This is a genomic window from Hymenobacter setariae (assembly GCF_007713685.1).
In the GTDB taxonomy this organism is placed as follows: Bacteria; Bacteroidota; Bacteroidia; order Cytophagales; family Hymenobacteraceae; genus Hymenobacter; species Hymenobacter setariae.
In genome coordinates, this window is the sequence record NZ_VMRJ01000004.1 from 800,607 (window position 1) to 858,277 (window position 57,671).

General features: G+C 56.3%; 46 protein-coding genes (2 of these 46 cut by a window edge). 8 read left to right on the top strand and 38 right to left on the bottom strand.

The window, feature by feature from the left end; genetic code table 11:
* Positions 1-37, top strand: partial view of an HAD family hydrolase gene (locus FNT36_RS18190; protein ID WP_144850572.1) — the final stretch only. It extends 713 nt beyond the left edge of the window; 37 of the gene's 750 nt are visible here — the last part of the coding sequence; its start codon lies off the left edge, out of view; its stop codon occupies positions 35-37.
* 94 nt (positions 38-131) lie between these two features.
* Here FNT36_RS18190 and FNT36_RS18195 read toward each other — a convergent pair whose 3' ends face one another.
* The 15 genes from FNT36_RS18195 to FNT36_RS18265 form a co-directional block, all read right to left on the bottom strand.
* Positions 132-1,391 (bottom strand): alkaline phosphatase family protein, encoded by a 1,260-nt coding sequence (locus FNT36_RS18195; protein WP_144850574.1) that lies wholly within the window; start codon positions 1,389-1,391, stop codon positions 132-134.
* Positions 1,392-1,532: 141 nt separating this feature from the next.
* Positions 1,533-2,636 carry an alkaline phosphatase family protein gene (locus tag FNT36_RS18200; RefSeq protein ID WP_144850576.1) on the bottom strand — a complete coding sequence of 368 codons (1,104 nt, stop codon included), beginning with the start codon at positions 2,634-2,636 and terminating at the stop codon, positions 1,533-1,535.
* 84 nt (positions 2,637-2,720) lie between these two features.
* A complete protein-coding gene (locus tag FNT36_RS18205) occupies positions 2,721-4,301 on the bottom strand; it encodes a SusD/RagB family nutrient-binding outer membrane lipoprotein (RefSeq protein WP_144850578.1) in 1,581 nt (526 codons plus the stop codon).
* A 19-nt stretch (positions 4,302-4,320) separates the two neighbouring features.
* Positions 4,321-7,611, bottom strand: a complete 3,291-nt coding sequence (locus FNT36_RS18210; RefSeq protein ID WP_144850580.1) for a SusC/RagA family TonB-linked outer membrane protein — start codon at positions 7,609-7,611, stop codon at positions 4,321-4,323.
* A gap of 53 nt (positions 7,612-7,664) precedes the next feature.
* On the bottom strand, positions 7,665-8,246 hold the full coding sequence (locus FNT36_RS18215; RefSeq protein WP_144850582.1) for an HD domain-containing protein: 582 nt from the start codon (positions 8,244-8,246) through the stop codon (positions 7,665-7,667).
* A gap of 273 nt (positions 8,247-8,519) precedes the next feature.
* Positions 8,520-9,842, bottom strand: a complete 1,323-nt coding sequence (locus FNT36_RS18220; RefSeq protein ID WP_144850584.1) for an MFS transporter — start codon at positions 9,840-9,842, stop codon at positions 8,520-8,522.
* A 290-nt stretch (positions 9,843-10,132) separates the two neighbouring features.
* The gene (locus FNT36_RS18225; RefSeq protein WP_144850586.1) at positions 10,133-11,263 is read right to left on the bottom strand and encodes a phytase; all 1,131 of its coding nucleotides are present in this window, start codon (positions 11,261-11,263) and stop codon (positions 10,133-10,135) included.
* Between the two features lie 141 nt (positions 11,264-11,404).
* On the bottom strand, positions 11,405-12,799 hold the full coding sequence (locus FNT36_RS18230) for a hypothetical protein (protein WP_144850588.1): 1,395 nt from the start codon (positions 12,797-12,799) through the stop codon (positions 11,405-11,407).
* A gap of 106 nt (positions 12,800-12,905) precedes the next feature.
* On the bottom strand, positions 12,906-15,683 hold the full coding sequence (locus FNT36_RS18235; RefSeq protein ID WP_233636033.1) for a TonB-dependent receptor: 2,778 nt from the start codon (positions 15,681-15,683) through the stop codon (positions 12,906-12,908).
* A gap of 285 nt (positions 15,684-15,968) precedes the next feature.
* Positions 15,969-16,697, bottom strand: coding sequence for an esterase family protein (locus FNT36_RS18240; RefSeq protein ID WP_144850592.1), 729 nt, complete (start codon positions 16,695-16,697; stop codon positions 15,969-15,971).
* Positions 16,698-16,751: 54 nt separating this feature from the next.
* The gene (locus FNT36_RS18245; protein WP_144850594.1) at positions 16,752-17,360 is read right to left on the bottom strand and encodes a GDSL-type esterase/lipase family protein; all 609 of its coding nucleotides are present in this window, start codon (positions 17,358-17,360) and stop codon (positions 16,752-16,754) included.
* Positions 17,361-17,552: 192 nt separating this feature from the next.
* The gene (locus tag FNT36_RS18250; protein ID WP_144850596.1) at positions 17,553-18,851 is read right to left on the bottom strand and encodes an esterase-like activity of phytase family protein; all 1,299 of its coding nucleotides are present in this window, start codon (positions 18,849-18,851) and stop codon (positions 17,553-17,555) included.
* 259 nt (positions 18,852-19,110) lie between these two features.
* A complete protein-coding gene (locus tag FNT36_RS18255) occupies positions 19,111-20,016 on the bottom strand; it encodes a helix-turn-helix domain-containing protein (protein ID WP_144850598.1) in 906 nt (301 codons plus the stop codon).
* Complete coding sequence (locus tag FNT36_RS18260; protein ID WP_144850601.1) at positions 20,013-20,987, bottom strand: NADP-dependent oxidoreductase; 975 nt, start codon at positions 20,985-20,987, stop codon at positions 20,013-20,015. The genes FNT36_RS18255 and FNT36_RS18260 overlap by 4 nt, the downstream gene beginning before the upstream one ends.
* Before the next feature lie 656 nt (positions 20,988-21,643).
* Positions 21,644-21,898, bottom strand: coding sequence for a hypothetical protein (locus FNT36_RS18265; RefSeq protein WP_144850602.1), 255 nt, complete (start codon positions 21,896-21,898; stop codon positions 21,644-21,646).
* A 500-nt stretch (positions 21,899-22,398) separates the two neighbouring features.
* Between FNT36_RS18265 and FNT36_RS18270 the strand changes: the two genes are divergently transcribed.
* Positions 22,399-30,537: an FG-GAP-like repeat-containing protein gene (locus tag FNT36_RS18270; protein ID WP_233636034.1), complete on the top strand. Its 8,139-nt coding sequence runs from the start codon at positions 22,399-22,401 to the stop codon at positions 30,535-30,537.
* Positions 30,538-30,798: 261 nt separating this feature from the next.
* Complete coding sequence (locus FNT36_RS18275) at positions 30,799-30,963, top strand: DUF3606 domain-containing protein (RefSeq protein WP_233636035.1); 165 nt, start codon at positions 30,799-30,801, stop codon at positions 30,961-30,963.
* Between the two features lie 73 nt (positions 30,964-31,036).
* Here FNT36_RS18275 and FNT36_RS18280 read toward each other — a convergent pair whose 3' ends face one another.
* From FNT36_RS18280 to FNT36_RS18385, 23 genes are all read right to left on the bottom strand, one after another.
* On the bottom strand, positions 31,037-32,119 hold the full coding sequence (locus FNT36_RS18280) for a hypothetical protein (protein ID WP_144850606.1): 1,083 nt from the start codon (positions 32,117-32,119) through the stop codon (positions 31,037-31,039).
* 61 nt (positions 32,120-32,180) lie between these two features.
* Positions 32,181-33,245, bottom strand: coding sequence for a helix-turn-helix domain-containing protein (locus FNT36_RS18285; protein WP_233636036.1), 1,065 nt, complete (start codon positions 33,243-33,245; stop codon positions 32,181-32,183).
* 273 nt (positions 33,246-33,518) lie between these two features.
* Entirely contained in the window at positions 33,519-33,641 is a 123-nt protein-coding gene (locus FNT36_RS25840; RefSeq protein ID WP_262712176.1) for a hypothetical protein, read from the bottom strand.
* Positions 33,642-34,097: 456 nt separating this feature from the next.
* Positions 34,098-34,514, bottom strand: coding sequence for a hypothetical protein (locus FNT36_RS18290; RefSeq protein ID WP_144850610.1), 417 nt, complete (start codon positions 34,512-34,514; stop codon positions 34,098-34,100).
* 8 nt (positions 34,515-34,522) lie between these two features.
* Entirely contained in the window at positions 34,523-35,110 is a 588-nt protein-coding gene (locus FNT36_RS18295; protein WP_144850612.1) for a BLUF domain-containing protein, read from the bottom strand.
* Positions 35,111-35,273: 163 nt separating this feature from the next.
* The gene (locus FNT36_RS18300; RefSeq protein ID WP_144850614.1) at positions 35,274-35,906 is read right to left on the bottom strand and encodes a hypothetical protein; all 633 of its coding nucleotides are present in this window, start codon (positions 35,904-35,906) and stop codon (positions 35,274-35,276) included.
* A gap of 50 nt (positions 35,907-35,956) precedes the next feature.
* Complete coding sequence (locus FNT36_RS18305; protein WP_144850616.1) at positions 35,957-36,547, bottom strand: hypothetical protein; 591 nt, start codon at positions 36,545-36,547, stop codon at positions 35,957-35,959.
* A 551-nt stretch (positions 36,548-37,098) separates the two neighbouring features.
* Positions 37,099-37,473, bottom strand: coding sequence for an energy transducer TonB (locus FNT36_RS18310; protein WP_144850618.1), 375 nt, complete (start codon positions 37,471-37,473; stop codon positions 37,099-37,101).
* A 10-nt stretch (positions 37,474-37,483) separates the two neighbouring features.
* Positions 37,484-38,212, bottom strand: coding sequence for a hypothetical protein (locus FNT36_RS18315; RefSeq protein ID WP_144850620.1), 729 nt, complete (start codon positions 38,210-38,212; stop codon positions 37,484-37,486).
* Between the two features lie 705 nt (positions 38,213-38,917).
* Positions 38,918-39,130, bottom strand: a complete 213-nt coding sequence (locus FNT36_RS18320; RefSeq protein ID WP_144850622.1) for a hypothetical protein — start codon at positions 39,128-39,130, stop codon at positions 38,918-38,920.
* A gap of 1,410 nt (positions 39,131-40,540) precedes the next feature.
* Positions 40,541-40,753: a hypothetical protein gene (locus tag FNT36_RS18325; protein ID WP_144850624.1), complete on the bottom strand. Its 213-nt coding sequence runs from the start codon at positions 40,751-40,753 to the stop codon at positions 40,541-40,543.
* 61 nt (positions 40,754-40,814) lie between these two features.
* Complete coding sequence (locus tag FNT36_RS18330; RefSeq protein WP_144850626.1) at positions 40,815-41,156, bottom strand: hypothetical protein; 342 nt, start codon at positions 41,154-41,156, stop codon at positions 40,815-40,817.
* 468 nt (positions 41,157-41,624) lie between these two features.
* On the bottom strand, positions 41,625-41,816 hold the full coding sequence (locus FNT36_RS18335; protein WP_144850627.1) for a hypothetical protein: 192 nt from the start codon (positions 41,814-41,816) through the stop codon (positions 41,625-41,627).
* A gap of 305 nt (positions 41,817-42,121) precedes the next feature.
* Positions 42,122-43,408 carry a hypothetical protein gene (locus FNT36_RS18340; protein ID WP_144850629.1) on the bottom strand — a complete coding sequence of 429 codons (1,287 nt, stop codon included), beginning with the start codon at positions 43,406-43,408 and terminating at the stop codon, positions 42,122-42,124.
* A 112-nt stretch (positions 43,409-43,520) separates the two neighbouring features.
* On the bottom strand, positions 43,521-43,907 hold the full coding sequence (locus FNT36_RS18345) for a hypothetical protein (protein WP_144850631.1): 387 nt from the start codon (positions 43,905-43,907) through the stop codon (positions 43,521-43,523).
* 634 nt (positions 43,908-44,541) lie between these two features.
* A complete protein-coding gene (locus FNT36_RS18350) occupies positions 44,542-44,754 on the bottom strand; it encodes a hypothetical protein (protein WP_144850633.1) in 213 nt (70 codons plus the stop codon).
* A 216-nt stretch (positions 44,755-44,970) separates the two neighbouring features.
* A complete protein-coding gene (locus FNT36_RS18355) occupies positions 44,971-45,396 on the bottom strand; it encodes a hypothetical protein (RefSeq protein ID WP_144850635.1) in 426 nt (141 codons plus the stop codon).
* Between the two features lie 151 nt (positions 45,397-45,547).
* On the bottom strand, positions 45,548-45,970 hold the full coding sequence (locus FNT36_RS18360; RefSeq protein WP_233636037.1) for a BLUF domain-containing protein: 423 nt from the start codon (positions 45,968-45,970) through the stop codon (positions 45,548-45,550).
* Between the two features lie 59 nt (positions 45,971-46,029).
* Positions 46,030-47,586 (bottom strand): NHL repeat-containing protein, encoded by a 1,557-nt coding sequence (locus FNT36_RS25610; protein ID WP_233636038.1) that lies wholly within the window; start codon positions 47,584-47,586, stop codon positions 46,030-46,032.
* Positions 47,587-47,660: 74 nt separating this feature from the next.
* Positions 47,661-48,347 carry a phage tail protein gene (locus tag FNT36_RS18370; RefSeq protein WP_144850639.1) on the bottom strand — a complete coding sequence of 229 codons (687 nt, stop codon included), beginning with the start codon at positions 48,345-48,347 and terminating at the stop codon, positions 47,661-47,663.
* A gap of 406 nt (positions 48,348-48,753) precedes the next feature.
* Positions 48,754-53,190: a DEAD/DEAH box helicase gene (locus tag FNT36_RS18375; protein WP_144850641.1), complete on the bottom strand. Its 4,437-nt coding sequence runs from the start codon at positions 53,188-53,190 to the stop codon at positions 48,754-48,756.
* A 2-nt stretch (positions 53,191-53,192) separates the two neighbouring features.
* Entirely contained in the window at positions 53,193-54,272 is a 1,080-nt protein-coding gene (locus FNT36_RS18380; RefSeq protein ID WP_144850643.1) for a DNA-methyltransferase, read from the bottom strand.
* Positions 54,273-54,460: 188 nt separating this feature from the next.
* On the bottom strand, positions 54,461-55,318 hold the full coding sequence (locus FNT36_RS18385) for a S24 family peptidase (RefSeq protein WP_144850645.1): 858 nt from the start codon (positions 55,316-55,318) through the stop codon (positions 54,461-54,463).
* 96 nt (positions 55,319-55,414) lie between these two features.
* Here FNT36_RS18385 and FNT36_RS18390 point away from each other — a divergent pair, with 96 nt between their 5' ends.
* From FNT36_RS18390 to FNT36_RS18410, 5 genes are all read left to right on the top strand, one after another.
* A complete protein-coding gene (locus FNT36_RS18390; RefSeq protein ID WP_144850647.1) occupies positions 55,415-55,660 on the top strand; it encodes a hypothetical protein in 246 nt (81 codons plus the stop codon).
* A 52-nt stretch (positions 55,661-55,712) separates the two neighbouring features.
* Complete coding sequence (locus FNT36_RS18395) at positions 55,713-56,132, top strand: hypothetical protein (protein WP_144850649.1); 420 nt, start codon at positions 55,713-55,715, stop codon at positions 56,130-56,132.
* A gap of 29 nt (positions 56,133-56,161) precedes the next feature.
* Positions 56,162-56,533, top strand: coding sequence for a hypothetical protein (locus FNT36_RS18400; RefSeq protein ID WP_144850651.1), 372 nt, complete (start codon positions 56,162-56,164; stop codon positions 56,531-56,533).
* A gap of 133 nt (positions 56,534-56,666) precedes the next feature.
* Positions 56,667-57,506, top strand: a complete 840-nt coding sequence (locus FNT36_RS18405; protein ID WP_144850654.1) for a ParB N-terminal domain-containing protein — start codon at positions 56,667-56,669, stop codon at positions 57,504-57,506.
* A protein-coding gene (locus FNT36_RS18410) for an RNA polymerase sigma factor (RefSeq protein WP_144850656.1) crosses the window boundary here: on the top strand, positions 57,506-57,671 show its start. It continues 527 nt past the right edge of the window; only the first 166 of its 693 coding nucleotides appear in the window; its start codon is at positions 57,506-57,508; the stop codon falls past the right edge of the window. Before FNT36_RS18405 ends, FNT36_RS18410 begins: the two co-directional genes overlap by 1 nt.

Consider the following 57,671-nt stretch of genomic DNA (forward strand, 5'->3'; position numbering starts at 1 on the left):
GCAAAGGGCAGAAATGCCTGTTGCGCGGACTTTGTAGTCCGCGTTTGGCAGGACACGTAGCAGGGAGCTTTGTAGTCTACGTCTTATTGGCTGCTCGTCAACGGACGCGGACTACAAAGTCCGCGCAACTTCTATTCGGCGCCGCTGGCCCTAGGTGGCCCAGCGGGCATAAGCCACGTATTAACGGTATTGCGCTCACCTTCGAGCACAATTTTATAGAAGGCGGCCGGGTAGGCAGCCCGGCTGAAGGCCGCCCGCTGCCGGGCCAGCGGCACGGTGCCCAGCAGCACGTATTCATCCACGCCCCCGGTCTTAAACTTATTGGTGGGGGTGGCCCAGATTTTAACCTTCTCCCCTTTGCCGCCTAAGGCCGTCCAGCGCAGCCGCAAGCTGTCGGACGCTGCCGCTAGCTGCGGCGCGGCCAGCGACACCGGACCCAGGAGCGGCACGCCATCGAGCTCGCGCTGCGTGGCTTGGGGCAAGGGCAATTGCATAAATCGGGCGATGGTGGGCAGCACATCGGTGATGCTGACGGGCGGGTGCTGGGCATGGGCATTCGTCTTTTTGTCGCTTAGCACCAGCCAGGTAGCGCGTTCGCGGGCCGACTGACCGCCGTGGTTGCGGCCGGTGGCGGCGTCGCGGCCGTGGTCGGTGGTGAGGACGAGTAGCCAGTCTTCGCGGTGGTGCTGAATGCGCTCTTGGATGGCCGCCCACAGCTTGCCCACTTGCTCATCGACGTAGCCCACGGCGCGGCGCTGCTGCTCGCTGTCGCCGTAGCGGTGGCCCATGTCGTCGGTGTACTCAAGATACACCCACGAGAGGTCGGGGGCATTTTGGCGGAGGCACTGGGCGGCTTCGGCCACCACTTTCTCGTCGATGTTGTGGGTGTAGAGGCTGCCTTTGTCGTGCGGAAAAGCTACGGTATCAAGCTCGTACCCATCGGCGTGATAGTCAAATTTCAGGTTGCCGGCCGTGGGCAGGCCCTCGCCCACCAGCTTGGTGCGGTTGTCGAGCCAGGTCGAGAAGATGCCGATTTTGGCGGCCGGCCGGGCTTCTTTCAGCAGGCGAAAGATATTCTTGTACTGGTAGTTGGGCGCCTTCACGGCGTTGTCCCACACGTTGTGTTTGTAGCCCCAGGTACCCGTGATGAGGTCCATATAGCCGGGCGCCGAGATGGTGGGCGTCTGCGTATAAGTGTCTAGGTCGCCGCCTACGTGGGCCGGCAGGTAGGTACCGGTAGCAATGACTTTCTTGATGTTCGGCGCGGGCGCCTTTTCCAGCACATCGGCCGGAATACCGTCGGCGATAATGAACACCACCTTGCGGGCACGCGGCTGAGCGTGCGCGGCGAAGGATAGCAGACTGAGGATTAAAAAAAGAGTACTTTTCATAAGACTATCTATAAAAACGCTTGTCATTGCGAGCATAGCGAAGCAATCGCACCTAAACGGCTCGTCGTGATGTGATTGCTTCGCTACGCTCGCAATGACAAGCGTTGAAATTGATGCGCTATTTATTGTAGTTCATCAATCTCATTTCTTGCCCAGCACCGCCCCTACCGGCTTGCCGGTGGCGGGCGTGGGCGCGTAGGCTTGGCCCAGCAGGGCGGCTAGGGTGGCGGCGACTTGGTTTTGGTAGAGCTGGCCGGTGGTGGCCATACCTAGGGCGGGCGTATCGGGGCCTAGGGCGGCCATCCAGATTTGGTCGGCACCGACTACTTCTTTGCCGTGGGTTTCCCACTGGGTGCCGGCCTGGCCGCGGCCGTGGTCAGTGGTAAGGAGCAGGGTCGTTTTGCCGCGGTATTGCGGGTCGCTCTGCAAGTACTCCCAGAGCTGGCGGATGAAGCCATCGGTGTACTGTGCAGCGTGCAGGTAGGCGCCGTACTCGCCGCCGTGGGCCCAGTCGTCGGTGTCGCCAAAGCCGATGTAAAGCACCCTAGGCTTCTTCTTTTTGAGGTACTCGAAGGCGTAGCCGTAGGTAAACGCATCAAGCCGCTCCTCGCCAAACGGGCTGGGAGAGGCTACCTCCAACTGATTGAGCAGTAGTTCGCCGGGCGTGAGACCGGAGCCAGTAGCCTGACGCTGGCCAGCATTGACGGGCAGGCCACTGCGCTTTTCGTTGAGGATGTAGGGGAAGGCCTCCCACGAGCCAAAAACGGCGACCTTACCCTTGTAGGCAGGCTGCTGGTTTAGCACTTCGAGCACCGACCGGTTAGGGTTGTCGAGCGGGTCATTGCTGTGGATGCGGGCGTCATCGGCGGCGCCGGTCAGGATTTCGTTGTAGCCGGGGTACGAGAAGCGCATGGTGTTGGTCACGTTCACCGAGCTGCCGGCGGGGCGGTTGCCGTAGAGCTGGCCTTGCTTGGCCACGGTGCCCCACAAGAAGGGCATCAGCGCCTGCCGGCGCTGCTCGGGCGAGGCCTGGCCGAAGTCTTTGTGCAGCGCCTTGCGGTCAGTGAAGTAGTGCTTGCTCTGGCGAAACAGCGCCGTATCGGCCCCGCCAAATACCTCTTGCCAACGCATGCCGTCGAGGGTGATGAGCACTACGTTTTCGGTGCGCAGCTTAGGCGTTTGGGCCGGGGCAGTCAGGGCAAGTGTGGCGAGGCCGGCCGTTAACAAACTAGGAAGTAGCTTCATTTCTAAGATATTACTAGTACTTAGCTCTTACCCCACTCGCGTAGAGGAGGCAGGAGCTAGCTGTACCTAGGTTGTTACCATGCTTTACTTCAGCACGTACATCACGCCGTTAATATCGTCGTTGCCGCCGTATTGGCTTTGCAGTGCGGCTTGGTAATTAGTAGTATTGGCCGTGCGCTCTGAGGTCGGGTACTGGAAGCGCTGCGCAATGCGGCCGCCATTGCCGGTGCCGGGGCCGGTGGTGAAGGTAGGCACGCCGGTGCGGCGGTAATTATAGTACGCCTCCAGGCCCGAGTGGCGGAACAAGGCCAAGTACTTCTGCTGCAAAATCTGCGTCAAGCCAGTGCTACCAGTGGCATATTTCACGCTGGGCTGGGCGTAGTAGCTGGCAAAGCTGACGGGGATGCTGTACGTATCGTAGTTGGCTACCACCTTCACGTCGGTCGAGCCGGGGCGGTAGAAGTAGGCCGTGTAAGTGCTGCTGGCGGGCAGGCTATAGGAGGCCATCGAGGCTTGAATACCAGCGGTGTACCAGGTTTCAGCGTTGCCGGTGGCCCAGCCGCGGTTGATGCCCTCCGCGATGTTGAGGCACAGCTCGGGGTAGCCAATCTGGATGGTGGGCTCGCCGGTGAGGGTGCGGAAGTAGCGGTAGCGGTTCAGCAGCGAGTACTTCTGCTGGCCAGCGTTGTTGTACATCACGCCTAGGTCGAGGCCGGCATCGGCGCCCACGAAGGAGGCGAAGCTGGTCGGGCTCTGGCCTTGGGTATCAACCAGGTAGCGGGCGGGCTCGCAGGTGGCGTACACGCGGGGGTCTTGCAGCTGCGTGAGCAAGCCCACGTAGGTGGCCGACATGTTTTTGCGCGAGCCGTCCTGGCCGAAGTTGCGGTTGTTGTTGGGGTAGAAGTTGTTGGTGGCCTCCACATATACATACTGCATGTTGTCGGCGCTGCTCGTCATGAGCGGGTACTTGGTGGGATTGCCCACGATGCTGGCAAACTGCCCGGCAATGTTGAGGTCAGCATCGCCGTTTTTCTTGCTCAAATTCAGTAGCAGGCGCACGCGCAGCGTATTCACCACCTTTTGCCACTGCTTGAGGTCGCCGCCGAAATAGATGTCGCCGGTCACCGTAGTAGTACCTCCCGCAATGAGCGCCCCTAGGTCGGTGTTGGCGCTTTCCAGCCACTTAAACGCTTGCACGAACACCGCCTTTTGCGAATCATACGTGGGAGTCAGGCCTTCGAGGCCCAGCAGCGCCTGGCTCTGCGGAATGTCGCCCATTTCCAGGCTCATGCGGCTGAAGAGGTAGGCCCGGAAGAAGTTGCCGAGCGCCGCGTACGGGTTCACGGCCGGCGAGCCGGCGGCCAGCGCCTGCTGCTCCATCAGGCCCACATTTTTGAGGGTGGTGTAGTATTCTGTGCCGCCGCCAAAGTCGTAGCGGTTGTTGCCGTAGTAGTCGTAGTTGTTGAGGTAGTACTGGTTCCAGGTTTCGTAGCTGCCGTTGGGGGCCTCATAGGCATCGTTGAGCACACCAGTGAGCAGCACCGAGGCCGGCACCGCGTTGGGCTTGTTCTCGTTGATGGTCAACTCATCGAGCGTCTTATTGCAGCTCGTGGCCGTGAGCGACAGCAAGCCCAGCAGCGCGCCGGTTTTCAGAAAGGATTTCATCGTAGCGAAGCGGTTGCGATTAGAAAGTAGCGTTCAGGTTGAGGCCGTAGCTGCGCACGGTGGGCGACTGCAAGCCCGTCACCGACGTGTAGCCATTGTACTGGTCGAGGTCCACGTCCTTGAAGCGCTTGTCGCCATAGAAGTACAGCAGGTTGCGCCCAATCAGCGACACCGATACTTTGCTGATGAAGGTGTTAGCCAGCAGGCTCTTGGGTAGGTCGTAGGTGATAACCACCTGGCGGAGCTTGCCAAATGTCTTGCTCATCAGGTTGGATTCCTGCACGTTGTAGTAGCGGCTCACGTAGTCCTGCACGAAGGCTTTGGTCGTGTTGGGAGTGAACTGCAAGCCCTCGGGGTTAAGAATGGCGCCCGTCTGCGAGTCGTAGTTGATGGCCGCGCCGTTGGCTATCTGCACGCCTTCGCCCACGTAGGTGCCGGTGTAGCCGCTTTTGCCGTAGTTGAGCCAGTCTTGGTAGCGGGCGTCGCCCAGGGCGCCTTCGGCGGTGAGGGCGTTGCGCCCGCCGCGCATGGTTTTGTTGAAGATGTAGTCGGTGGTCACGCCGCCCACCGCGCCGTCAAACTGGAAGTTGAAGCCGAATGACTTGTACTTGAAGTTGTTGTAAATGCTCCAGGTGAAGTCGCTGTTGAGGTTGCCCAGACGCTGCAAGGCGCGGTTACCAGGCGTGAGGGGCTTGCCGCCCGCGTCGTTGATAATCTGCCCGTCGGGCGTCCGCACAAAATTGGTACCGTAGAAGCCATCCACGCGGTCGCCCTGGCGGTAGTAGGTCTGGTAGGTTTCCTGGCCGGCGGGCAGTTCTAGGTAGGTTTCCTTGAAGGTGGCGTAGTTCACGAGCACGTCCCAGCTAAAGCCGCTGGGGCTCTGCACCGGCGTGCCGGTGAGGCTCAGCTCGTAGCCGCGCTTCTTGGTTTTCAGAGCGTTGATGTACTCCGTGGTGTAGCCCGAACCCGACGAAATAGGATTGGGCAGGATGCGCGGACCGTCGATGTACTGGAAGGCCGTGGCGCTCAAGCCCAGGCGGTTTTGCAGAAACTTGATGTCGAGGCCTTCCTCGTAGTTGACGCGGGTTGAGGTGGTGATGCCCGGCGCAAACAGATTATTGGTGCCGTAGCCCGCCGTTTGGTTGTTGTAGGGCTTGCTGGTCGTGTAAAATGATTGCAGTGAGTAGTCCGGCCCGTTGTAGGGCGAGTTGTACGTATTGCCGTAGCCCAGCGGATTGGTGAAGAGTGAGTTACCCGTGCTGCCACCCAACGCCGTAATCGAGTTGAACGGAGCCGGCCCGATGGTGGCCGACGTGGCATCGGTGCGGATGTTGGCAAACGAGCCACGCACTTTCAGGAAGGAAATGGCCTTGGGCAGCCCTAGGTAGTCGGACAGCACCGAGGCCACCGACACGCTGGGGTAGTAGTAGGTGGTGGGCGTCTGGAAGGCCGACGACTTATCGACGCGGCCCGTGGTGGACACCGTGGCGTAGCGCCCCAGGCTCAAGTCGAGCGAGTAGTAGGCGCTCAGCACCCGCATCTGCGAGTTGAAGCTCGTGCTCTGCACCGGGTTCAGCGAGTTGCTGAACGAGTACACCTCGGGCACGGTGAGGTAGTCGGTCGAGGTCCAGTTGGAGTTGTAGGTGAAATTGCGGACGTTGCCGCCCACCAGGCCGCTCAGGTTCAAGAATTTCTGCGCCCCTAGATCGTAGTTGAAGTTCAGGAAGCCCTCGGCGTTGTTATCGAACAGGTTGCGGCGGTCTTCGCGGTAGTCGCCTAGGTTGCCCTCGCGGCCGTAGGGGTGAGCCGAAAACGGCATTTTCTCGGTGCGCAGCAGGTTGTAGGTGCTGATTTGGGTGCGCAGGGTGGCACTCAGGTGCTCGTCGATTTTGAAGTTGCCGGTGAGGTAGCCGTAGGTGTCGTTTTTGTAGTGGCCGCGGGTCCATTTTTCCGTCATCAGCCAGGGGTTGTGGTAGCGCTGGTACTCGGCAAACACCGACTGCGTGCCCACCTTACCCGGCTGCCAGATGCCCCGAATGTCGGGCGCGTTCACGTCCCAGTCGGCCCCGGTCCAGATGGCGACGCCGTAGAGCAGGCTGTTGGGGCCGTAGTCCACGTCGGGGATGTTGTCGGTAAACTGCCGGTTGAAGTTCAGGTTGGCCTCGATTTTAAACCTAGGGCTCGGATTGAACGAGCCGTATAGGTTGAAATTGACGATGTTGAGGCCGTTGTTCGGGATGTAGCTATTCTGCTTTTGCTGCGACACCGAAAAGCGCGTGGTGTAGTTGTCGCCGTTGGCGCTCAGCGCGATGTTGTTGTTGGTTTGGAAGCCCGTGCGCAGAAAATTCCTGAGGTTGTTGGCGCCCCGCGCCACGTAGGGCGTGCCCTGGCGCACCCCGTTCACGATGGGCGAATCGTACTGCGGAATAAGCTGGCCCGCGAAGTATGGCCCCCACACGTCGTAGTCGCCATCCACGCCGCCCGGCGCGCCACCCTTGCCATCCACGAACTGGTACTGCGTGTTTTCGCCCGCCCCGTACGAGTCCTGCAAGCGCGGAAACGTGAGAAAGCCCGACTGAATGACGTTGCTGCTGTTCAGCTCCACCGTGAAGCCCTTCTTGTTGCGGTTGCCCTTCTTGGTGGTGATGAGAATGGCCCCGTACTGCGCCCGGTTGCCGTAGAGCGCGGCGGCGGCCGGGCCTTTCAGCACGGTGTAAGTCTCAATGTCGTCGGGGCTGATGTTCCAGGTATCGGTATCGATGGGGAAGCCATCGACCACGTACAGCGACACGTTGTTGCCGCGCAGCAGCACGTTGGGGGCGCGCAGCAGCTCGGGCGTCACGCCCACCGACAAGCCGGCCACTTTGCCCGCCAGGCCGTTGATGGGGTTGGGGTCGCGGGCTTTTATCAAATCCTCGCCGCCCACTTCCTGCACCGCGTAGCCGATTTTGCGGGTCTCTTTTTTCACGCCTAGGGCGGTCACTACTACCTCATCGAGCTGCTTGTTGTCGGTGGCCAGGGTCACGGCTAGGCTCGTTTGAGAGCCCACCGTTACTTCTTGCGATACGGCGCCCAGCGAGCTGATAACGAGCACGTCGCCGGGCTGGGTAGCTAGCACAAAGCGCCCGTCTGAGTCGGTCGTCGTGCCCTTGTTCGTGCCCTTAATAACGACGCTCACACCGGGCAGCGGCTGCTTGTGGTCGTCGGTGATGGTGCCACCAATGGGGCTTTGGGCAAACCCTAGGTGGGGCGCCAGGCCAAATACCAACCCCAGCCCCAGTAGAGAGAACTGCTTGTAACGATTGCGCATAGAAGGAGAAAAAAGGAGAGAATATGTACTAGTGGGGGCCGGCAGACGCCCGGCTAAGCGCGCTGCAAGTGGCGCAGGGCCAATACCTTTAGGTGGTCGAGCCGGCCCACGGGCTGGTCGGTTTCCTTGGCTTGCTCGTCCCAGCGCCGCAGTTGCAGCATGAGGTCGGCATCGGGGTCCTGCTCAAAGGCAGCGGCTTCGGCCGCACTCATCACGCCGCCCTGGAAGGCGAGCGTAGCTAGGCTGGCCTCCGACAACTGGCGTAAGTAGCTGGGGTACTTGTAGGTGAGGTAGCGCTTGGCTAGCACGTGGCTTTCGACCAAACGGGCCACACGCTCCGAAAAGCCCCGCGCCCGCAGGTAGTCGGCCCCCAGGCGCTCGTGGTTCACGGCTCCGAAGCCGGCCATCGAGTCGGCGGCTACATCGGGGGCGCACAGGTGCCCTAGGTCGTGGAAGAAGGCGGCGAGCACCACCTCTTCGTCGGCCCCGGCGGCCTCGGCCAGTGCGGCGGCCTGCCACATGTGCTCGAGCTGCGACACGGGCTCGCCGATGTAGTCATCGCCGCCCCGGGTTTCATACAAGCCAAATACTTGGTTTACTGCCTGCTGAGGAGTTACTGCCACTTGGTCAGCCATTACCGCAAAATGAGAGAAGATGCCCTAGCCGCATGCCGAAGCCGGGCAGTACTAAGCGAGTTGCCAAAGCGTGCCTCAGCGGCCAGGCGTGAGCGTGTCGTGTTATCTAGAAAGTGATAGCCGGCTTACACAAGCTGCTAACTAAGGCCATTATGATTCAAGCCAATAATCAACTTAGCAGTTGGCCAAGGTGCTATTATTTATTAGCAAAGTTCAGGTGCTATCCTTAGTCTATTATCACGGAAACGTTACCTAATTATGGTCTAATTTTTCCTATAGGTCAACAGCCGGGGTCGCCCCTAGGGGCGACGCTTGGCTTGGTCGCTGTTCTTGCGTGCGATAAAAAACCCAGGCGGCCAGGGCAGTGCTGGCAGCCAATACGGCCAGCGCCAGAAAAGCCACGCCCCAGCCTTGGCGCTCGGCCATTCGGCCAGTTAGCCACAGGGCACCGGTGCTGCCCACGTAGCCCACCGCATCGATGAGGCCCGCCGCCGTGGCTGCCCCGCGCCGCCCACCAGCATCGAGGGCCATGGCGCCGGCCAAGAAGGAGTAGGGACCTAGGAGCAGCAGCCCCGCGAGCGAGGTGAGCACCAATGGCAGCACAAGGCTGCTAGCCGGCTGGGCCATAAGCACTAGCACAGGCACTAACCCTAGGCAAGCCCCGAGTAGTAGCGGCCCGCGCTGCCCCCGCAGCCAAGTATCAGAAACATAGCCCGCGCCTAGGATGGAAACCATGCCAAAAGCCGAGTACAGCGCGCTATACTGCGAAGCAGCACTTTCGGAAAGGTGCGCGGCCTCAACCAGATACGTAGGCACCCAAAAGCTAAATGCCTCGCGCAGCGCCGTGAGGCCAAACGATAACATGAGCATCAGCAAAAACGCTGGGCTACTGAAATACGGTCGCGGTAAGGCCCCTAGGGAGGTTGGCTGTCCGGCCGTTGTGTCGGTATCAAACAGACTATCGGGGTTGGTGGGCGGGGCGGGCAGCCCCACGCTGGCGGGTGTTGAGGCGAGAGACCACCAGTTGGCCAGCGCCACCAGCGCCAAGATGCCCGCCGCCGCCCCGAACAGCCCCCGCCAGCTTACTCCGAGCGTTAGTAGCTGCCCCAAGATGAGCTTGGCGGCAATGTCACCCACTAGGTAGCTGAGGCTGAGCACCCCCATTATCTTGCCATAGGAGCGGTACGAAAACCAGTTGGCCGTGATGTTGACTAGCCCCGCCCAGCCCATCGCCTGCACGAGGCGGTTCATGGCCCACGCCCCAAAAAACACTGCTACCCCCTGCCCTAGCCCAAATGCTACCGTAGCCACCACTGCGCCCACCATGCCGAGCAGAAAGATGCGTTTGCCGCCCAGCAGGTCACCCAGCACGCCATTCACCACCTTGCCCGCGGCGTAGCACAGCACGCCCAGCGAGGCAATTTGCCCCAGTACTTCCTTATTGAGTCCCCGGCTGCCAAACTCGCGGATGAGCAGCGGCGCGGCCACCGCTAGGTTAGACCGACACAGGTAGTACGCGCTGTACCCCACAAATAAGCTCACGGCCGTGCGGAGCTGCCAGCGATGCAAAGGCGTAGAAGGCAAGAGCTTAAGCATGGCCACCAAGTTGGTACTTTCGGTAGGCAAAATTGGGCTTCAGCTCAGCGCAATCGGTTTCGGATAGGTTGTATCTACGTTAACAAATTGTGGATATTTGTTCACTATAAGTAAACCGTCTTACTGGTTATTCTAACCATTCTTAATAGCTCACGACTACTGAGAAAAGTGATGCTTCTGTACCTACTATGTGTCATGCTGAGCCCCGCGAAGCATCTCTATCGGTCTGGTAGAGATGCTTCGCGGGGCTCAGCATGATACGTTTAAAAGAGTGCGGCTATGAGCCGGGGCTACTCGACGGCTTTCACGTCCTTACCCAACATGTCCTCCCAGCGGTAGTAGTGGAAGGTTTTGTTGTCGGACATCGCCACAAACAGGCCGTGCGGAAACTGGGCGTTTAGCGGCACGTTGGTCACGTCGGAGCCGTCGCTAAAGTGCGCGGCTACTCTCACGGCACGTAGCTCAGGGTGCGCGTTGGGGTCGGTAGCGGTGCCTTGGCGCGGAAAAAAGCGAAACTGACTAGCGCCTTGGTCCGACACCAGAATGTAGCCCTCCCTAGGGCCGGTTTTGTAGATAGAAATGCCTTCGTGGTCTTCGGTGAAGCCGGTTTTGGCAAATAGCGCCAGCTCGGCGTCGCCTTTGGTGGGGTCGGCGTAGTACTTGCGCACCCCTACCCCTTCGTCGGAGTAGTAAATGAAACCCAACTCGTTATCAACGGCTATCGACTCAATTTCCTTTTTGCCGCTCCAGGCGCCAAAGGTGCGCACCTGCGTCATGGTGAGTTGGCCCTGGCCATCGTCGGCCAGGCGATACTGGGCTAGGTAGCCTTCCCTAGGTCCGGTTTTGCGGCCTACTACTGCGAACATGGCGCCGTCGGTGGGCCGGGTGTAGATGGCCACGCCCATCGGCATCCGCTGCTCATCTGGCGCGCCCACGAATACGTCGAGGTTGCCGTGGTCGAGAGGCTGCATATCGGGCAGGCGGAAGGCGCGCAACTTACCGGTTTCGCGTTCCGTCACGAGGGCAAAATCGGTGGGCTGGCCGCCGAGTTTCAGACCGTAGGCTAGGTCTACATTGTTGGGGCGCTTAAGGCCGTGCACCGACTTACCGGGCACCTCCTTGCCTTGTAAATCAAAGACATATAACCCACCGTCCGAATCTTTATCGGTGCCGATAATCAGGCTCTTGGCGGGGTCCTGAGCATTCACCCAAATGGCGGGGTCGTCGGTGTCGTAGCGCACGGGCTGGGTCACCACCACGGGGCGCACCACGCCGGGGCCGGTGTTGGTGCCATCGTCAGCAAGGCCGACGGTCGGGGTGCTGCTAGTGGCTTGGACAACGTGTTGGCAGCCGGTGGGTAGCAGCGCAGCAGCGCTCAGGAGCAGGGTTGCTGCCGGGATGCGCAGAATAGAAAGAGGCATTCTTAGCAAAGAAATAGCATTAATATCGGTCAGGCAGCGCATAGCAAAGCCTCTCGCGTGGGACGCAGTAAACCTAGGCCTTAACAGTGATGCGAGCGTGAGGCTTTGCTGTGCGCTGCCTGACAGCTAGCATTTGTTACGTTACTGTTGATTGCCTACGTTGCCCGACTGGTACGCTCCCGCATCGGCGCCCGGCGCGGTGCTAGTAGGCGTAAACAGGCCGCGGACGCTGAAGTTGCCCACGGCATTGAGCGGCGTGAAGGCGACGGTGCCTTTGCCGATGGCTGGCGAGCTGCCTTGCAGGCGCAGGTTGCTGGTGGGGGTTAAAAAATTAGTCCACTGCATGGCAGTAGTAGGGGCGGCGGTGGTGCCCGCAGTGGTCCCTAGGTCGGCAATCACGAACTTGGGGTCATTGGCCCCGGCCGCGCCGCGAGTGTCGTTAGGCTGGTTAGCAGTGGTCGAGCCGGCAGTGGCGGCGCCGAACTCCGCTACTTGGTAGCTAGTGCTGCCGTAGTAGTACTGGTGGTCGTACTGCATGTTGGCCACGTCGGGCGGTGAGTCGGAGCGCAGGCGCAGGCCAAAGCGGCAGTTCACAATCAAGTTGTTATACACTTTGCCAGCTGCTTGCACCTCATAGTTGATGGAGCCGCCGCGACCTGACTTGGTTTGGCGGTAGCCGCAGTTGAGGTAGGTGTTATTGTAGGTGGCCACGTTGGTTTGCACGGCCGCGGCGGCCACTGAGGCTACTTTGGTGCCATTGGTGGCCGCCCCCACGAAGGTGTTGTAGGCCACATCGCCCACGCAGCCGGCCTTGAGGTTAACGGCCTCGCCGCCGGTCTTGCCGGCCTTCTCGAAGCGGTTGCGCATGATGCTGAACTTGCAGCTTTGCAATCGCACAAAATCATCTACGCTGCCGTGGAAGTAGCTGTCTTCCAGCACGCAGATAGCGTTAGACTTCTTAGCCAACATCGACACCCCAATTTTAGGGTCGCCGGCGGCGTAGCCGGTGGGCGCGTTGGCGCCATAGGGGCCGCCCACGTACCCTAGGTCAGTGTAGCGCAGCACCAGCAGCGACGCCCCATCGGCATTGATGCCGCCCCAGTAGCCCTTAAAGGCTGGGTCGGTGGCCGCGCTTTGCACCTGCGTTGGGTCTCCCTTCAGGTCATCGGCAACAGTCATCACCACTGGCTGAGCTTTGGTGCCGAGGCTCAGCAGCGAGCCATTCACAATGAAGCCAGGGTTATTGGTAGCCTGCCCAAACGTGCTGGCCGACTTAGGCTTACCAATCACCAAAATCTTTACGCCCGGCTGTAGCAGCAGCGTATCACCGTCGTTAATCGTGACGTCGGAAACCATGTAATACGGGGCCGTGCGCCCCGCAATGGTGCCCTTGAGCGGGCTGCGCAGCGTGTCGCCGCTGAAGGCCTGCCCCACCGTTTGCACAGGCGCGGCAATGTCGATAAGCTCTTCGCAGGACGAAAGCAGCACGCTGCCCAGCAGGAGCGTGGCGGCTGTGGATAGTAGCGTAAGGCGCATAATATTTATGTATTAGTCAATGAGCTAGCAACTTGCGGGCCGTGCTACCCCACCCCCGACCCCTCCCCTCTCCCGGAGGGGAGGGGTCGGGGGTGGGGTCTCTGCGTTAGAAGCGAAAGCGCAGCCCCGCCAGGTAGTAAGCTTTATAAGTCTGGTTCACTACCGATACCCGGTCGGCATTGCCCTGGAAGGGATAGGTGACCGTGGCCGGGCTGCCCGCTGCGGCCGGCGCGCCGGGAGCCAAGATGTCAACCTGGTAGGGCGTGTTCAGCAGGTTTTGCACCTTCACGTAAGCAGTCAGCCCAAAGCGCTTATCGGCTGGGGTGAGGCGCTTCTCGGCCGAAAAGTCGAGCTGCGACTGTGCCCGCTGCCAATAGTCGAGGCCCAGAAACTGGCCCACTTGCACGATACGCGCTCCCGTGTACACGTAGGCGAGCTGCACATCGAGACCTAGGCGCGGACTTTTGTAAAGCAGCGAAGCGTTGCCCACGTGCTTCGACTGGCCTTGTAGCGAGCGCTTTTGCATCACGTTCAGGCTGGCGTCGCCAGCTGTGGCGTTGCGCGACTTGCTGGTCGTGATTTCTGATACTGTGAAGGTGTAGTTGGTCGACAGCCCAATCGGGCCAAAGAACTTGACGCCCACCCACTCGAAGCCATAGTTGGTGGCCGTGCCCGCATTGATGGGCTGGTACACCACGGCGGTGGTGTTAGCAGCGGGCCTTACCTGGCCAGTAGCCGGGTCGTACTGCAGGGGGTTGGTGAGGGCGTACTCAATCGGATTTTGCAGGCGTTTGTAAAATGCGCCCACCATCACCTGGTCGTTGCCGGCCCCAAAGAATTCGTAGCGTAAATCGAGGTTCTGCGCTTGGGTGCGGCGCAGGTAAGGATTGCCCGCCTCGGGGTACACGTTGCTCTCGCTCACACTACCCGCATTGTTGTGGGGCGTCAGCTCGAAAAAGCTGGGCCGGCTGATAGAGGAGAAGTACGACGCCCGCAGGTTTTGGCGCGCGCTCAAGGCGTAGCGCAGGTGCAGGCTGGGCAGGTAGTCGGGGTACAATTGACGGCCCTTGTAAGCCGCCTCGGTAGTCGGCAAGCTAGTGACATACTGCTGGTTGGTGTGCTCGAAGCGCAGGCCACCCAGGATTTCCCAGGCCCCGCGCACCAAGCGCACCTGGCCATAGCCAGCGGCTATACGCTCGGTGGCCGAGTAGTTATTGTTGCCCACATAAATGCCCTGTGGGTTGAACACTGTGTAGGCTTCCGAGTTGATATCTTGCTCATTCACCGCCGTTTGGCCCGAGGCGCGCAGCTGGTAGCTGAGGTAGCGGTTGGTGCGGTCCTTGTCGCGGTAGAGGCCACCTAGGCCCAGCTCCAGGCCTTCGGCCAGGGTGTACTTCAGGTTGAGGTAGGCGGCTTTGTCTTGGTCGTGGTTGTCGAGCCAGATGCGGCTCACATCCTGGTAGCGGTTGCCGGCCGAGGTCAGCTTAAGGTCCTGCTCGGTCACGTCGGGCACGTTGTTGGTGGCCCGCGAGTACACCAGCGACCAGCTCGCTGACAGCTTTTCCGTGAGCTGGTGCTCGCCCTGCAGTGTACCATTGGCGAGGCCCTGGCGCTGCAAGCGCGAGCGCAGGCGGCGGTCCACGTCGGGGCGGGCGTTGCCCTTGTAAGTGGTGTCTGTTTCAAAGCGCGCCTGGGCCTCGTCGAGCTGCAAGTACATGCCGTAGAAGCGCAGCGTATTGCGGCTGTCGAGGCGGTAGTCGAGCTTGGCATTCAGCCCTAGCCGCTCCTGGCGGGTCGAGTACTGCTGCACGTGCAGGGTGCGCAGCACGGGGTAGTTGTCTTGGGTAATACCCGTTTCGTAGAAGTAGCCATCCGAGCCGCGGGTCTGGCCCTGGTACGAGCCGGCCAGCAGCACCCCTAGGCGCTGGTCCTTGCCGTAGCGACTGCCAAATGTCAGGTTGCCGAGCAGGTTAGGCCGGGCCGTTTTCTGGCTGAAGCTGGCCCACGGAAAGTCGCTGGTCTTGGCTTGGTAGTCGCTGCCATTGCGGTCGGCCGGCGAGTCGCGGTTGATGGCGCCCCGGTCGAAGCTCAGCAGCGAGCGGTCGAAAAACAGCTGCCCGTAGCCGGTGCCCAGCTGCCCCGTGAGGGTGCGCTCGGCGGGTGCATCTTTCATCACCATGTTTACCACGCCGCCGGTAGCATCGCCTTCCATGCTGGGCGTGAGCGCTTTGGTAACCTCCAAGCGCTGTAGCAAGTCAGCCGGAAAGATGTCGAGCGGCACGTAGCGGTTGTAGGGGTCGGGGCTCGGAATCTTAATGCCGTTGACGAGCGTGTAGTTGTAGCGCTTGTCCATGCCGCGCACGATGGCGTAGCGCCCGTCGCCGTTGGTGCTGCGCTCCAGGGTCACGCCCGACACGCGCTGCAACACGTTGGCTACCTGAATATCCGGCGAAACCTGGATGGCCTGGGCCGACACCACGTTTACGATGCTCGGGGCCACCTGCTCGACGCGCCGGGCAGCGTTTTCGCCCTCGGGGTCGCGGCGGCCCTGCACCACTACTTCTTCCAAGGCGTTGTTTTTGTCGCGCAGCCGCAAACTCAGCGTCTGGTCGGGCTGGGCTTCCGTGAGCGACACGTGCTGGCTCAGCGTCTGGTAGCTCACAAACTGGCCCACTAGCTCGTACTCGCCGGCCGGCACGTTGCGCAGGCTAAAGGTGCCATCGAGCTGCACCTGGCCGTTGTAGCTGGTGCCTTGCAGGTACACCACCGCGCCCACCAGCGGCTCGCCGGTACGGGCATCGGTCACGCGCCCCTTAATGGTGCCTGCTTGCACCGCGAGCGGCAAAAATAATAAGCCAAAGAAACCTGAGTAGAAACGACTCATTAGGGGCAGATTAAGAATAGCATTTTTGCTAGTGCAAAATTCCATTCACCCCTTCTAGGCCACCAAGCAAGCTATGTTACCAAAATGCTTCCTGCCTTACCGCTTGCATAACAAAACCAATCGTCAACCACCCTCAAAGATTCTCACACGATATTAAATTGCATTAAATCAGCATATTTATCATTTTATTACGCACACCAGCCTTGCGTAACATTGCGATAGCCTAGGAGCTTTTACGGCCGTTAGCACAGACACTAATTGCATCCTACTCAGGTGACTATAAGCTTACAGATAGAGTTGCACCATCTGCTGCCAGGCGGGCGGGGTGTGCGCCTCGCCGGCCCAGATGTGTAGCTGGTGCGCAATGCCCTTGGCCCACAGCTGCTGGTCCAAGAAGTAATTATCAGCCAGAAAAGCGTCCTCCTCCCCTATCGCCAGCTTGATGTCGAGCCGCCGCAGGTGCCCTAGGTAGAAGTCATCGCTGAGGTTAGGCAAGAAGCGGTTGGGCGTATTCAGGTACACCTCATGGTCGACGTAGCCCTGAAATAAGTCGCGGAAGCAGCCCATGGCCTGCGTCAGGTCGTAGCGCCCGCTCAGGCCCACCACCTTGGCAAACAGGTGCGGATGCCGAAACGCGAAATTGACAGCGTGAAAAGCGCCCATACTGCACCCAGCCGCCATCAGGCACGAGTTGGGGTTGCGGTGGTGCGTCAGGGGCAGCACTTCTTCGAGCAGGTACCGCTCGTACTGCAAGTGCCGCCTGATGCGCTCGGCCGGGTGCTTGGCCGGACAATACAGACTTTCAGCATCGACGCTGTCGAGACAGTAGAGTTGTAGGTCGCCGCGCTCCAGTCGAGGCCGCAGCGCTTCTACTACGCCCCAGTTTTCGTAGTCGAAAAAACGCGCCTTGCGGGTCGGAAAGAAAAGCACCCGCGCCCCCGCGTGCCCAAATACCAGTAGCTCCATCGGCCGACCTAGGGCTGGGCTCCACCATTGTTGATACTCGCGGCGCATACAGCTTATGATTAATAAGATACGTGCGAAAGCAAAACCGTTTCGGCGTTGACTTTAGGTAGGCAGCAGCCCCATATGCCCGAGCTGCTGGGCTATGGCTTGCTGCCACAAGGCGTAGCCGGCCGGCGACAGGTGCAGCCCATCGGCCTCGTACAAGCCGCGCTGCGGATTGCCCTGCCCATCGAGCATAGCCGGGTAGAGGTCCAGAAAATAGTAGGGCGGCCCTAGGGCCGCGATGCGCTGCCGAATGCAGGCATTGGCATACTGAATGTTCTCGCGCAAGTAGAGCCGCGCTGGGCTGGGCTTAATCGATACAAAGCAGAAGGGAATGCTACCTAGCTGCGCCTTGCTGATGGCCACTAGCTGCTCAAAAAACAGCACCACTTCCTCAGGCGTGCGGCCGTCGCCGAGGTCGTTGTCGCCGGCATAAACCAACAGCGCAGCTGGCTGCTGCCGGGGCACTACCCGCTCAAAAAACCACGCGCACGCCGCCAGCGTCGAGCCCCCAAAACCTAGATTAATGGCCTGCACCTGTGGAAAATCAACCCCCAAGCTAAGCCAGCGGGTAAAGGTGGAGCTGCCGTAGAACACCACCTTGAGCCGTTCGGTCGCCGCTACGGGCAGCTGCGCCAAGCGCTGCACCTCCTCTTCATACCACTGCATACACGTATCTGGTGCTAGGTCGGGTGAGTAGCAAAGGTCGCCCCGCTGGGTTACCTAACTATCACGCCTGCGTGGCTATTATGTTTATACTGTAGTACCTAGGAGCTAGGTTAGTAGCTGTCAAAAAGCCGCCGAAAAGCAGCGGGCCGGTTGGCACTCGCGCACTTCTCGGCGGCTCCGGGTTTGGCTCGCTTAGCGCAGGGGTGTGGGCAGCTTCACGAAGTAAATGCGGTTGACATCGACCTTGCCGGTGGCGGGTAGCACCTTAGGCGCAAAGCCGTTGGCGCCGTTATCAACTACGCCAAAGTCGTCGTCGTTGGAAATGGCTAGCCGGTCGCCGCCGATGAGGGCGAGGCCTTCGGCTTTGTCGTGCGGGTATACTGGCGCGATGGCCGACCCCAGCAGGTCGAGCACCAGCGTTTTGGTTACGGGTACTACGCCGGCCGCCGTTAGCCCGGCCTGGTCTTTTAGCTGCTCTACGGTGAGGCCGCCGTAGAGCTTGCCCGCGGCGGTGTTGCTGGCATCGGAAATGTCGGTAGCTCCCGCCAAATCAAACTTGTATACCTTCTTGAAAGTAGCCGGCGAGGTCGAGTTGCCGCCGTAGAGGCCATCGCGCTCCAGGGCCAGAAAAGTCGTGCTGCTGATGGCCGCCACCTCGCTGCACCCGGTCAGGCTGGGGTTATCCAGCAAGTAGGCGTACTGCTTGGTAGCGCCGCTGGCCAGGTCGAAGGTCACGACACGCAGCACCGTGGAGCTCACCACCGCCGCGGGGTTGTAGAGCGGCGACTGCATGAGGCCGACCAGCGTTTTGCCATCGGGCGTGAGGCAGAGGCCCTCCATGCCGCGGTTGGGGCGGCGGCGCGCCAGCACCAGTGGCAACGTGCGCCCACCCTGGCCACTGCCGAAGGGATTGATACGCTCGAGCTGCTTGCCCGTAGCGTCGAAGTGGGCGATGTGCGGCCCATATTCGTCGCTCACCCAAAAAGTACCATCGGGGGCCAGCACCAGCCCTTCCGAATCGATACCATCGGCGCTGGTACCTAGGAGCTGGCCATTGAGGCCCAGCGCCGTTTCGCCGGTGCTGCCCTGGCCTGCGGGGTTAGGCAAGCCAGTAAGGGGCTGGCCAGCCGCATTTTGCAGCAAGATGGTTTGCTCTAGCGTCAGCTGGCCATCTTTCATCCGAAACTTGCCAATCTGCGGCGTAAAGTCGGCCTTGCCAAACACGATGGAGTTGGCCGCCACGCCAGCCGCATTCGGCCCCCGGTCAGTGAGCAGGTAAAAAACTGTGGGGTCGTTAGGGTCGGGAGCTATCGACGAGCCAAAGCCACCGTTGTACAGCACCGTGCCATTGGGGGCCGTGGCAAGCACCCTAGGGCTGGTTGCCTCGGCATACGCCGGGTATTCCACGGCGGCCGTTACATCGTCTTTGTGGCAGCCGGCCAAAGCGGCGCCAGCCGCTACTAGGGTTAGCGCCAAGTACTTCTTTTGCATTTTGGGAGGAGTAAGCAGAAAATCAAGCCGCGAAAGTCGGCCAGCCATATTTCCTCAGTGTTGCTGCTAGGCTACGCTTTTACACGTGGCCACCCTAAGTAAAAAAGATAGTCCCTAGCCTAAGCTTGGTGCAGCCACAACGAACCCCCATCCGGCATGACGCGCCCTCCTAATTTTTAGCTAGCCACTTAACATGCTTCACTCATAAGCATTTAGGCAGCTGCCTTATTCCTCTCACAAGGAAACACCGCAAAGGCTTTTAGTTAAAGGAAGACCTGAATTCCAGCGGCGATAGGCTGGTTTTGGTTTTGAATAGCTTGCTGAATGACTGCAAGTGCTCGAACCCCAGTTCGTAGGCAATTTCGCTGACAGTGAGGGTGGTGGTCGATAGCTTTTCCTTGGCTTTAGCTATCAGCTTGGCGTGAATGTGCTGCTGGGTGTTTTGCCCGGTCACGACGCGCAGCAGGTTGCTCAGGTATTTAGGCGACAGGTGTAGGTGCTCGGCCACGTAGCGCACCGTGGGCAAGCCTCTTTCCACTAGGTCGTCGCTATCGAAGTAGGCATCAAGCAGAGCTTCGACGCGCTCCAGCACTTCGTGGTTGGCTTTGTCGCGGGTCAGGAACTGACGGTGGTAAAACCGGTCGGCGTAGTGCAGTAGGCTTTCGAGCTGCGAGGCGATGATTTGCTTGCTAAAGCGGTCGAGGTTGGCGCTGTGCTCCTGTGCTATCGTCTGAATGATAGCCAGCACCGTTGCTTCTTCCTTGGCCGATAGAAACAGGGCTTCGTGGAGCGAGTAGTCCCAGAAATCGTAGTGCTTAATGGTGGTGGCCAACGGCGTGTTCCAGATAAAATCGGGGTGGATGTACACCACCCACCCCGATTTTTCTACGGCCTCGTCTTTGTTGACTACCCCCATGCTAAACACCTGGCTGGGCGCCATAAACGACAGTACACCCTCCTTGAAGTCGAACGAATGCTGCCCATATTTGGAGTGCACATTCCGCATCCGCTTCACCGAAATCGAATAAAAATCCAGGTGCATTGGCAGGGCTTCGTCATCGCGGTGCGGCACGGTGCTCACGTCTAGCACGCTGAGCAGCGGGTGCTGCGGCGGGGGCAGCTGCAAAAACGCATAAAATTCGCTTATCGTTTTGAAGTGTCTCATTGCGGCTCATCTACTTTAGTTACTGCCAGCACCAGCTTGCCCCGCACGTGCCAAGTGGCGCTTTCGCGGTGGGCCTCGGCCACTTGCGCCAGCGAAAATACCTTACTGATAAGCACCTTCACCTGGCCGGCGTCAATGAGCTGGGCGATTTCAGTTAGCCAGTCTTGCCGGGGCTGGTTGGCCGCCAGCTCGCCGGTGGCGTGCTTCTGGGCTAGCGCGGCCAGCACTTCTTCATCAAACGGGAAATCGGTATTGACGCTCACGAAGATGCCGCCGTCTTTCAGCACGGCCACCGCTTTGAGGCGCTCTGCGTTGTCGCGCAAGGGCGAGGCTTCGAGCACTACGTCCACATCGCGTACTACGTCAGCTAGCTGCTGGCTGCGGTAGTCAATCACCTCATCGGCCTCCAGCTCCCGCAGGTACCCTAGGTTGCCAGCCGAAGCGGTACCTATCACGTAGGCTCCCTTGGCTTTGGCAAACTGCACCGCAAAGCCACCTACCCCACCCGAAGCCCCTTGAATAAGCACGCGCTGACCAGGCTGGAGCTTGCCGTGCCCAAAAAGCCCCGTCCAGGCCGTGAGGCCGGCCAGCGGCACGCCCGCCGCCTCCACGAAGCTCAGGCTGCTAGGTTTGCGGGCAAATTGGCTGGCTTTGGCCGTGCAGTACTCGGCGTAGCTGCCATCGCCAGGAAAGTTGGGGACGCCGTACACGGCATCGCCTTTCTGGAGTGTGGTGACATCGCTGCCCACTTCGGCCACGATACCGGCCGCATCCCAACCTAGGGTCAGGGGCAAGGTCAGGAAAGACCGTAGCGCATCGTTGCCGCCTTCGCGCACCACCCAGTCTACTGGGTTTACGCCGCTGGCCTGCACCTGCACCAAAATCTCATCGGGCGCCGGCACTGGCCGCGCCACGTCTTCCAGCATTAACACTTCGGGGCCGCCAAAGGCGTGAATTCTTACCGCTTTCATAGGGAGTTGTTTTCGTTTTATTGACGATACAAAGGTCCCCTGCGCTTACAAGGCCGATTAAGTCAAAATGCCCTTTGTTTCAGCCAAAATGCCGAAAGCAAGTGGCTATTAACCCTTCTCTACCGGATGGCCTGGTGCAATAAGAGCGAGCGCCTTAGTTAGCAAATGCCTCGGCTGGCGATGCACATAGCGTACCAGCGCACGGCATCAAATATAGAAGGCTGATACAATTCCTATCCTGTCGAGGTTAGTCGCTATAGGGTCATTTTGTCTCATCACGCTCCCTAGGAATCTGGCGAGCACATTACTGGCACTGCGTGAAGTCTGCAAAGGCCTAGACTTTTCGTCTGACGGCCGTCGAGTCAACTGAATTTGACTAGGTCATCAGATGCCTTTCCTGCCAGTAGTTTCGCCTTCTTATCACCATTAAGAAGCGAGCAACTGTAGCATGCCATCGGCACGAAAACGCCAGAGCGCGGCTTCAATCTTTACGATACAGTGGCCGCAACCCTACGCTTTACTAGTGAGCACACTGCCCAATTCACTCTTAGCTACGCAACAGCGTCGGCTGAGAGCTTCCTCGAAGTGACTGGTTCGACGCCTTGAGCCTGTATAGCTGCACTACCAATTATACTTCTCTTATCGGTGCGGTATACCTAGTGGGCTGGTACGCGCGCGACTTCCATCAGATTTGGCGTTTCGCGCACAATGCGCAAGGCACTACCGCGCAACGCTACGCGCAGGGCTTGGCGGCGCGTGAGCCGGCCGCGCACCGGCTGCACGGGCACATTGACTAGAGACTTGTCTGGGTAACGAATAAAGCAGCCCGTAGCGCGGGCGATGGCCTGAGCGGTTTGGTCGAAGCGCTGAGCGGGCAAGTTATACACTACCTGCTGGTCGCAACGGCCCAATTGAATGCGAGCTTTGGCTGTAGGAACTGGCTTTGAAGGGGACGGCTGCTGGGCAAGGCATACGCTGAATGCAGTCAGTGCGTGCGCCACGACTAGGCAGGAAAGAAGGCGAATGGAAAGCATGCGTGAATATAGGCGGTCTTATACTCTAGGTAGAAGATAGGCTTTCGATTAATGGCAGCTACCGCTTACTAGTCAGTAGCTGCTACCTGTTTACGTCTTCATGCTATGCTTGTGCGGCCCTGAGCGGAAAACTCGCGTTACCGCTAGCTCTAGTGGGACCCAATGCACCCAAATAAAAAGATGGGATTATAGAAATTCGTGCTTTCGCCGCTTTCTTCGCACCTACTTGTGGGTTAATTACTTACTGGTAGCATTACTTCACTTTTTATTTGTATAAACGCTTGACCCACCTGTTTACTCCTATTCTTTATCACTTACGAACGCTACCAAAAAAAATTACCCATGTCGGGCAAGGAGGCTTATTCTTATTAGCCCTTGTGCTGCTAAGTACAGTTGTTAAAGCCCAGGTAACGGTAGCCAGTCGGCAGCCGGCTCGGCACTCGGTAGCCGTTGCGCGCAACACGAACGTTACAGTAAGCTTCTCACAGGCTATCGCAATAAGGACTACTCTTAACCTGAAGGTGTATGGTGCGCTGCTAGGTGGCAAACGCCCTGGCAGTGTAGCTGGGGGTGGCACAGCCACGCTCACCTTCACGCCAAACCAACCTTTTGCCCCAGGCGAGCTAGTAAGCGTGAGCGTACCAGCCTCCCTCACCAGCACTGGCGGTGCGACCGTGGCTCAGCAGATGTTCCAGTTCACTGCGGCTACTGGCGGAACCGGCCGCGGCTTTTTTCTAGATACGCTTATTGTAGGCAACACCAGCAACCGTGACCAAGCATTGGGTGACTTGGATGGGGATGGGGACTTAGACCTCGTGACGACCGGTTCGCTCTTTGGCTGCCGCGTGCTTTTAAATACTGGAGCTGGGAAATTCATTTTTAAAACCAGCCTATTCACCGGACAAACGCCTAGTGGGTTAACCCTGGCCGACGTAGACCAAGATGGGGACCTAGACCTGCTGGCAGGCGACGCTGACAATGCCACCGTTTCCGTGTGCCTCAATGATGGCACCGGCAGTTTTATCGATGCCATAACCGGGGCCCAGAATGCGCCAGTAGGTCGCCAACCGGTAAGCGTAGCGGCGGGCGACCTGGATAGCGATGGCGACCTAGACTTTGTAGCGGCTAATGCCGGGTCCAGCTCGGTTACCGTGTGGTATAATACGGGTAGCCTACCCCTACTATTCACCAAGACCAGTACCATTGGCATAGGCAGTAGACCTTCAGCCGTGGCCCTGGCCGACATAGACAACGACGGTGACCTAGACCTGCTAACTACCCACCCTGGCGCTGCTGGCACAGCTCTGGGTGAGGTTCACATCAGCCGCAATAATGGGAATGGCGCGTTTGGCGGCTACAACATTGTGACGGTAGGTTCTCAGCCAGCCGAACTGGTCTTGGCTGATTTGGACAGCGATGGTGACCAAGACCTGCTAACGGCCAACACTGGCGCCGCCAGCGTAAGTGTGCGCCTCAATAATGGGAGCGGCGGCTTCACAGGCACCACCACGCTGGCGCTGCCGGCCGGCAGCACGCCAACTGGCCTGCGCACTGGCGACCTAGATGCCGACGGCGACCTCGACCTCGCGGTGGCCCAGGGCACAGGCGGACGGGTAGTGACTTTTTTAAACACGGCAGGTGTCCTCGCAGCGCAAGCCCGACCCCTGCGCCTACGCCGCGACTTAGCTAGCCCCACCGTATCGGTAGGCGTAGTGCTGGGCGATGTGGATGGTGACCTTGACCTCGACCTTATCACTTCTGATGGTGGGGGCCAAGTTATATTAAGCCTAAATGCCAGCGTACCCCCTGCGCTCCCCGCTCCTACTATCAGTGCACTTACTCCGGCAACTGGGCCGGTGGGCAGCACAGCTACGGTTAGTGGCACGAATCTGACCGACGTGGTGGGCGTGTACTTCAATGGCTTGGCTGCCACAAGCTTTGTGCTGAATGGCAGCGGCACTGCCCTCGATGCGACCGTGCCCGCTGGAGCTACTACGGGACTAGTAACGGTCGTAACTGATGAAGCTGGCACCGCTACGTCCCCTACCCCCTTTACCATTGTCGTGCCGGTGCCGGTGCTACTGACGGGTATCACGCCGGCTCGCAATAGCCGCAGTGCAGACCGCACCACCAACGTAGCAGCTACCTTCACGGTACCTATCACGGCGGCTACGGCCGGCAGCCTGCGGGTGGTAGGCAGTCTACTACAGGGGCGGCGCCGAGGCGGGCTCACGGGGGCGGGCACCCCCACGCTTACGTTTGACCCCACGCAGGACTTCGCTCCCGGGGAGGTAGTAAGCGTGACATTGCCGGGTAGCCTACGTGGCACTGATGGCAATGCTGTTGCCCGGCAAGTAGTACAATTTACGGCCGCAGTAGGCGGCACGGGGCGGCATGACTTTTTCACTACCAGCACTCTAAACGTAGCCAGCACCTACCCCGGCCGGGTTGGCGACTTTGACAACGATGGCGACCTAGATTTGGCCGTGCCAGACTACACAGTTGGGGTTCAGCTCTACATTAACGACGGAACGGGCACCTTCACCAACGGCCCCACGCTAGCAGGCCGCGCGCTTAGCCTGGTAGTGGGCGACGTGGATAACGACAGTGACCTTGACCTGGTGGTGCAAACTAATAGTGGGACCTATCAGCTGTGGCTCAACGCTGGCAACGGCGCTTTTGCCAAAGGCAATACGGTGCCATTTACATCCACCCCCCAGCTAACGGCGCTCGCCGACGTGGATGCAGATGGAGACCTTGACTTACTTAGTACCTATAGCTCAACGCTTATTGTGTTGGTTAATGATGGAAGTGGTGGCTTCGGCACCCCGCTCTATTCATCGCTTAATGGGGCCGCTACCGACTTGGCCCTAGGTGACGTGGACAATGATGGAGACCTCGACCTTGTGCTGTGCGGCAGCCTTGTAGGTGGCTACCAAGGCATTGGGGTAAACCTGAACGACGGCTCCGGTAGCTTCAGTGGCGCACCCTTCGCGCCGCTATACCACTATGCCTACCACCTGGCCCTAGGTGACGTAGACAATGACGGGGACCTCGACTTAGCGGTGAATACGGCCTACTCAAATCAGGTGCTTATTCTGCCCAATAAGGGCACCGGCAATTTTGACTTAAGGGCTCCTCTAGCTACGCTGGCCCTAGCCGCGCCTTGCCTAGCGCTAGCCGATACCGATGCCGACGGCGACCTCGACTTGGTGTCTTACGCTGGCGTGGGCCTCAATGATGGCTCTGGGGCTTTTCCGCAGTTGGTAACTACCACTGACGCGGGCATTAACTCACCCTCTTGGCTAGCTCTGGCCGACATGGACGCCGACGGCGACCTCGACCTGCTTACCAACGACCAGTATAACGTCGTGCGGATTAAGCTTAATCGTCCTGGCCCACCGCCTACTTTGACCGGCTTGACACCCAGCAGCGGCGCCGTAGGCAGTAGTGTATTGCTGACTGGCATCAATGTGCAGCTAACTACTGGCGTTACCTTCAACGGCGTACCAGCTCCTTCCTTTACGGTGCTATCCGCTACGCAAGTGGTAGCCACGGTGCCCCCTGGCGCTACTACTGGCGCCGTAGTGCTGCAGGCAGCCGGGGGCACAGCAGCCGCCCCAGGCCTCTTTACCGTAACGCAGCCACTTAATGTAGTTGCGCTAAGCCCCGCCCGCCATACGGTAAGTGCACCCCGGCCAGTGGCCATTAGCGTCCGCTTTTCACAACCTGTAGCCGGAACTTCGGCCGGTGAGCTGCGCGTATTTGGCAGCCGGCAGGGTGGCCGACTAGCCGGCACGGTAACGGGCGCCGGCACTAGCACACTGACTTTCACGCCTACTGCCCCGCTAGCAGCGGGTGAGGCCGTTAGCCTCGTCATTCCTGACCGCCTAGCAAGCACCACCGGCAGCCAAGCGGTTCACCAAGTTAGCCAGTTTACCGTAGCGACGGCGGGCACCGGTACGGGGCTACTGCTACCGGGCGTGGGCCGCTCGCTAGCAGCCTATGGCTCGCGCTATGGCTTCGCCGTAGGCGATATAGACGGCGATGGCGACCCTGACGTGGCCACAACCACCGGAAGGGTGCGCTACAACAATGGTGAAGGCGCGTTTCCTGACAGCTCCCTTTATTCGCTGTTTCCGGGCAGTAATCCGCGCAAGGTGGCCCTAGCTGATGTAGACGCCGACGGCGACCTTGATTTGCTTTCTACTAACGGCCACCTCTATTTAAATGATGGGCGCGGAGGCCTAACGGAGCAACCACTCCTTGCGGGACTCTCTGATGATGTGCGCGACCTAGCCGTGGGCGACCTCGACAGCGACGGCGACCTCGATTTATTGGTTCCGAACTACGCCCGTGACAGCGTCTATGCCTTGTTCAACGATGGAGCCGGCCACTTTCCAGTAGGGCTAGGCACGGCCGTAAGTCGCCGGCCAGTGGGCCTTGCACTAGGTGATATAGATAACGATGGTGACTTAGACTTTGTAGTGACTAGCGAGGGCATAACGGCAGCTTCGGTGAGCATTGGGCTGAACACTGGCATTGGCAGCTTTGTGGTGGGACCGGCTGCCCCCGCGGGACCTAACGGATTAACCCAACTACTACTGGCCGACCTGGACGGCGACCACGACTTGGACCTCGTTACCAATAATGGCAGCTTATTTTTAAACGACGGGTTGGGTAGCTTTGGTAGCAGTCAGCCCGTACCGGCCGGTAATGGGGTCGCACTAGGCGACCTCGATGCCGATGGCGACCTCGACTTAGTCGTTGCCACTAGCGGGGAGCTGGATGTGCGTCGCAACAACGGGCTGGCCCAATTCAGTGGCACTGAGCGCGTGAGCCTAGGCAGCACCAGTGTAGCGCACGACCCGCTACTGGCTGACCTCGATGGGGATGGAGACCTCGATGGTTTAGTTGCCAACGCTACTGGCTACCCCGTACACGTATTACTGAATCAGCGCCTAGCTGTACCAACTATTACCTCTTTCGCGCCAGAGGCCGACCTACCGGGCGCTACCGTTACCATTACCGGCACCGACCTAGTAGGTACTACCAGCATTTCCTTTGGTGGCGTGGCGGCGCCCGACTTCACTCTCGTTACTGCTTCTCGCATCGTGGTGCGCGTACCGGCCGGGGCTCGCACTGGCTCGCTACAAGTAGTAAATGCCAGCGGTACAGCTACGTCGGCCACAGCTTTTACGGTGTTGGAGCCGGTGGCCATCAGTAGCTTCAGCCCTAGCCCCTACGCAACAGTGCCGCGCACTACGGCCGTGCTGGCAACCTTCGGCCAGGCGATGCCTACTGCCACAGCTGCCAACTTAGCAGTATTTAGTCAGCGCCGAGGTGGGCTGCTGGCGGGCAGCCGCAGTGGGATGGGTAGCCCTACCCTCAGTTTTACTCCTGCCAAAGCCTATGACCCCGGCGAGCAGTTGAGCGTGAGCATACCGGGCTATACCTTAGGTAACAGCCGGGTAGCAAAGCGAGCCTTTCAGTTTACCGCGGCTGTGGGCGGCACAGGACAGGGCTATTTTGCAACTCCCTCAGCGATATCAAGCGGTTCGCTCGCTACGATTATGGGTGACGTAGACGGCGACGGCTGGCTAGACCTGCTACAAGCAGATTACAACAACGTGCTGCTGCGGCGCAGTACCGGCCCCGCTACCTACGGCCCCAGCACAGTCATCCTGAGCTATACCAATACTAGCGGCTCGGTGGGTAATATGGCCCTAGGCGATGTGGACGGTGACGGGGACCTGGACCTGGCTGTTACCGACAAGCTAAATAATCTAGTGAGCATTTGCCTCAACAACGGCAGTGGCACTTTTGCAGGGCCCACCAGCGTACCCGTCAGCGACGCCCCCCAGCGAGTAGCGCTAGCCGACCTCGACGCCGACGGCGACCTGGATTTGCTTACCGTAAACAGCGGCTACTATGCTGCCACATTGAGCGTACGCTACAACGATGGCAACGGGAAATTTGACAGCAATAGCGGCGCTGACACCCTGATTTATCCCTATGGCTATGATACTGTAAGTCAACTGCGCGTAGCTGACTTTGACAATGACGGCGACCTAGACCTGTTCACGACCATTGGCGCCGGGGTAGGAGGCATTGGAAGCTTTTTGTGGCTCAACGACGGGCTGGGCCATTGGACAGCCGCGCCTGCTACCTTGAGGGTGCCGTATGGCTTTTTTCATGTGTCGGAAGTAGGGGACGTGGATGGGGATGGCGACCTCGATGTGGTATTTATGGGCTGGGGCGAAACAGCTTACTCGGTGAGTGGCTTCGGGAATGCTTGGGTTAGCGTCAATCTCAACGATGGGACAGGCCGCTTTACAGCTACTGGCTTTTGGGCCGGTCGGGCAATGGAGAGCGTGGTACTAGGTGACGTAGATGCCGACAACGACTTGGATATGGTACTTCTGGCTCCCAACTTCTTGACGGGCGAAGTGCGGCTCAACAACGGCCAAGGCAACTTTAGCAGTGTATTCCAAACGTTTACTATACCCTACCAATATTATCGCCCACAGCTACTGGACCTTGATAGCGATGGCGACCTCGACCTGCTGCAAACCTACCCCTACCACCAAGTGCTGCTTAATGGTCTTTACCCCACGCCGGCCATTACCAGCTTCACGCCGGCTCGCGGTATTGAGGGCACGAGCGTGACCATCACAGGGGTTAATTTTCTAGACGTAAAGGCAGTGAAGTTCAACGGCGTGTCGGCCGTTAACTATAAAGTGGTATCGGCTACGCAACTCATTGCGAAGGTGCCTGTAGGAGCCAGTACCGGCCGGCTCACGGTACATACGCTGGGTGGCACGGCTACTTCAGCTACCGACTTTACAGTGCTAACCCCCGTTCTGCTAACCGGGTTTGTGCCGGGCCGCAATGCTATAGCCGCCCCGCGCAGCCAGTCAATTAGCTTCACTAGCAATCAGGCTATCACGACGGCCACAGCCGGCAACCTGCGGGTATTTGGCAACCAGCTACGCGGCCGACGGCCGGGTGCACTTACCGGGGGTGACACCCCTACGCTCACATTTGACCCTGCTCAGGACTTTGCGCCTGGCGAGCAGCTGAGCGTGAGTTTGCCCGGCACCATGCTCACGGCCACCGGCGGAGCCGTGCGCCCGCAGGTGCATCAGTTTACCGCTGCTGTGGGAGGCACCGGGCGGGGTTCTTTTAAGGTTGGCTCCGAGGTGGCCGTGATGGGCTACACGTATGCACTAGTTACAGGCGACCTGGATAATGACGGCGACCTCGACCTACTTACGTCAGACCAGGATGCTACCGGCTATGGCTTGCGCTTACTGCTCAACGATGGACAGGCAACCTTCACCCCAAGTACTTACATCAACACGGGTAGTACGCAAGCCGTCGTGTATGCCGAGCTAGGCGACCTCGACGGCGATGGCGACCTGGACCTAGTGGCGACCACCAGCGGCGGTAATCTCACTGTGTGCCTCAATAATGGTAATGCGACATTTGCCGCTGCTCAGCCAGTACGCATACCTAGCGCTCGGTTTGCGTTGGGCGACCTTGACGCTGATGGTGACCTCGACTTATTAGCCTTAGAGCTGAGCTACGGTACCCTAAGAACTGCCCTTAATGATGGCCAGGGATTTTTGCTGCCTACTACCAGCTCGCTATTGGCATCAAATCCGGTGATGGTTACCCTAGGTGACGTAGACGGCGATGGCGACCTCGATGCCGTCACCGCCAGTACGGTTAGCGGGGTTCACGTGTACCTGAACGATGGGGAAGGCGCCTTTACCGAGGGGTCTGGGGTAGGCACGGCCTACACGGTAATTGGCGTGGCGCTAGGTGACCTCGACGCTGATGGTGACCTCGACATCGTCGCTGGTTATAATGATTACAACTACTCGAATGCAGGGCTAATCACGATGCTCAATAACGGAGCGGGTAGTTTCGCCCGTGGCACGCCGTATCAGCTTGCTGGCCAGCGCCTAGTTCAGGTGCAGTTAGCCGACGTAGACGCCGACGCCGACTTAGACGTGCTGGCCGTAAGCAGCACCAGCGGGAATGTCTTGGTTCGGCTTAACAACGGCCAGGGTGTTTGGTCCGGTAACCAGGCAGTAGCTGTGCACTATAACCCTACCCGCTTGGCAATGGGTGATTTTGATGGTGACGGCGACTTAGACTTTACGACTGCGCAGGCAGTCTCCGGCACCTGCTTTATCGACATACGGCTTAACCAGGCGCTGGCGCTAGCTACGACGGCCGCCGTACCTGCCTCACTGGTCACTCTCTACCCTAACCCAGCCCACGGCCAGTTTGTGCTGGCCGTGCCTGCCAGCATGCGCGCAGCAGCGGCTACTGCCTCACCGCTGCGCCTCTACAACGGCATCGGACAACTCGTGCTGGAACAGCCGATGCACCTAAGCGCAAACGGCGAGCAGACACTGGACATCGCAGCTCTACCAGCGGGCATGTATCACTTGTGTCTGCCGCTGAACGGACACATCAGTAGTTATAAGCTACTTGTTTATTAATTGCGTACTTGGCAAATAAGGGGGTAAGGCCACTTGGCTAGCAACTAGATTGTCTTACCTCCTTACAGCAAATTGAGTAACTTGGGCTTTCTACTGGTGGGGCCTGAAACCTACTATCCCACCCGCCCCACCTACGCACACAACCGGATACTCCTACCTCATGCAAAAAAGCTACTAAGCAGTTATCATTGCCCACGTGGTGGTCGTGCTACTGTGGCTACTATTGTTGTTATTAATAAGAAAACCCTAGCTACCCTTATCGTGCTCCCCCCTATTCCCGCCGATGCCAAGCGCATCAACATCAAGTCTACCAACGAAGTCAACTACTGGTGCCGCACCTTCAACTGTACCGAGACTCGCCTACGCAATGCCGTTCTCGCCGTGGGTTCGCTCTCGGCCGACGTGCAGCAGTACCTGAATCGTTAATTCTTACTGGTTCCGTCAGAACATAGCTATTTCTTTAGCTAGCAAGCAATACACCCCTTTATTTCCCACACCCTCAAAGGGCTGTCTTCACCAACGTAAAGCGCACCGCCTGTTGCCCAAGATATCCTGCAACTCGTAGGTTTCCAGGCGTGGCAGTAGGTGTGAGCGTTGCGATTAAGGTGTCTGGCCGTGGTGTAGGACGGCGCCAAACTACGCGCAGCTGTTGCCCCTCGTAAGTGTAGTTGCCGAACAAGCGTCGCTTGGTATCGTTGAACTCAAACACACAGTCGTGGTCAATATCTAGGTACACCGTCGTCAGTACGCTGTCTTGACAGGAGCGGGCCGCTAGGCGCTGCCCATCAAACTGGATGTTGCGCACGGCATATTTACCCGTGAGCTGCGGATAGGTATCCGGAAACTCGTGGACGCTTAGCAAAAGCAACGGCCCGTACAGCACTGATAAGCGGAGCAGCGTGCGAACCAGGGGCCGGCGGATGGCGAGTCGGGGCAGGTGCGGGGGCGTGCGCAGAAAAACCGTGACTAGCAACTCGTAATCCAACCCTAGCAAATAGAGCAAGCCTGCTAGGTGAATCAGCGCCTGCCAAAACACCCCCGTAGGCAGGCGGTAGAAATAATCGATAAGCAGGATATTAACCATTACCGGCAGCAGGGTTAGCACACCTAGCAGCCGCGTGCGGTGAAACAGCAGCAGCAACGCGCCCCCAATTTGCAGCGCCCCAATTATGCATCGGTAAGGGTAGGAATAGCCAAAGTAGGCCCACGTCAAATCTTCGCCGGAGAAGCTTCGGAAGGGTAAATCCAGCATACCCAGCGGCACGAAGAATTGAAGGTTAAAAATCTTTTGCCATCCGATAAGGGCCAAGTCGAAGGCCACGGCGTACCGCAGCAGCCCGTGCCAGAAGGCTAGAATAGGCATATCGACCGGTCGCCCCGCTGGCTGCTGCTGCCAGTAAATGCCATAGCTAATGGCCCCTACCAGCACAAGTACGGCCCCAGTGAGCAAGCCGGCATACGGAGCCCAGGGGCCAACAACCCACCGGCCGACGCGCAGCAGTACGGCGCCGGCAACTAGGCCAGCCAGGGAGCAGAGCAAGAGTTTAGCGCCCTTACCGGGGCGAAGCGTGAGCGGGGTCATGTGGGCAGCAGTTAAGTGAAAGCCCAAACCTCGCCCTACCCCGCTAGCACCGCGTTCGGCGTTATCCAACCGAACCCATTGGGGGTAGCCAAGCACTACCGGGCGCTGGGGCATTCCCGGCCCGCACCTGCTGCAAAAACTGGCTAGGAGTCAATCCCGTCACCTTTTTAAAGGTGGTGTTAAATGTAGTCTTGGAGCTAAAGCCCGCTTCGAAGGCAATGCCCACCATGCTTAGGTGTTGGTGCTGAGCCGAGGCCAGCAGCCGCTGAGCTTCGGCCACCCGGTAGGCGTTAATGAACTGGAAAAAATTGACTCCGAATCCCTCATTGAGCACATAGGAAAGCTCGTGGGTGGAGAGGCCGGCTCGCTGCGCGAGGGTTGGTAAGCTTAGGTCAGCTTCTAGGTATACTTTCTGGGTTTCTAATAGCTGGGACAACTGCTGTTGCCAGTAAGCTACCTGGCTTGGCGAGAGGCGCGCCTGCTTGGGGGAGCTGGGAGCTAGGTCGGGTAGCTGCGGCACGTCTTCTTGCCATAGCTCCTGAATCTCGGCTCGCACCGGGGCTGGAAAGGCAAATACCTCGCGCTGGCGCAAGGCGTAGTAAGCTAGGTAAAATACCGCTCCTAGGTAGCCAAGTGGGGTGAGCATAAGCACCCAACCTAGGTGGAAAAACAGCTCATTCAGCCACAGCCCCACTAGCAGGGCCAAGCCCCACAGCACCTGCTTGAGCCACTGCAAATTAACTAGCTCTGGCTGCGCTGTAAGCTGGAGCAACTGGCGCTGATGCTGCTGCAGGGTCAGATACGCCGCCAGCCAGTAGCCAATGGCCTGCACCTTGGGAGCTGCGAAAACTAGTGTACGCCACACTCCACCCGGCAGCCGCGCCATGCCCACCGGCCCTAAGCCTAGCAGGGCGGGCAGCATCAGTACTAAAAACGACAGCCAGGGCAGAAAATGTAAGGCGTCGCGCCACTGCCACGAGCGATTGGGCGCGGTGAACTGCACAACGCTCAAGTAGAAAGCCGGCGCCATCGCAAGGCGCGTGACTTCCAACCAGCCACCCAAGCTTGGGTACTGCGTGGCCAACGCCGTACCCGGTAGCACGCGGCCCAGCAATACGCACCCCACGCACCCCAAAAAAATCCCTAGCCACCGATTAGCCAGCCGATTCGCACGAAGCGCGTTTGTACTCAGCAGAAAGGCAAGTAGCAATACGCCACCACAGGCAAGGGAGTACAGCATGGGGCAGGGCAATTAGGGTGGTAGAGGTCGCTTGCTAGCGAAGATAAAAGAGGTAGTCCTTGCGAGTGAGCTCTTGGGACTAATGATGCGCTTAGCACCGAGCTAAAAGTACTCGGGCAGACAATGCACGCCGATGGGCATGTTCTAGCGCTAGCCCTCCTAGGTCACATCGAGCACGCTGCGGTAGCCGCCTTCCTTATCGGAGTACCATAGCACTTGGTGAAAGGTGTACTCCATAGGCCGGCAGTTTAGAAACGAGCGCTGATAGATTGGCAAGGCCACGACATAAGATATTCTGCTTGCTGTAAACGCTCACCATGTCGTGTTTTACCAACTTTTGGGAGCGTATCACTGCCCTTTCTAGCATTGATGGGCAATTGAGTAGCACTTAAAAAAGAGAAAACAAGACGTTAGATGCAGCATTAACTCAACGTTTAATGTACTAAAAAATAGCACACTGTCCTTTTCACGACCTCCTTTACCTGCCGACTTTTGTATCATCCAATTACAGTCCTATTATTCTAGTCCGCATATTCTAGGTCCCATTATTCAATTCCAGGAAGGCAACCACCACAGACACAGAAGCCCTACCGAAGTACCGGTAGGGCTTGCGTGTTTTAGAATGCCTGCTTGCGTGAAGCCTGCCAGCGTAAATGGCTAGCTTGGGTCTACAGCAAGGGGAGCATCAGTAATGGAAAAAGCCTGTACGTAGCGCTTATGGATAATTACTACTCTTGCCTAGGTAGTCTGCCGGCGGCACTGACGCAGCCACTGCTTGGCTTCTTCTACCTCGCGAAAGATTTGCAATTCGAAGGGTAGTTGCTGCAGAGGATGAGAGGAAATAGTATCATCATGGCGGTCGGCCTGGATGATGTGGGCTACGTAGCGCAGGCCCATGCGCCTGGCCTGCGGCGCCCATACATCATTGAGCCAATCGAGGCTATCAAACCAGGGCCCGCGAAGCCCAGAGTTATCATTAAGCAGCAGTGCACAAGGCTGCTGCACGGCATAAAGTAGATAGGCCTCGGCGCCTTCTCGGGCTTCAAGGGGGTCGACGTACCCTTTCCAAACAGTAGTGAGCCACTGCTCATCTTCATTGTAAAGGAGGGTACAGGTGCTATTATCCTTGGGGTCAGTATTAACGTTGAGCAACATGCAAAAGGCTACAAAAAAGGAAGGAGCCCGGCGTAAGATGGTTCGGGCGGGCTAGGGCGTGGTAATACCTGGGCGCAGGTGCGGCTGAAGGTGCGCAGCAGGGGCAGCAAGCTAGGCTCGGGGATGGGCACCTGCGGCAGCAGCAGTTGATAATGGTTAGCCTCTAGGTAGCTGATAAGCCAGTAAAAGTCCTGACTACGAGACTTGGTGAAGACCATGCGCCAGTCGGTAAACTCGCGACGAGCGCTAGTGCCGCGGCACAGCACCTGCACGTGGTGGTGGCGCGGGTCGCGCTCGATGCGGGCAAACAGGCGGTTGACTTCCTCGGGACTACCCTCTAGCACCTGCACGAAGTGGCCCTCATCGTAGCACAGCAGGCCGGTGATACTGTGGCGTTTGTTGTAGGCGCGCGCCTGCTCCAGCAGGTCGGCCAATTGCTCGTCGTGGAAAGGCCGAATGGCGGCACTACAGTAGAGCAGGTAGTCTACGGCCTGTTCCGGAGCAATGACTTGCTCAGCAGCCGAGGGGGTGAGCCGCGCCAAAGCAATGGCCCATTCCAGCGCCTGGTGCGACAAGGAGAGGGAAAACGGGGTCATAGCAGCAGTACGGACACATAGCGGCGGGGTTGATAGTTTTTTAACACATAGGTCCTGTAGTCAATCCTTCCGAACTGTAGGATAGGCACAAAAAAGCCCCGTGGTGGACGGGGCTTTTTCTATCACTTGGCTAGGTCCGATGGGCAGAGAGGTTAAGATACTCCTACTGTTTGACCGGTTTGGGAGCAGTAGCTAATTTCTCCTGAATATCTTCTCGCAGCACCCGAATGATGTCTTCTTTGGTCAAAAGGTATCTGTTATCACTTGGGTTGTCTGTGTATTGGTACCAATACCAATTTTCCTCTAGTGCCAATAGGTTAGCTGGCAGATGGCGTATTTTAATGAATTCTGTTTTGTTCGCTGAAGTACTGACCAATTGCACGTAGTCGTACTTCCCGTCTCCCATTAACTGGTGGCCAGGCTGACGATCGCTGGCTGTTGGAAAGGCCGCATGCCCTTCTGCATAGAGAAAGCCAACCACTGGCGCCCTCATTGCTAAAGCCGCCAACAAGACATATTGCGCAGAGTCGATGCGGAATAGCTGATTAGTGTACACTTGGTCATAGCCCGCTTTTGTCATTTCCTCCACTAGAATAGGAGTAATGTCATTCCAGCGCAGCCAGCCAGTTCCTAGCTTTCGACTTTTGAGTTTATTGACAGGTCCTACCACACCACCTTTCATCGAAGTGGGGCCTACATAGTAGCTGTAGTAATTATGGTTATTGATTTCTGCCCGTTGCGCCAAGCCGGGGAAGGCGAAGGCAAGCAGGAAAACCAAGGGTAAAAATTTCTTCATGTAGAGCGAAGATAGAAAAAGCCTCGCGAGGAGTGCAGCTTGCGCAGTGCTTAGCGCAGGGGCACCGATTTGGTCCTGACCGTAAAATCCTCGGCGGCCATGTCGGTGTAGTGAATAAGCACGTGACCCGGATGGGCGCTGTCGCGCGCAATGGCAACGGTATCTTGCTCCCACTGGTCGCAATGGGTAGAGAAGGGGTCCACGCCTAGCTGCCAGCCGCCAGGGCGATAGGTGAGCACGAAGTAGCGACTCCAGCAGCCCATAAACCATTCTGGGGCAATGCCCACGTAGTCGCGCTGACTGGCACCTAGGTGATGGTAGACGGTCAGTGTGCCACCGATGGCCGTTTCGAGGGCGTACGGACGCAAGGCCGGGTTAGAACTGGTGAGATAGCTAGTACACGCGCCCCCCACGCAGTTTACTTCTGTAGAGTCTACTTCGGGTGGCACAAGCCACACATATTCGGCCGTGCCGTCGCCGTCAAAATCGCCCTGCACGGTGCCTTCAGGAATACGTACCCGCGCGATAGGCTTGGCTGACGGATGAGGAGCGGGCGAGGCCGCAGCTGGCTGGCGAGTGGGCTGTGGCTCACACGCGACAGCCAGACTGAGTAGGCTGCCCCATAAAAAAACGTGTTTCATCGAGGGTGAAGATAGAAAAAGCCCCGCGGTGAGCAGGGCTTTTGGTAATCTGTCGGTACGATTAGCTAGGCATGTACTTTATAAATAAACCTGCTAAAGCAGTGCTGGTGAAGAGCGCGAGGGCAAAACGATTGGCCCACTTACGGCACTGGGGTGACTGGCGGCGGCTGTCAATGAAGATGGGAAAAGCAATTGGAATCATGGCGAAGAAGAAGTAACGTGTACTACCTCTATCGCTGCCGAAGCTGCTCTATTACAAAACACGAGCGCACTCTACTAGATGCGAAGCATCTCCCCTATTGGCGGGGTGTTCGAGGTTTACGAGGAGCAAAGACTAGCCAAATTAACCAACCCAATAAGATAGAAGGGCCACAGGAAAGTATAAAGATGAGCGCGACATCCTCAGGTAGTAATTTAAATGTCTCCATGCGCTAAAATACTCAGAAGGTTTAACTAGGCTTCGTGGGGGGCGACATGTCTCGCTTGCTGGCGAGGTGCTCGGGGTTTGACGTGGATATAGCCCAAAAATTCTCTTGATTGCATAGCGAGGCTCAACCTGGAGATAAGCCACTTAAGTCTGGAACTGTAGGGTCTACGGGTAGTGGCTTCACGTAGGGCTTGCGGAAATACAGTTTGCGGGGGTATTTGCGCAGCACCGTGATTGGCACCATCAAGCTCACCTTCACGGGCTGCCTGTTTTGCCGGCCGGGTTCAAAACGCGGCAGGCGGTGTACCGCCTTCAGTACAGCAGAATCAACAGCAGCATTCAGCCCCTTCAAGAGGCGTACATCCTGAATATCGCCGGTTTCGCTAACAGTTAGCCTCACATACACCCGCCCCTCCTCCGTGCGAGGTGACACTACTAGTCGCCGCTGCACCGCCTCCACTACCGGGTACAATCCTGCTGTGCCGGGTAGGTGAGGCATCTCCTCCACATTAGGTATAGACTCTATCGGCTTCGCTTATATAGGTTTCAGTAGACGCTGGCCGTGTGATACGGTGGGCGGGCTCGGCGGCGCGTAGCTTGTCGCCGCTAAGGTAAGGCGGATTGACGCCGAAGGGCACGGCGACGCCCTCATGCCACGCCACACCGCGGTTGCTATCGGCGTCAAAGGAAATGGCGGATACAGCTTGCCACCACGCTTTGAGTTTCGGCCTTGGCTCATATAGGTTATCGCGGCCGATGTGCCCTAGGTATTGGTCAAAGAACAACAGGCGGGAACGGTATATTTCTAACTCAGCGGGGACTGGGTCATTATCCATAAAAGAAGAGCCCTCCTTGACCGTAACCGTATAGTTGCTGTCCGTATAGGCCACATCAGACGAGGTACTGCCTAGACTGAGCTTAAAAAGCAAAGGTGCCGCGAGGCCCACCAGCACGGCCTGCATGGTAGCCAAGATAGGTACGCGCGTCACCTGCATGCGGCGACGCGTGCCCGCCAACAGCCCACTAACCAGCAGTACCCCGCAAAACAGGCCTAGCGACCGAAACGTCCAGTCGCCCAGTGTCAGGACGGGTAGTACAAGGGCCAACAGGCACAGCGCCGAGGTGCCCCAATGCAACCAGCGTAACAGCGGAAACACTTCTTCGGCCAGCACGCGGGGCAGCCCCCATATTAAAGCGATATAGGCCGCACAGGCGAGTAGGCAGTAGAAATAATCCATTAGTGTTGGGAAGCCAGCGCCCTCCGCAAAAGCTCTGCCAACAGTAGCGCTTACTAACCTAGGCTTTTCCTACTGACAGGGTGGGTACGGGGCTCGTGGGTGGGCATAAATAAGGTACCTGATGAGCGGCAACAATTTATTAATTAGCTACTCAACACCACTATAGCGCCCAACATAGCCACAGCTATAGCTGCTATCCCCGCTATGCGCACTGGCATTGGCCGAAATCTGCGAGCCCATACTAAACCGTTGAGCAGCAAAAATGCTAGCAGCAATAAGGTAAGACTACTCTCTGGGTAAGCGGTAGAAAAACGTAGCCATGTAAGTAGTAGCAGAGGAATACCTACCACGTAGGGCACCCCCGCCCACTGCGGCCAACTATAAATCACAATAAGAAAGCCAGTAATGACTAGGATGGTCACCCCCAACATAACCAGTGCGAAATAGAACTGCGCTTCTCCAAGCGCACTGAGCGCGTCGGCGTGGGCCAGGCAAGGATAGAGCAGCAATAGGGGCAGCAAGTAGCGTTGTTTCATAGAAGCACACTTGGCAAAAGCTCTGCCAAGTGCGCTTTTGCTAGGGGTTACTTTTCTACTCGCGAGATGCTTAGGGCTGCACGGAGCAAGAAAAAAGCCCCGTAGTGAGCGGGGCTTTATTTTAACGCTTTGGTGATGGGCAGGAAGTCCTGCCCTATATCCGCAGCCGCTAGGCTGCCAGGCTTAAAGCGCTTGGATGCACTAGGGAAAGATTACGAAGCATCACTTGAGCCTGACGGGCTTGGTGCAGTTTACGCTGCAGGTGACGGCGCTTTGCCAATGCTTGCGGAGCGCTTACCTGTGAGGCGAGGTGACGCAAGTGCTTTTTCAGCAACTGAATGTCGGCTTCCCAGTCTTGGATGAGTAGAGAAAATTCGTTCATAGTAGAGAGCGGTAAGGTAGTAGAAGGTAGAAGTGCGAGGTGCGTAACATCGCACCTACGGTTGAGCTTGGGTAACTGGATTGCGGATGCCGGCTTACGCTGAAAAATTTTACAGCACAGCCGATTGTGGCAGGGCACAGAGGCAACTGCCAGCATAAGAAAGCCCCGTGGAGTGTGGGGCTACTTCTCTATTGGTAAGGTGTTATTTATCTTCGGCCCATCGCTCCTATACCCTGATGAATCCGCGCAAGAACGACATACTAGCTTCTAACCTACTATTCACGGCTCTTGCGCTCTCATTAGGCGAAACGGTATACTTCATGACGCAAGCGGCACTACATCGGTATTATATACCTGCAGGCAGCCTATGGAAGAGTTGGGTGCTCTGTTTACTGGAGGCGCTAGCTCAAGTTATCCTTTTTCGGGCCGTCCGCCGGGGGGAGTGGCGTGCTAAGGTGGTTGTGCTACTAGCCAGCCTCTTCTATGCCTATATGGGTACCCAACTGAACTATGGCTACGTGGCAGGTATGGCCTTTTGGCACCTAGATAGCTGGGCACTACTGAAGTTGCTTAGGTGCCTGCTGGTACTGGCGGGCCTAGTGCTGATGTTTACCAAACCTCGGGTGACCAACGGGTAGATAAGTAGAAAAGCCCCGTGATGAGCAGGGCTTTTCTGAGATATGGCCTAGGCTGACGAAATAAATAACGGGTTTCGATAGTGCGCCGGTTACCATCTATCGTCACACTCGTGACGTTAACGCTAACGCAACTGCCCTACCTGCTCGTGAAAGAGGAAGTACATGGTCTGATAAAAGCGCATCTGGCTATAGTCTTCATACGCTTCAAAAGTGAAGCTGCGGTCAACCTCGACCCTGGCATTAGTGTTCTGGAATACAACAGCATCGCCTGAAATAAGCGCAGTTCCTACCAGGAAGGGACTCAACACACCTAGTATCCATCCCTACGCCTTAGCCAAGGAATGCTCTTGGGGCAAGAGTTGGTGTAGGCGCAAGCGCCCTCTAGCAAGCCGCCCCCCAGTAGCTAGGCTACCGTGAAGAGTGGATAGTGGAGCTCTAATTCGCCGGTAACGAGCACTAGGCAGAATAGGGCCGAGCCGGTGGTAAGCCAATGCAGCCACCGCACCGTGAGGCCGCTAGCGAATCTGACTCATCGGTGGATGCGAAAGCGTAATCAAAACCTCGAATGAGGCCCAGACACTAACTACGCAGTCACAGCAGGCCATCGACCAACGTAGCCGAGAAGCCTATAGCCCGCCCCAAGGGAAGAGCTGAATTGCCTCAGCCCTACAGACTATAGAACCTCTCCCATTGCCTTCTGCCTATTAATTACATGAGTCTCTACGATGACCCCGCTGTGTAGGCTAGCGAAATAGCCGACTACCTCGACCAACTACAGCAGCGCATCCAACCCAATTGCGATAGCGCCAACAACAGTGCCCGCCACCATCAACCAGAACATGAGCTTTATCCTGTTGCCCAAGAAGACCCAAGTAAATAGGCAGTTGAGTAACGCCGCAAAGCTTACTGCTGCTATTACTACGACAGCTAGCGCCCAATACCAGGAGATGGCGATGGAAATAAGTGCAGAAAATAGAACTGTCAAGGGCACAGCCTAAAAGTACATTGCCTACTGCTGCGCACCGCTTCTCGAGTCGATGCTATCCTTACTGCTTTTTGCGAATAAAGAGCAGAACGGATGCTGAGCTAGACGTTCCCAGCGTCGTATCGAAAGTGGACTGCAATTGATACCCCTGCTTGTACAAATCGGCCACTACCTGCTGCAGGCCGGGTCCAATCAGCGGCCGCTTCTCACCTCGCCCATAGTTGTCGAAATCTAGGCTCTCCTCTTTTCCCCCGGGTCGCGTGATGGTGACAAGCGTGCGGGGATAGCTAGCCGTCACGCGCACTACTGTCACGTCTACCTCTGTCGAGCCACCCGTCTGCGCCATTACTGGTTGCGAAGCTAATGCTACCAGGCACGCCCCTAAGAACAAGAGTTTTTTCATGGCCGCTAATATACCCCGAGCTCCCACCCCACTACCACGCCCGCCAAGCCCTAGGTAGCGACAGCCTTTACCCCAACAAGGTCACCGCCCGTCTCGCCTTGATGAGCTTAGCCCAGTGGCAACGCATCGAAGCCTTCCTCAAACAAAAGGGCTTCAAGCCGTACTAAGCCTACTTATCCTACCCTTGATTTTAGGAACGAAATTATTTGTGTAATCAATTAATATTTTGCATTTTAGCTACACACACAAGCTTACCTATGCTACCCGTCTACCACCCTATCGAGCACGTTCCCGCCCCGCCTCTCATGCCCATCCTCATGGTCACGCCAAAGGGTACTCTACTTACACTCGTCTACTAGCCGGTATTACTTATGCCAATCGAGCCCGGTTTTTAGTAGCTCTGTTCTGAGCTTAGCAAGCGCTACTCTTCATCTGGCTATATCGGTAGAACTATGGCTTAAACCATTTCTAATACTGTTCCTCAGTTATCACTAGCCCCGCACCAGGTGTCACGTGCCCGTGGTGGTCGAGCATGATAGCAACGGCACCATCCTCCCGGTGCTTTACATGTAGCTCATAACGCTGGCCTACGCGAAAACCAGCCCAGCCGTCGCCTACGGCGGTAGCTGTTTCGCCAATGAGGGTGTGCGTATTGGTCATGAGGTTAGTTAAAGCAAAAAGAGTGCTTCCACCAGAGCGCAATTGCTGGACGAACCGTGACGGGCTCAGTGGGTAGATAAGCACTGTCGCGTTGGGCCCTGCTGCGTGCTATGAGCGCTAGGCCTTGTATCGTGGGCTTGTTGGGTAACGAGAAATAGGCCATGTTTCGAGTAAACAAACACGCTAAAAAAAGGGCTGCCTGGGTGCAAAACATAAAAAATGCCCTTAGCGAGTATGCTAAGGGCATTTTAGTGGGCCCACTTGGTCTTAGGCCTTTACCTAGGCTGCCCTACTATACCCCTACCTTACTGCCTCTTTACCAGCCCAATCGACATTCCGCCACCCGTGTACTTGGGTGCATTTTGGGTCTTTATGGGCTTAGATTTGGGTGCATTTTCTGCTTTTGCACCCAGTACCGTTTTCCAGGCCTTAAGCAGCGCCGGTCCGTAGCGCTCAAGCGCGTCATGACCGTAGACGCCGGCGTGGCCGAGGGCTTTCTCCTTCAAGTTTGTATCGCCGCCGGAGCCCAGCATTATCATGTCAGCCCCGGTATGGCGCGCCGTGTGGGTCGTGACTACTTGCCAGAGTGGCACGACTTCTTCCGTGGCTTCCCCTTGTACGTAGCGCACGCGCACAAAGTCACGCGTCAAGCCAGCACGCTCCATGAGCAGCTTCATGTAACGGTTGCGGTGCTGCTGCACCTTCACGGGTAGCTGCCCGTCATACTTGGCCCAAATACTGGCTGCCAGCGGAGGTAAGGGTAGCCGCACCTCGTCACCGGTTTTTACCTGCCGAATGCTGAGCACGGGCGTCGGGCCCACGCCCGGCAGGTCGAGCGTAGTGACATGGTGGGGCTTGAGCTGGCGCAGGTCTGAGTCGCGCAACATGAGCAGGGTTTGTAACAAGAACATATCGCGCTCTTGAATGAGAATTTCCTGCTCGAAGAGCGGCAAGTTAATGAGTTTGCGCAGCTCGGTTGCCTGCAAGGCCGGGGAGCGGCCGTAGCGCACCTGCATCTTGAGCCAGCTCGGCACGGCCAGGCCCGCTAAGCGGAAGCACTCGCGCAGAAATTTAACGTGCTTGATGGTGGTGCTGTCCACCAGCCCTAGGCTCGCAACGTGGGCCATATAGTCGAGGTATTCCTTGCGAGTGAGCGTTGTGATGGGCCACTCGGCGCGGAAGGCCTCCAGGTGGGCTACGACTTGCTTATAGCGCCGGGCCCCACTTGTACTTTGGTGCGGATTCTCAGCCAGCCAGGCCACATGAAAGTCAGTGGGCGTCGTTAGCTTGGGAGCTTGACTCTTTACCCGCTTTGGTTTGACAGGCGGCACGAACACTTCTTCGTTGGCTGCGGCTTGCAGCTGGACTTTCTCTACTTTGTCGACGAGCGCCGCGAGCTTGGCATTGTAGATAGCCGCCTGCGGGTCTTTGGGGTTAACGACGCGCTTGGCCCCAGGCTGAAAGTGCTCGGGCAGGCAGCTCACGCCAGTGGGCATCTTTTGGCGCTGGCCTTCCCACGTCACATCGAGGATGATGCGGCAGCGTCCCTCTTTGTCGGGGCGTGATAGGACCTGGCGGAAGGTGTACTCCATAGGCCGGCAAGTTAGCACCGAGTGCTAGTAGTGTTAGCAACAAAAAGCCCCACTTGGCTAGTGGGGCTTATCTGACTTCACAGTGAGCTAGACAACAAGCTGCTTGCCTGTGCTAGCGCATCACTTGCCTAAATGGGCTAACCGCAGCGGGGGCGCTGGCCCGCCAGGAGAGACGGGCGAATAGATTATGTGGCAGCAGCAGCGCCCCGTAGAGCACCGTTGCATGGGACTGCGGCCGCGACTGCCAGAACGTAGTCAGCCAGTTTTCTTCTGCTGGCGAGAGAGGTGGCATCTCTCCACGCTCACTACTGAGTTTGTCCCAGCCCCAACGCGCCAGCATTTGACCAGCATGCGAAATAAAAGCGATGAGGTCAGCTGGCTGACGGGGCCCGGTATAGTACTCCACGCTGATGTAGAGGCCCTGCGGGTGGGCGAGTAATTGACCTACCGAATTCTTGAAGTAGTTGTGTGATACTTTGGAAGAAGTAGCAGTAAACACAGATTTATTAGGAAGGATTTTTTAATGAGTTATCGCACTAACTGAAAGAGATTTATACCATGTCAATGGTCGTGCTAAATTATATCAGAAAGCACAATAAATGGCAAGGCGCGGATTGCCCTTAGCCCCTGTTCAGCAGAAGTGCGAATAGCCCAGGTTAAAATAGAAGAAGGCCCGCTAGCACTAGCTGGGCCTTTTGAGAAAATCTTTTATGTCTCATTTAGCCGGCTACGACGCAAGGCAGAGAGGCCTTCGTGAGGTGATGAGGCAAGAGCCCGGTGTTTAAGCAAGAACTAACAGGACGGTAGCCGCCTAATATACCCTTTCATAAATGTACTAAAAATTAGCACATTGTCCTTTTAACAGCCCTGTTTAGCAGCCGAAATTTGTATTATTCTATAACAGTCCATTTATTCTCGTCCCCTCAATTTAGGTCCAGTTATTTAGCGTTAGGAAGGCATTCAATTGCAAAATCACGAAATCCCCGTCGATGTATCGGCGGGGATTTTTACTGTGCCTTCCCTACTGGCGAGGTTTCGGGGTTTGCGTAGGGCATAAAAAAAGCCCCATACTGGACGGGGCTTCTTTTTAACGCTTTGGCGATGGGCCAGGTCCTGCCCTATATCCGCAGCCGCTAGGCTGCCAGGCTTAAAGCACCTGCATGCGCTTGATAGAGGTTAGAGAGCAGCGCCTGCGCCTGACGGGCCTGGTGCAGTTTGCGCTGTAAGTGACGACGCGTTGTCCGTACTTGCGGAGCGCTTACCTGGGAGGCGAGGTGGCTCAAGTGCTTTTTCAGCAACTGGATGTCGGCTTCCCAGTCCTGGATGAGTAAAGAAAATTCGTTCATAGTAAAGAGCGGTAAGGTAATGGAAGGTAGAAGTGCGAGGTGCGTAACGTCGCACCTACGGTTGAGCTTGGGTAACTGGATTGCGGATGCCGGCATCCGCTGAAAAAAATTTACAGCACTAGCCAACTGTGTTTGGACACAGAGGTAATTGCCAGTACTAACAAAAGCCCCGTGGTGAGCGGGGCTTTTGTTAGTACTGGCAAAGGGCCTGCTGCTTTAGAGCGGGCGGCGGGGCAAATCGACTGGGCAGTGCAGCAGCCAGTCGGAGGCGCTATCTACCTCGTCGAAAAGGCCAACCAGCGGCTGGGGCATATTGCGGACAACTCGCTCCATTGCCACAAGGTCGTCGTCGTCGAAAGAATGCACCCACGCAACGTACCTCACTCCATGAGCAGCCAAGCGCTCGAAATTATGCTGCACGACGGAGGGAATAGCCGCTTGCCAGTTCCCAATCAGTTGGGAGTGGTCGCTAATCATTTTTAGACAGGGGTACGCAGCCAGACTAGCGAAAATATGCTCGGCCGAAACGCGTACCGTCTCTTTGTCGTGCATACCTACCCACTGCACGTAGAGCCATTGATTGGACGTATCGTACGATATCGTCAGGCCGGGAGTAGCCAGTAGGCAGCGAAGATTTTCCATTCGGCGAATGTGTTTACCTCCTAACAAGTGAAGTACCAGAATGTCATAAGCAGCTTATGCGATGCAAAAATGAAGCGGCGCCTATAGGGGGGTGATTTGCTAAGGCGGTGGCCAGCAAAAAGCCCCGTCGTGAGCGGGGCTTTTCTTATGGTTAGGTGCGGGGCTGCAAGACGAAGGATTTCATCATTTGCAGAAGCATATCATCCGTGGCACTCAAGCCAGGTGCTTGCAGGTTGAGTTCCTCGGGAGTCAAGTAGCCAGCTAGTTGGGCAAATTGCTCCGTCGATACGGGGCGAAAGGCCATCGACCAGTCGGCGAAGCTGCGCTGGGCAATGGGCTTATCAGCAAATTTGAAGACTTGCCCGTGCCGCCCGTCTTGCAGCAGCTTGGCGTAGAGCATGGCTAGGGTTGCCTCGTCCCCTTCAATGATTTGCATAAACTGCCCGTCGCCGTAGACTAGGGCGCCGGTGATGTCTTGTCGGGCATTGGCCTCGCGCGCTTGGCGGAGTAGGTTTGCCAACTCCTCGTCGCTCATTGACCGGGTGGCCCGGCTCAAGTAGATAATGTGATGCATGCGGCGAAGATAAAGAGAGCCCCGTGGGGTGCGGGGCTTCTTACACATGAGGCTAGCTGCTAGGGTCGATAAAAACGAGCACTTACCGTAGTGCCCGCTAGGCGCGCCCAGTACCAGCCGGGTGCTAGCGTGGCCACCTCGAATGTACTGGCTGGCTCCGTCAGGTGCTGTTTTCTTACGCACCTACCCGTGGCATCATACACTTCCAGCTCTAGCCCAGCAGCCAGGGGGGGGCCGCTATAGCTGTAGTTTACCCGCTGCCCTACCACGGTAGGGTACACCGCAAAGGCAGCTTCATCCGAGGAAACCCGGGCGACGGTGCGCACGGTGGAGTAAGTACCAGTGCCGTCGAGGTCTACCTGGTGCAAGCGGTAGTAGAGGGGGGTAGCTCCTTGCGGGAGAGTGGCATCCAGTAAGCTGTAGCGGTGAGCTGTCGCACTTGTGCCCGCAGCCGCTAGGTGCCCTACTTGGGTAAAGCTTACGCCATCAGTACTGCGCTCTACGTCGAAATAGGCGCTATTGCGCTCGCTGGCAGTAGCCCAGGTGAGCTGCACGGCAGCTCCTTGCAGCTGGGCCGAGAAGTCTACGAGCGTTACCGGTAGCGGGGCCGCTGTGGTAGGCAAGGCCAAGCCCCGCAACAGCGCAGTGCTGGTACCAGTCGTGAGGGTAGGCGTCAGTAAGGTGCTAGTAGCATAGGGAGCAGTCAGGCTGATGGCAACTACCTTGGCGGCATTTCTGCGCCCATCGGCCGCCAGCAGGCGATTGCCCACCGCGTCTAGTACCAGTGGCCCGGCGGTATTCACAAACCCGCTGATAAGCTTTGTGTCGGCTGGGGCACTTAAGGGGCTACGCCGGAGCTCATCGAGGCTGGTCATAGCGTTGCCATCATCCACGGTGTAATAGAGATAGTTCGTAGTGTTGTCTACTACTAGGCCGCCAATGGTACTAGATGCAGCGCCGGGCACGGCTGCTACGGTTTGAAAAGTGCTGGTGGCGTAGGGCGCCGTGAGGTTGACAGCAGCAATCTTTAGAGCTTTGTTGCGGCGGTCGGCTACCAGCAGGCGATTGTTGGGCAGGTCGAGAGCCAACGCCCCGGGCGCGTTGACAAAGCCGCTGGCTAGCGTCGTTTCGGCGGCGGTACCTAAGGGGCTGCGCCGCAGTTGGTCGAGACTCGTGGTGGCGTTAGCGTCACTCACCAGGTAGTAGAGATAGCCGTTTATTCTGTCTACAGCCAGGCCGCCGAGCGAAGTAGCGGAAGCTCCGCTAATGGCGGCCGGGGTTAGGAACGTCGTGACAGCGTAGGGCGGGCTTAGGCTGACGGCGACAATTTTAGGTGCGTTGTTGCGCACGTCTGCGATAAAGACGCGGTTGCCAGCGGGGTCTAGGGCAATGGCGCCGGGGGCCGCAACGGTGTTGGTCGCGCTCGTGGTGAGCGGCGTTTCACCCACGGCCGTTAGCGGGTTCAGGCGCAGCTGGTCGAGAGTTGTAGCAGCGGACCCATCATTAAGCACGTAGTAGAACTGAGCCTTCCCAGTGCGCGGCAGCAGGCTGAGGAGCAGTCCGGCTAGCACGACCAGCCTGCGCAGCCCCTGCGTGTAGAGTAACGGTTGTTTCATAGCAAGTAGCAAAAGAGGTGAATAGGCCGGGTAATAACCCGGCCTGTCTTGCATTACGTCACGCACGCGGCCAGCTAGGGGCGTACAGGAAAAATTCCCGATACGCAAATCACATAGTTTATTTCGATGTAGGGGTCGAGCACAGACACGGGCTGATTGCCACCAGCTATGCCGATAGTGCCGAGGTTTGCTGTGCCGGTGGCAGTAGTGCCGTAGGACTGTACCGCTACGTTTTCGTCGGAGCTCGGTAGGGTGCCCGTAGCCACAGCTGGGAAGTTGCCAGCAGGGTCACTGCTGGTGGCCGTAGTGCTCACATTCAACCGGTGCGAGTGAGCCGGCAGTTGGTTACTGGTCAACGTAACCGTTTCCTGCCCACGAGGATACCCATCGGCATAACCATTATTACTACTGCTACCTCTAGGCACCCGGTTGCGCAGGTCGGGCAAAGCGAAATTATTAACACCGTTACCGCCGTATGAGGTACCAATCAATGCGAAGAGGGGAGAGAACTGATTGATTGGGAGCAGACGGCCATCGCAAGGCAAGTAGTTTTGAGGTGCGAAGCTGCCCGTAAACAGCATAATCTCGCCAATGTAATCCTGCGTGCCGTTCACTTGGCGTACCCCTTGTGGGGCTGCGGTGGCCTTGCCGGCCAGTAGCCCAAGGCCCAAGACGGCTCCTAGGCGCTTGAGCCAGCCGCGGCGGTCAGCATTAGTGGCTAAGTCAGCCTCTGGGGTAACTGGGGTAAAAGCGTGTTTCATAGTAAAAGAAAAAATGATGTAGGAATCCTCCCGTAAATGTAGGAGAATCGAAGCTACACAACAGATTCCCAACAGATAATCAACTATTTTTTTGCAGTCGTCGGGAGAAATAGGCTTTTGCTAGCAGCCCTAAAGAAAAAGCCCCGTGATGAGCGGGGCTTCTCCCCTACTGGCGGGGTGTTTGGGGTTTGCGTGGGGACTTGGGGTAATATAAATAGAAAAGCCCCGCAGTGAGCGAGGCTTTCTTATTTAGGCTTTGTAATAATGAGTTGCCTATTGCTTATTCAATAGTATCTACACCATTAATTCTAAAGCCAGAATATAGCAGCCACCGACTATGCGCATGGTCGGGGTGACCTTGAAGCAACTTAATATAATTCTATGCCGAGCCAAAGCATGTTTACTGTTATTTACGGTATAGGAAACCCTCTTGCACATCTGGTTCCGTTGGAGTACGATAGTAGGGTAATACTAGAACTCCTACAGGCTGACAGTAAGATTCTACAAACCGCTTAAGTAATCTTGATTCCTCAAGTACTTGCGCATCATTAGGAAGATGATTAATAAGGGACTCTGAAGAAAGAATAATCAATTTAGCCCGAGCGCGAGATGCTAATACATTGATGCGTCTTAAACTATATAGGAATTCATCTTCATTACTAATAAGGTCAGGGTCACCGATACCAAAAGAGGCTATAATTACTGCTCGCTCCTGTCCTTGGAACCGCTCGACAGTATCCACAGCAGAACGTATTTTATCTGGCTCATCCGCAGGAAAGATCTCTTGCAGTCGAGTGACTATACGACTCATTTGTGCTCGATGAGGTGTTACTATACCAACAGCCTTTTCCCAAAAATCAGTAGCAGGGTCAAAAAGCTCTGTACCCGGTGGTGTTTCAGAGCCATCTGGTCGGAGTTCATGCAAAAGCTGACGCTTGAGCCGACCACGCAAGAGACATACTAATGCTGCAACAGCATCAGCCTCAAAATCATTTGCTTGTCCAGATGTGTCGTCAGTATGTGTGTAGGCGGTAGCAGGAAAGTTAGGGTCAAGAAGTTTGGCCCACTCAGTAGACCAAAGTAATTGTGACGGCCAGTCGATAGGTTGCGTAGTGGGTAGCTCAGTTAAATCAAGGCAAAGGTTAGGATTATAGGCCTTTAATTCGGGGTCATACCCTGCGGTACGGGTGAACTCTACCAAAGTGGCGTTAGAACGATAGTTTTCGTTCAGCGGTAAGGGCCTTACCTGAGCTACATGGCGTACATACTCGAAAACTGAGCCCACATGACGCTCTAGACTCTTCGGTGCTTCAGCAGAGTGGATAGGTGGCAACTGTAGGTCATCACCAGCTAATACATAACTTCCTTCATCAGCAGCTTTAGATACTACTAACGTAGCAGAAGCCACATCCATTTGCGATGCTTCATCTACAATGATTAAGTCAAACCAGCGTCGTTGAGTACCTAGTATTCTCGCTGCTTGGTCTAAAGCAGTCCTTCTGTGCGTACCAATGGCCAAATTATGAATTTGATGTGGGATGCCGCCCACTACAGTAAGTCCAGTAGGGTTATCAAGTTGCTGCCATAATTGTTGGGTCTCAGCAGAGGCCTGAATTGTTTCTGGAACTATGGAGGTGATGTCCTCCGAATCAGCCGGTATTTCTTTAGTCCTACCCAATAGCCGGACGTAAGAGACAGGTACATTAGGCATAAGCTGCTTAACTAATTTGGGTAAGTCCAGCAGCACGTTATCCATCGCAGTATAACCATTAGCCGTTATCAAAATACGCAAGGGTATTCCCCTCTGATGAGCATCTAGTAATGCTCCTGCAATCAATGCACGTAGAGTCTGACTTTTACCAGTACCTGGTGGTCCCCAGATTAGAGATAGACGACAGGTTAATGCTTTAGTCCAAGCATGCCACTGTGAGATATTTAGGTTACGCTGTTGCTGCTGAAGTAATCTCTCTAGTAAAGGGCGAACGGCAGTTAACGGGCGAGGAACAGATGTATCACTTAATAACCGACCACTCCAAAGAAAAAGAGCAGCAGGAGTTAAAGGGCTGTATGTATCGCGGGGAGCAGCAGTTTGAAGACCTAACGCTAATCGTACAGTAGCGTTGTCTTGTTCAAAAGCTAGTTCTGGGTAGCCAATACCGACAAGAGTTAATTCTACTTTTTTGACTAAATAGTCTTTATCAATAGGGTCAAGCATGACCTCATGAGATAAGTCTATTAAACGTGCTTGCTCTACTGTATAACGACTTTTAGCCGCGCCACGAGCATTGTCATCCACGCGGGTCAAATAAGCCGAATCATTGGGGCGTAGCGCTATAAAACCTCGTTGTCGGTCAATTGCTTCAATAGTAACGGAAGTTAAACCTGACTCGGCGATAGTAGAGATACTCTGAGGATTGCCTATAGTATGTAAATTAAAATCAGGTTTGATTAATTGTACTGGATGCAATATCAAAAAATCAGGTCGATTACGAGGTGATAATGCAAACCCAATATCACCAGGTCTTAGGTTTACATCACGCGATTCAGAACCTAATGCATATACTAACAAAGCTGGGCTAGTCAAAATGCGCCCAGCAGTATGACTTAGTTGGGCTAATGCATCAGTACGCGGTTGTCCCTCAAGACGAATAGGTAAGTAAGCCGATTTAAAGCGAGCTTCGCGCTCGTGTGGCGGCATAGCTCTTACCGCAAAGGACTCTAAGTCATTTAACGCTCCATTAAGGCGAGTAAACTCGTAAAGCAATGAGCTAAAAGGAGGAAGCCCAGCCAACGCCCGAGGAAGGCGAATGCGTTCTGGTACGGTAGGAGCAGCCAGACGGCTAGGTAATAATTCGGGTTTGAGGTCTCGCTCTAGTTTTGTCACAATAGCTCCCATTGCCATCAATTTACGCTGAGTGGCTTCTTGAATTCCAGCTAGAGTTTGTTGCAATTGCCCCCTCCTTGTCCAAAGCTCATGAATACGTTCAGCAGGAATGAGATTGCTAAATGGGTCTTGATAGAGCGTGAAAACGTTAGGAGGAGTAAACTCGGGAGTATGGTATAGTTGAGCTACACCGAATATGGTGTAGTAATGTGCTAGATTAATAGCTACTGTATTTTGAACAACACGCCCGACTAAGGTAAATGGACTGCGGACCGAAGCATCGTCAGGATTGATAAGCAATTCAGGCGGTGGGAAAAGCCAAAGCAAATCGTGGAGTTGTTGGTCTGCTAGTACAGCGGCCAAATGACGGCCAGCCACACGCTGTAAATGACGGCGTTGTGCCTCATCCCAGAGGTAGATTTGGTAAGTTGAACGACGCCGATTAGAATTAGTATTATCGGCTTGCCTGACTGTAGCTATAATACCGCGTAAAGCTCGAAGGAATTTTAAAAACTCTTCCTTCTCCCTTATAAGGTCACGAGTGTCAACTATATAAACCTCAACTTCTCCTTGTTTCTCATTCCACCGCTTTACTTGCCTATCTTCTGGCGGTTCTACGCCATAAGGCACAGGTTCTACCCAAAATGCCCGAATACCAAATGAAACAGTAATAGCGCTCGCTAAGTCGTAATCAAGAAACACATATAGATGTAGGTCTGGCCAACGTGGCATAAGCGCGTCAGAGCCAGATTCCTCTATAATTTCCGAAGTGTTTTTAATTAGTGCTTCAGCACGTTTTGGGAACCGATACTGCTGAGCACGCAGTGAAGGTGTACGCTGAAAAGCCGCATGATCCGGTTTAAACTGAGCCAGTTGGCTTATGCTTGGGGCCCCTAACTGTTGGCGATTGCCTCTGCTAAGCCCTATAACACGAGAAGCATGTCCAATACGCTTAGCTTCAGGCCAACACCAAAGAACGTTATAATCAAGAGCCTGAACACCAGATAAAGGCCAGGGGTACCCAATAAACTCGCATCCGCTACAACGTTCATCTACATGCCAAGACAGTTCTTTCCAAGGCGTTATTAGAACATTAGGTAAAGTCGTAGTGAAGAAATAGCGGAGTCTAGGGACAAAAGCATCGAACGGTGCTAGCTCCAAGTCTTCCTCTAAAGCTTGCGCAAGTGCTTGTAGAGTAATAGGTATTCCGTGACGATTTAATTTACTGGTGGCTAACATAATAGCTGAAGCCTCATAGCTTCCTGGCCACACCGCAGAGGCTGCCACAACAACAAAGCGGTCACTTAATTCCTCTTGCTCTAACCATCCAGCTAATGTAAGAGCATAGTATACTACTTCAGCAAAGTAGTGGGCCCCAGGTTCAGCAGCGAGCTTAATATCTATTATGCGCAAACGAATACGTTCGTCGTCATCGGCCAGCGTAGTTAGTGAACCATCAGGATGAACTTGCTGACTGTATTCAAACCGTTCATCGGGGGCAGCATTAATTCGCGTGGGCAGGACTTGAATTAAGTCAGCATGATTATAACTAATGTTTAATACTTCTCCATGTTCATCCGCTAAAGTTTCTAATCCCATTCCTTTACGGAAAGGGGCATTATCTGCATTATATCGCGCCTCAACAATGAAATGGTAAGGTTGAACAGCTCCCTCGTCTATTAATTCTCGTAACTCTTGAGGTATAGCTTTATTTTGAGGACCACCTTTTTTCTGCTTTATACTATCGGGTCCGAATACATCAGCTAGTTCATCTATCTTTTCCTCCTGCCATTTATAACCAGCTTGCCCTGCTAATCCTACTCCGGAGCGCGCTTTTTGCGTCTCAGGCATACCGATAGGCACACGTTCCTCATCAGTTGGATATAAACTCAAGCGTAAGCGGCGCTTACACCCGCTTCTTATAAATGCAGAGATAACCTTTTTTTGTAAAGTTGGCATTATTAACGGCCCAATAAAGGATGGGGCGTTAAATCTACACCTACTGCGCGAAATCCAAGCTCTTGAGCTGCATAAAGTGATGTATTAGAGCCAGCAAACGGGTCGAGCACCCAACCAGGCCTAACACAAGTATTACAAGAGCAAGTCTCCCAACCTAAATGTTCTTTAGGAGCAAAGGTGTATTCACGGAAATAGCCACCAAGTGCCGCTTTAGCTTCTATGGCTAGCTTTTGAATATAGGCAGAATTACGTCCTGAACCTTTCTGGAGCTTTTTACCCATACCGGCATCAGAAATACCAACTGCTCGAATAGCAGCCAAATGTTCCTTAGTCAGGCCACTTTCTTGAAACAGTTCCATTGCGCGCCTTGCTTGTGGGCGCTTGTCGTCTAATATCTCTGATGGACCGACCAACCGCGTGAAGGGCTTGCCACAGGTCTCACAAACTTGTTCTGGGCATGCTAACAGTAGAATGCGCCTTACCAACTCAACTGGAAACGGCGCTACATGTCCACTTAGTCGGCGGCTTGGAGATACATGCCACACATCTCCAATTTCAGCTTTAGGGTTGTACTTAGTCAGAGCGAACCTATCGAAATAGTAGTTCAAGTCTGATTTTCTTTTACGAGGAGCAACAAGCTGCAAAACCGTTTCGTGACGACTAGCTAACCTCTTAGAAGATGACGTTGGTACACTACTTGGTTTGCTCCATATTACGCGGTGAGCAACATGCCAGCCACGCTTGCGCATAGCTATTTCAAACAAAATGGGCACACCTACTAAAAATCCTTTATAGTGGGTATCCGCAAGATTGATGAAGATAGAACCATGACTGGCCAGCCATTGCGCCCACCCTGCTACAGTGTCCGCTAGAGTTTCGACGAACTGCTCTGGAGTTTTCTCTTGACCTAACTGGTCAGGATGCTCATAATCCCTTCTCTGCCAATAAGGTGGTGAAGTTACAATAACATCGAAGCCTTGAGCCGGAAAGTAGTGCGACAATTTATCTAAATGCCGTGCATTTCCTTCTAAAACTTCTATGCTTTGCAGATGATGATGATTATTTATCTGATTATCAAGCATTTCTATGAATTAGGAAATGCAAGATAAGTAGAAAATTTATCTGATTCCCTAGCTTGATTATGTCTTTAAACATAATCGTCGAATACTTAACAAGATAGTATCCTCATCTTTTATGGAAGGGACTACCCTAATACTACCCCATAGAACTCTCTCTTCTCAGGTTAAGTGGATGTTCTAACAGGTTTCTTTTAAGAGGGTCTTTCCAGTCGCAGCAGTTCTTTCTTGTCAAGCACCTGCTCTAATAGCGCCCGCATATCCTCTAAAGTATCTTCAACTGTGCTTACTCGTTCAGATAGGCCTTCAGTAGGGTTGTGAGCACTAGATGTGATACGCCATTCAAAACGCCATACTTCTAATACATCGTCAAGGTCAAGCTGATAGTAAGGATGCTGCCGATTGTCTGACTTGCAACGCACATAGCCTTCGCCCATACGGAAGGTGAGTCGCTTTAGCTGTAGGCCTCGACTCTCACTTACAATCACGGCTACTTGGTCCTCGCGCAGGTCGTCCCATTCTGGCTTAGGCAGGAACCTACATAGCACGTAGTCACGCGCATAGAATGTCGGTTCCATGCTATCTCCTACTACTGGGAATACGGCATAGTTACCGTTCCTTAACAACCACCTTGGTAGTGATATAACACCATCTGGCTCGGGCCTTTCTTGGCTTAATCCGTCGCCTCTATAATTAGCCGCTGTGCGGATATTGTAGAGTGGAGCTGCTGTATTGTCACCTTCAGCAATAGCTATAATACGAGGTTCAGTACCAGCTTCGGCGGAATGTAAGGAAGAAGTATTTGGTGACCCATCAGATTTAAGCATTTCGCCTTCTCCTGACAACAACCACTCAACACGTAATTGCGGGTAAGCTGTGGCAATCTTAGCCAGCACATCGAAACTTGGTTTGTTCCTCCGCTTACCAAACATATCACCTACAACCCCAGACCGCACGCCAATACGACGTGCAAAATCTGCTTGATTGCCACTTTCGAGGCTATCAACTAGAAAATTTAGTCGCTGATATACAGAGCTTTCCTCTTCGGACACGTTTTTGCGGGTAAAATTAACACGCCGATACTTGTCGGCTAATCGTATTTGCGTGTAGTTTTGTCATCAACAACATCAACACACCAAAGTACGACAATGAAAAATAACCCTCCACCCCCCAGCATCCGAAAATTGATGCCCGAGGGCTTCCTAGGTACACTGGCCGACCGAACTGGCTGCACCTCGATGCCCGACCTCTCGCAAATCGTGCTCCGCGAGCGCAGCCGCTCCAAGTACTGGCCCGCCGTGCTCAAGCTGGCCGAGGAAACCAACCCCGAAGGCTACGCCCACTGGGCCGCCGCCAATCCCGACAAGCTGCCCGCCGTGGCGCAGACCGCCTAGGTCACCCTCACTCTTCTTTCTCACACACCTCCCCTACTCTTTCACCTCTAGCATGGATAAGTCACTGCTGCCCCCGCTGCCCTCCGCCCTCAAGGGCGAAAAACCCATCTGCCTAACCGACGGCTTCCGCGAGGGCGACCTGCTCCACTTAAAGGCCGAGGTAGCCGGCCGCCCCAAGGGCACGGTGCTGCCAGTACTAGGCTATTGCCTCTGCCTCGATGCCCAGGGCCAGGTACACGCTCTGCGGGCCTACGTGCCGCTCTGCCCCGGCTACGCCACTACCTACGCCGGCCGCGAAGCCGCCCGCTTCCCCGAGCCCAATCAGCGCGAGCGGTGGCTGGGCAGCATTCAGCTCTACTTCTCAGAGCTCGACCTTACCGACCACGCCCACGAGCTCGCCTTGGAGCGCCGCCGCGAGGGCCTCGTGATTGCCATGTACCCCGAGCGCCAGCAGCACCGGCTGGCCGCTTAGTATCTCCCCTTGTTTTCTGCCCTCTTCCTATGAAACGCACGCTCACCGGCACCCTGGAATTTGAAGACGGGGCTGTTAACCTGATTCTCTCCGAGCCCACCCAGCGGGCCATTGTGCAAGAGATAGCCGCTCGTCAGGAAGCGGCCCGCGTGGCGGCCGAAGTAGACCACGACCGCCTGGCCCGCACCTACCACCTAGGCGCCGAGCCTACCCCCGGCCGGGGCTACGACGACCGCCTGAAGATGCGCCTGGGCTGCGGCGACGACATGGCCCGCGAGCTCGTGAGCAGCGGGCGCATCGCTCACCAGTACCTGGGCAACCGCTACTCGGTCTGCGAGCAGGCCGTGCGCGACTTCTACGCCACGCTGCCCACCACTAGCCGGCTGCGACGCGCGGCCTAGGCAGCCCTAAACAAAACAGGTCGAAGCACTGCCCCGACCAGTTCCACCACAATAACAGGTCACATGAGAAACGCCTGTGGCGCAAAGCTACATCGGCGCCTTGAATTAAACTTCATCTAATATTCATTTCTGTATGAATTCTGTTGAAATTGCTTTGCCGCTTGCCTCTCCCCTAGCCAGTCTAGCCCAGCAAGTAGACCACTACTGCACCGAGAGCCCCGCCCCCGTAGCGGCCCCTGTAGCCCTGGACGGCACCATCTACCAGACCACCAACTACGACTTGTTTCACCTGCTGCCTGAGAATCGGAAAGTAGACCCCAGCCACGTGCGCAAGTTAGTGACCATGATTACCCAGAGCAACTTGCTCCACATCAAGCCCCTCGACGTAACGGCTACGATGGGCGTCATTGACGGGCAGCACCGGCTGGCGGCCGCCCGTGAACTGGGCCTACCGGTGTACTACAAGATTGGCCAGCAGCTGAGCGAGGCCGACATCACCACCCTGAACGTAGCCCAGAAGAACTGGCAGGGCACCGACTACCTGCACTTCTGGACGGTGAAGGGCCGCACCAACTACGTTGCCCTGACCAGGTTTCGGGAGCGTCACCCTACCCTGAGCTTCAGCAATGCCAAGATGATGCTGGGCGTATCGACCAAGAATAATGCCGCCGAGTTTCGGGCCGGTCAATGGCAGGCGGGCGAAGCCTACAAAGCCGAGCAGGTAGCCGAATTGATTGAGCGCATCGCCGCCGAGGTGCCCACCTTCAAGCAGCCCAACCACTCGGGCTTTGTGGCTGCCGTGTACCACTGCGTAATTAACGTCGAAGGCTTCGATGGCAAGGAGTTCATGCGCAAGATTCTACTGAACCCCCGCATCCTGGTACCCTGCGCCAGCCACAAGCAGTTCCTGCAAATGTTCGAGGAAATCTATAACTACCGGACTGCCGAGGCTAACCGGGTACGCTTTTCCTAATGACTGCGCGCCAACAACAAGATGCGCGCCACCGGGAGGCGGTGCGCGCTTATTACGAAACGGGCAACGAAGCGCTATTGGGGCCGATGCTCACCGAGCTGCGTCCCCGCCTAGTAGACTTCCTGCGGGATAAGGATGTGCGCCAACCTCAACGGATAGAGGACG

What these genes read in the sequence shown, in the direction of transcription:
- FNT36_RS18330 (WP_144850626.1), bottom strand. Translation starts at nt 41,156, where the DNA reads ATGAAAAAACTCTTGTTCTTAGGGGCGTGCCTGGTAGCATTAGCTTCG.
- FNT36_RS18320 (WP_144850622.1), bottom strand. Translation starts at nt 39,130, where the DNA reads ATGAACGAATTTTCTCTACTCATCCAAGACTGGGAAGCCGACATTCAG.
- FNT36_RS18315 (WP_144850620.1), bottom strand. Translation starts at nt 38,212, where the DNA reads ATGGATTATTTCTACTGCCTACTCGCCTGTGCGGCCTATATCGCTTTA.
- FNT36_RS18240 (WP_144850592.1), bottom strand. Translation starts at nt 16,697, where the DNA reads ATGCGCCGCGAGTATCAACAATGGTGGAGCCCAGCCCTAGGTCGGCCG.
- FNT36_RS18205 (WP_144850578.1), bottom strand. Translation starts at nt 4,301, where the DNA reads ATGAAATCCTTTCTGAAAACCGGCGCGCTGCTGGGCTTGCTGTCGCTC.
- FNT36_RS18280 (WP_144850606.1), bottom strand. Translation starts at nt 32,119, where the DNA reads ATGACCCCGCTCACGCTTCGCCCCGGTAAGGGCGCTAAACTCTTGCTC.
- FNT36_RS18195 (WP_144850574.1), bottom strand. Translation starts at nt 1,391, where the DNA reads ATGAAAAGTACTCTTTTTTTAATCCTCAGTCTGCTATCCTTCGCCGCG.
- FNT36_RS18260 (WP_144850601.1), bottom strand. Translation starts at nt 20,987, where the DNA reads ATGAAAGCGGTAAGAATTCACGCCTTTGGCGGCCCCGAAGTGTTAATG.
- FNT36_RS18360 (WP_233636037.1), bottom strand. Translation starts at nt 45,970, where the DNA reads ATGCATCACATTATCTACTTGAGCCGGGCCACCCGGTCAATGAGCGAC.
- FNT36_RS18335 (WP_144850627.1), bottom strand. Translation starts at nt 41,816, where the DNA reads ATGACCAATACGCACACCCTCATTGGCGAAACAGCTACCGCCGTAGGC.
- FNT36_RS18395 (WP_144850649.1), top strand. Translation starts at nt 55,713, where the DNA reads ATGGATAAGTCACTGCTGCCCCCGCTGCCCTCCGCCCTCAAGGGCGAA.
- FNT36_RS18220 (WP_144850584.1), bottom strand. Translation starts at nt 9,842, where the DNA reads ATGCTTAAGCTCTTGCCTTCTACGCCTTTGCATCGCTGGCAGCTCCGC.
- FNT36_RS18405 (WP_144850654.1), top strand. Translation starts at nt 56,667, where the DNA reads ATGAATTCTGTTGAAATTGCTTTGCCGCTTGCCTCTCCCCTAGCCAGT.
- FNT36_RS18400 (WP_144850651.1), top strand. Translation starts at nt 56,162, where the DNA reads ATGAAACGCACGCTCACCGGCACCCTGGAATTTGAAGACGGGGCTGTT.
- FNT36_RS18375 (WP_144850641.1), bottom strand. Translation starts at nt 53,190, where the DNA reads ATGCCAACTTTACAAAAAAAGGTTATCTCTGCATTTATAAGAAGCGGG.
- FNT36_RS18230 (WP_144850588.1), bottom strand. Translation starts at nt 12,799, where the DNA reads ATGCGCCTTACGCTACTATCCACAGCCGCCACGCTCCTGCTGGGCAGC.
- FNT36_RS18340 (WP_144850629.1), bottom strand. Translation starts at nt 43,408, where the DNA reads ATGGAGTACACCTTCCGCCAGGTCCTATCACGCCCCGACAAAGAGGGA.
- FNT36_RS18200 (WP_144850576.1), bottom strand. Translation starts at nt 2,636, where the DNA reads ATGAAGCTACTTCCTAGTTTGTTAACGGCCGGCCTCGCCACACTTGCC.
- FNT36_RS18380 (WP_144850643.1), bottom strand. Translation starts at nt 54,272, where the DNA reads ATGCTTGATAATCAGATAAATAATCATCATCATCTGCAAAGCATAGAA.
- FNT36_RS18250 (WP_144850596.1), bottom strand. Translation starts at nt 18,851, where the DNA reads ATGCAAAAGAAGTACTTGGCGCTAACCCTAGTAGCGGCTGGCGCCGCT.
- FNT36_RS18295 (WP_144850612.1), bottom strand. Translation starts at nt 35,110, where the DNA reads ATGACCCCGTTTTCCCTCTCCTTGTCGCACCAGGCGCTGGAATGGGCC.
- FNT36_RS18225 (WP_144850586.1), bottom strand. Translation starts at nt 11,263, where the DNA reads ATGCCTCTTTCTATTCTGCGCATCCCGGCAGCAACCCTGCTCCTGAGC.
- FNT36_RS18245 (WP_144850594.1), bottom strand. Translation starts at nt 17,360, where the DNA reads ATGCAGTGGTATGAAGAGGAGGTGCAGCGCTTGGCGCAGCTGCCCGTA.
- FNT36_RS18350 (WP_144850633.1), bottom strand. Translation starts at nt 44,754, where the DNA reads ATGAACGAATTTTCTTTACTCATCCAGGACTGGGAAGCCGACATCCAG.
- FNT36_RS18255 (WP_144850598.1), bottom strand. Translation starts at nt 20,016, where the DNA reads ATGAGACACTTCAAAACGATAAGCGAATTTTATGCGTTTTTGCAGCTG.
- FNT36_RS18300 (WP_144850614.1), bottom strand. Translation starts at nt 35,906, where the DNA reads ATGAAGAAATTTTTACCCTTGGTTTTCCTGCTTGCCTTCGCCTTCCCC.
- FNT36_RS18235 (WP_233636033.1), bottom strand. Translation starts at nt 15,683, where the DNA reads ATGAGTCGTTTCTACTCAGGTTTCTTTGGCTTATTATTTTTGCCGCTC.
- FNT36_RS25610 (WP_233636038.1), bottom strand. Translation starts at nt 47,586, where the DNA reads ATGAAACAACCGTTACTCTACACGCAGGGGCTGCGCAGGCTGGTCGTG.
- FNT36_RS18305 (WP_144850616.1), bottom strand. Translation starts at nt 36,547, where the DNA reads ATGAAACACGTTTTTTTATGGGGCAGCCTACTCAGTCTGGCTGTCGCG.
- FNT36_RS18290 (WP_144850610.1), bottom strand. Translation starts at nt 34,514, where the DNA reads ATGTTGCTCAACGTTAATACTGACCCCAAGGATAATAGCACCTGTACC.
- FNT36_RS18370 (WP_144850639.1), bottom strand. Translation starts at nt 48,347, where the DNA reads ATGAAACACGCTTTTACCCCAGTTACCCCAGAGGCTGACTTAGCCACT.
- FNT36_RS18215 (WP_144850582.1), bottom strand. Translation starts at nt 8,246, where the DNA reads ATGGCTGACCAAGTGGCAGTAACTCCTCAGCAGGCAGTAAACCAAGTA.
- FNT36_RS18390 (WP_144850647.1), top strand. Translation starts at nt 55,415, where the DNA reads ATGAAAAATAACCCTCCACCCCCCAGCATCCGAAAATTGATGCCCGAG.
- FNT36_RS18355 (WP_144850635.1), bottom strand. Translation starts at nt 45,396, where the DNA reads ATGGAAAATCTTCGCTGCCTACTGGCTACTCCCGGCCTGACGATATCG.
- FNT36_RS18310 (WP_144850618.1), bottom strand. Translation starts at nt 37,473, where the DNA reads ATGCCTCACCTACCCGGCACAGCAGGATTGTACCCGGTAGTGGAGGCG.
- FNT36_RS18210 (WP_144850580.1), bottom strand. Translation starts at nt 7,611, where the DNA reads ATGCGCAATCGTTACAAGCAGTTCTCTCTACTGGGGCTGGGGTTGGTA.